This is a genomic window from Formosa sp. L2A11 (assembly GCF_009796865.1).
Classification (GTDB): Bacteria; Bacteroidota; Bacteroidia; order Flavobacteriales; family Flavobacteriaceae; genus Formosa.
The window spans coordinates 2883575-2941245 of sequence record NZ_CP047028.1; the positions used below are offsets into that span (position 1 = coordinate 2883575).

The window sequence follows — 57671 nt, forward strand, 5'->3', positions numbered from 1 at the left end:
AATTAAGACACTAAGAACACAAAAGTCAGCTTACATTTGTCGGCTTAAAAAAGCAAATAAGATTATACTATGAATAAAGCACTTTTATCTTTAGCTATTGGTGGATTCGGGATTGGTTTAACAGAATTTGTAATCATGGGAATACTTCCAGAAATTGCAACAGCATTTGAAATAACAATTCCGCAAGCAGGTCATTTTATTTCTGCCTACGCCTTAGGTGTTTTTGTTGGCGCACCAATACTAACAAGTATAGGTAATAAATGGCCCGCAAATCGCGTATTATTAGCCTTAATGATGTGGTTTACGGTATTTAATACACTTTCTTCTTTTGCAACAGGCTATTCTTCTTTTATTGTATTACGCTTTTTATCCGGCTTACCACACGGTGCCTTTTTTGGAATTGGAGCTGTTGTTGCAGGAAAATTATCTAAAGAAGGAAAATCTGCTCAAGGTATAGCCATCATGTTTAGCGGATTAACATTTGCAAACCTACTAGGAGTACCTTTAGGAACTTATTTAGGAAAACATTTTAGTTGGAATCTTTCGTTTTTATTAGTTGGTTTTGTGGGGGTTTTAGTAGTGTTAAGTATAAAATTTTGGATGCCAACATTAAAACAATCTTCGGAAACGCATTTTCTCGAAGATTTAAAAATATTTAAACGCATAGAAATTTGGTTAATTATATTATTAACAACAATTGGAACGGGTGGCTTTTTTGCATGGTATAGTTACATCGCCCCATTAATAACAGATGTCGCAAAACATCCGGCAGAAATGGTTCCTGTTGCCATGATTTTAGCAGGATTAGGTATGGTTATCGGAAACTTTTTAGGAGCTAAATTAGTAGAGAAGTTCTCCCCTATTGTTGCAATCATTATAATATTAAGTTCTATGGCTGTTTGCTTATCGCTTAACACCTTTTTAGCATCAGATAAAGTTATGGTCTTAGTTATGACCTTTATAATTGGAGCTGTAACATTTTGTTTATCTACCCCTATTCAAGTCGCTATAATTAATGCTTCTAAAGGTTATGAAACCTTAGGATCTTCACTAAACCAAAGTGCATTTAATCTGGGTAATGCATCTGGAGCATATTTTGCAGGTATTCCTATTGCTATGGGATATGGATATACCTATGCAGATTGGGTTGGAGCAGTAATGGCTACTTGTGGTGTATTAATTGCTATAGGGATTTTAATACTAAGAAAACAACGTATAAAAAATTAGTCGCTTTAATTTTAATGCATAAAAAAACCTAAGAGTTTATGAACTGAACCCAAAAAGTTAGACACTATTTAAGTGTAATTTTATGGGAAGAAAAGTCAAGTACAATTACGATTTCAAACTTCGCTGTGTAAAGCAAGTTTTAAATCATCATCAAACAGTAGAAGCTGTTTCAAAATTAAATGGTTGTCATCATACAACACTTCATGATTGGATTCGTTTTTATGAAAAATATGGCAAAAAAGCTTTGTTGCCAAGAAAAAACAAAGTCTATAGTTTACCTTTCAAAATAAAAGTATTGGAAGCTATCAACAAAGATTCACTATCCTTTAGCCAAGCTTGTTTGGAGTTCAATATCCCTACTAAATCTGTAATTATGAATTGGCAGAAGAATTACAAAAAGCTAGGTGCAGAAGGCTTAAACCATAAAACTAGAGGAAAACCAAAAGCGATGGAATTTAAAAAGGCAAAAAAGAAATCCAATAAACCTTTAACCAGAGAAGAGGAACTTCTATTGGAAAATGAATCCTTACGGTCAGAACTGGACTTGCTAAAAAAGTTTCAGGCCTTAATTCAAGAAGAGCAAAGCAAAAAGCTCAAGCCATAACAGAATTAAGGCATAAGTATGATTTAGAACTATTACTAAAACATACTAATATGGCAAGAAGCAGTTACTATTACCACCGAAAAAGAAATAATTTAAGCGATAAATATAAAGAGATAAAGCAATTAATTAGCAATATTTACCATCGTCATAAAGGCAGGTATGGCTATAGAAGAATTACTCTAGAGATTAATAAAAGAGGATTTATAATCAATCACAAAACCATATCTAAGTTAATGCATCAATTAGGTTTAAAAAGCCTTATAAGAGCTAAAAGATATCAATCCTATAAAGGACAAATAGGTGAAACAGCTCCCAATATTTTACAACGTAATTTTAAGGCTATAAAACCAAATAGAAAATGGGCTACCGACATTACCGAATTTAAAGTCTTTGGGGACAAACTATATCTATCGCCTATAATTGATTTATTTAATGGTGAAATAATAAGTTATGAGTTATCTGAAAAACCAAATTTTAAAAAAGTCGTTACGATGTTAAAAAAGTCTTTTAAAAAGATACCTAATCAACCAAACTTAATATTGCATTCTGATCAAGGATGGCAATATCAAATGAAACAGTATCAAAGACTATTAAAAGAAAATGGAATTACTCAAAGTATGTCTCGTAAAGGGAATTGTTTAGACAATGCGGTAATAGAAAACTTCTTTGGTATTTTAAAATCTGAATTATTTTATCTAAATAAATATAAGTCTATAACGCAATTGAAGCGTGATATAAAAGAGTATATAAAGTATTATAATAATGAAAGAATTAAACTAAATTTAAAAGGTATGAGCCCGACCGAATATCGAGCTCATTATTATCAAAATTAATTATAAATTTGTCTAAGCTTTTGGGTTCACTCTATTAATTCTGAGTTTTTTTTTATTTTATAAACTGTAATATTACAGCATAATTATACTTATTTCAGTTCGTCTATTCTCTCTATGTTTACTCTCTGAACATTTGGTGTTATCGTCACATTCATTAAGTAAATGAGTCTCTCCAAAAGCTCTTCCTTGTATTCTATTAGTCACTATTCCTTTTTCAAATAAATAGTCTAAGGTGCTTTTTAAACGTTTTTCAGAAAGTATTTGATTATATTCTGTAGTTCCTCTAGAATCTGTATGAGAAGTAATTTCTATTGTCATTTCAGGATGTTCATCTAAAATTAAAACTAACTCATTTAATATCTCTTTAGAATCTTGGTTTAAACGCGATGAATCAAAAGCAAAATATAGATTATCTAAATTATCTATTTCACTTTGTATTTTATTTTTAGCTTCTAATTTTTCTTTTTCAGCTTGTGCCAATTTTTCTTGTTCTGCTGCATCAGCTTTTTGTTTAGCCAATTGTGCTGCTAGTAAAGCGGCATCTGCTTTTGCTTTATCTGCACTTGCAATAGAGTCTGCAACTCTTGTTTCTTCTTTTTCAATTTCAGCAAGAAAAGCAACTTTTTCTTTTTCCTTTTTACTTAATTCTTTTTCAATATCAAATTTATAAACTACACCAACAGCATGTTGTATATGGTTTTTAAAATTTTGATTCATTGCCCATTTTCCAGACGAATTAAAATCTAACCCTAAACGGTCTGTAATCCAAGTTCTAAACCCAACTACACCATTATATGTACCACGAGAGTTATTATGAGCACGTGTAAACCCTAAACCAACTCCTACATAAGGATCAAACCATCCAGTCTCTCCTACAATTTTATTTAAATCGTAGCTTAATCTTGAATCTGCAGAAAAATAGTCTTCATCTTCTGTAAGTTCATAATTATCTACTTCTTTACCTTTTTTGTATTTATTGTATGCAAAGATACCTTCTAAACCTAATCCGCTCTTAAAATATCTTCCAATACTTATTCTTGATGGATAAGGTACAGCGTTCCACGCTTCACTAACATCTAATACCTCTTGAAAAGCGGTACCAGAATCATCTACAATATTAAAACCAACTCCAACCATCCAATAACTTACGTTAGTAGAGTCTAGTTCTGTGATTTCTGTAATTTCTGAAGTATCTTTAAGATCTGTAATCTCTGAAGTTTGAGCATATGCTGCAAAAGTAAAAGCAATAAATAAAACTAATAAAAGTTTTTTCTTTAGTATCATATCCAATAGTATTAATAGCATTCAAATTTACAGAAACCCTAATTTGCATTAAAATATAAACTTTGAAACGTCTAAATAATCGATAATAAGTTTAAAGTACCTATAATGAAGCTATATAACCATTTGAAATCTGAATTATATAGTAATTTTCTTATAAATTTATTAGAACTTCTTTAAAAAGTACTCTCGATTTTCTAATATTTAATTAATTATCTGTGTTATTTTACTAATCCTGATTGCATCTCTAGTATTTAACATAAAATTTATCCCCTTTATTATACTATGAATAACTAAACTAAAAAAACCGTAAGACTTACTTATAAGAAGATATTTAAATTTTGTGTCTGAATTTAGTCCTAATCGTAAAGCTTTTTAGAGTGTTTTTTAAAATTATTTAATTCCTATATATAAGGAACAACTAAACTCATCGTATTTTATCTAATAAATCACTTAATTGAATAGCTTCTGCTTCAGACAAATTTTTTAATATATCTTCTCTGTTAGCTTGAGCTATGTCTTGTAATACTTGTAATCCGTTTTCTGTAATTTTAATAAAAACAACTCTTCTATCTGTAGGACAAGGTATACGGTCTATTAAATCTTTCGCAAATAATTTATCCATTAAACGCGTTGCATTTGGAGACCGCTCTACCATTCGTTCTTTAATGGTTTGTACTTTTAATGGTTTGTCTGCTCCTTTTAATATTCTTAAAACATTGTATTGTTGTGACGAAATTTTAAAAGGCTTAAAAAATGAATTCTGATAACTACTAATCCAATTTGCAGTATAGATTATATTTAGCATTGCTTTTACTTTATTATTAGGAAAAGTAGAATTAATATCTTTAGAAAAATCTCCCATAGTTTACATATTTATACTATTTAGTTATCATTTAAGTTATTTATAAGCTTGCCTCAAATTGCTTTACCACTTTTAATAGTAGTGCATTTAGCTCTGGATTATTTATTTTTTCATCTGTAAAATTCTCATAAAAAGAAGGTAAAGAAAATGTCCCTTTTATGTTAGCTTCATGACGCGGAAATCTGTCTTTAGCAATTTCTAAAACAGATAGTCCACCTCTAGCTCCTGGAGATGTTGCCATTAAAAGCATAGGTTTACCTTGAAATGTTTTAGGATCTACTCTAGACATCCAATCAAATAAATTTTTAAATACCGCAGTATAAGCTCCATTGTGCTCTGCTAACGAAATTATAATTCCGTCTGTATTCTTTATAGCAGCAACTAAACGTTTTGCTTGCTCTGGTAATCCAGATTCTGCCTCTACATTTACACTATAAAGTGGGACATTAAAATCGTTTAAATCTAAAATAGTAATTTGTGTATTTTCTACTAAACCAGAAGCATAAGTAGCCAATTGCTTATTTATAGAATCTTTACTATTGCTTCCTGCAAATGCGATAATGTTTTTCATTTTAAAGGTGTGTTTTTTTATTAAAAATATAAGATATTATAAGTAGTACTAATGCTACAAATGCCGTCATTTCTCCTCCATCATTACTCATTATATGTGCAAAAAAAGCTAAAACAAAAGCAAAGAAAAATCCTGAATACGCCCACTCTTTTAAAACTTTAAATTTAGGATTCCAAAGGGCAAATACACCTAATAATTTTGCAATTGCATAAGGATAAATTATATAAGCAGGATATCCTAATCCTATAAACATTTGTGAAACCATATCGTGTTTAAACAAGTACATGCTCACAGAAAACAATAGTATTAATGTTAACAATCCTGTTGCAACGTAAAAAATAATTTTATCTCTTTTCATTTATAATTAATGTTATTTAAATACAAATGTACAATAAATAATATTTACCTAGGAATATATTTCCTTGTATTATAAATCAGCTTTACGAATTTTTAATAGATATTTTAAACTTTCGTACTTTTACACCAAATTCATTTCTTCTACATGGACATTAACTTCAATAAAAACGAAGATTACAATAAGCTTTTAGTATCAGATCTTCGAAAAAGATTTGCAAAAGTAAGCCTTGGCGGCGGATTAAAACGCATAGAGAAACTACACAGTAAAGGCAAACTTACAGCTAGAGAACGCATTGATTATTTATTAGATTCTAAATCTAAAAGTATTGAAATCGGAACATTTGCAGGAGAAGACATGTATACAGAGCATGGCGGATGCCCTTCTGGAGGTGTCGTTGTAAAAATGGGGTATGTTAGCGGCAAACAATGTATTGTGGTTGCTAATGATGCTACAGTAAAAGCCGGAGCTTGGTTTCCTATTACAGGAAAAAAGAATTTACGAGCTCAAGAAATTTCTATAGAAAACAAATTACCTATTATTTATTTAGTAGATAGTGCAGGTGTGTATTTACCACTTCAAGACGAAATTTTTCCAGATAAAGAACATTTTGGTCGCATATTTAGAAATAATGCGATTATGAGCAGTATGGGAATTACACAAATCTCTGCTGTTATGGGAAGTTGTGTTGCTGGTGGTGCATATTTACCAATTATGAGTGACGAAGCTTTAATTGTAGATAAAACAGCTAGTATTTTTCTTGCTGGAAGTTATTTAGTAAAAGCTGCTATTGGAGAATCTATAGATAATGAAACTTTAGGCGGAGCAACAACACATTGCGAAATTAGTGGAGTAACAGATTATAAAGCTAAAGATGATAAAGATGCTCTAGATAAAATTAAGTTTATTATAGATAAAATTGGCGATTATGATACGGCTGGATTTAATCGTGTAGATGCTAAAAAACCAAAAGAAAACCCTCAAGATATTTACGGTATTCTGCCTAAAAACAGATCCGATCAATACGATATGAAAGAGATCATTAAACGCTTGGTTGATGATTCTAAATTTGAAGAATATAAAGAAGGCTTTGGTAAGACAATAATTACGGCTTATGCAAGAATAGATGGTTGGGCTGTTGGAATTGTAGCAAATCAACGTCAGTTAGTGAAAACAAAACAAGGGGAAATGCAATTTGGAGGTGTTATTTATAATGATAGCGCAGACAAAGCCACACGTTTTATAGCCAATTGTAATCAGAAAAAAATTCCATTAGTCTTTCTACAAGATGTTACTGGTTTTATGGTAGGTTCTAAATCAGAACATGGTGGCATTATAAAAGATGGTGCTAAAATGGTAAATGCAGTAAGCAATTCTGTTGTGCCTAAATTCACTATTATTATAGGGAATAGTTATGGTGCCGGAAATTATGCCATGTGCGGAAAAGCATATGACCCAAGATTAATAGTCGCTTGGCCAAGTGCAGAACTTGCCGTAATGAGCGGGAACTCTGCAGCAAAAGTATTATTGCAAATAGAAACAGCATCATTAAAAGCAAAAGGAGAAACTATTACTCCTGAAAAAGAAGCAGAATTATTTAATAAAATCAAATCAAAATACGACAAACAAGTGTCTCCTTTTTATGCGGCTTCTCGACTTTGGACAGATGGTATTATCGATCCTCTAGACACCAGAACTTGGGTTTCTATGGGTATAGAAGCGGCAAACCATGCGCCTATTGAAAAGAAATTTAATATGGGAATTTTACAAGTATAATAAGTACACAACTTTAAATTACACAACAACAATTATAAATTTATTATGAAAAAAACAACGAACTTATTGCTTGCGGTTCTAATGATTTTTGCATTTTCCGAAAGCTGTAACGCCCAATTATGGAAAAAACTGAAACAAAAAGCAGAAGATGCTATTGTAAAAAGTGCTGAAAAGGAAATAGACAAAACAGTAAACGGAGATGATAGCCCGTCTAGCAATGAAGATGAAGATAACAATGAAAGTGTTGAGAATAATGATGAGAACACCAACAATACAGTAAAAAAACAGAACAGTTTGGACACTCCAGAATTGTGGAGAGATTATCGCTATGTTCCTGGAGAAGATGTTATTTTTTACGATGATTTAAAATCTGAACAGGTTGGAGAATTTCCTTCTCGTTGGGACTTAGTTGAAGGTGCTGCAGAAGTCGCAAAAATTAATGGTGAAAAGGCAATTATATTACTTGCTAAAAATCAAAACACAATTACCCCTTTATTTAACTCTAAAGACTATTTAGGTGATGAATTTACAATAGAATATGATATTTTAATTCCTGATTTTGACGATTTACAAATTTGGTATACAAAACATGATCTGTTTTTTAATACCACTCTTAGAAACGAAGACGTAGAAATGGAAATAACAGCAAAACATAATATAAATGGTCATGTTTCTAATTCACATTTTAAAATTGAAACGACTTCTGTTGGAACACAAAATGCTTGGCACCACATAGCCATATCTTACTATAAAGGAAAATTTAAATTGTATTACGACTCTAAAAGAATTAGTAACATCCCTAATTTAGGATTAGATCCAACCGTTTTTGGTATAGGTTTACTTTGTCATTCTCATGCTGAAAATCAACCTTATTTAGCTGTAAAAAACTTTAGAATTGCTCATGGAGGCGGAGAAATGTATAATAGAATTGTTGCAGATGGAAAATATGTAACTAATGGTATTGTTTTTGACAGCGGTAAATCTGTAATAAAAGATACCTCTCTAGGAATTATTAACCAAATGGTGAGTATTTTACAAGACAATGCAGATTGGAAATTTGACATTATAGGCTATACAGATAGCGATGGTACAAACGCAAATAATTTAATACTATCTAAAGATAGAGCAAATGCTGTAAAAGACGCCATTGTAGATCAAGGTATAAAAGCAGATAGATTAAATGTTATTGGTAAAGGAGAATCTGACCCTTTAAACACCAATAGTACACCAGAAGAAAAAGCAAATAACAGACGTGTAGCTTTTGTTAAAAAGTAAATATTAGTCTTAGAAATAGACATTAAAAAGCCACTAATTCACAATTATTATTCGTGAATTAGTGGCTTTTTTGTTTTGTATAAACAACTGCTTATTTAAGCAATTCTAATGTTTTTTTACGTTGTATTTTTCTGTTTGGTGTTTCTATAAACTTCTTAATAAAATAAACTTCTTTAGGAATTTCATTCTTTTTAAGTTCTTTATATATTTTAGAATCTATTGGTTTTTCTTCACCTTCAATAACCAAAATTAAGCGTTCTCCTAGTTTTTCATCGGCTTGACCAGCTACAAAGAAACGTTCAGAGATTCCGCCTGTTAAATGCTTTTCAATTTGTTCTGCAAATAATTTTAAACCTCCAGAATTAATCACATTATCAATTCTACCAATTAATTTAAATTCATTCTCAGAATGCATAATTGCAACATCATTAGTTTGAAAAGCACCATTAAATAAATAATCGGCTTCAAGTACTAAACAATCCTGATCGTTTGTAGATACTTTTACATTAGGCATTGCCTTATAAAAATCTGATTTATTAGGACCATTTAAGGCTCTATAAGCAATATGACTTACTGTTTCTGTCATTCCATACGTAGAGTAACATTGTGTATCTATACCCTGAATATCTTCTAGTAATTTATGAGACGCAGCTCCTCCAATAATTAAAGCTTTAAAATGGTGTAGTTTTGAAAGTAAATTTTCTGCTTGCAACGGGATCATTGCAGAGAAATCGTATGTTTTATCTAAATCGAATACTGGATTTATTTTTGGTGGCACCACATCTAGTTCTAAACCTAAAATCATAGCACGCACCAACATCATTCTACCAGAAATAAAGAGTTAAAAGGTAAACAGTGTAATAAGCTATCTCCAGGACGTAAATTAAATGCATTTCCTGTAGCAATAGCAGAACTAACCATAGCTTGTTTTTTAATCCTTATCATTTTAGGGGCTCCAATAGATCCCGAAGTTTGCACTTCTACATAATCGTTTTTATCTAACCATGCTTGTAAAAAATCTCCTAATGTTTTTTGGTGAGGCTCTCCTTCTTTAATAAAACAATACGCAACTTCGCTTAACGATTCAGAATCATAATAACGTCCATTCAGTTTAAATTTTAAATGAATTTTATCATATGTTGGTATTTTAGTTTCTACTTCTGTTATCATGATAAATGGTATTTATAGTAATTTAATTAAGTTTTTTTTAGTCTTCATTTAGAGCAGAATCTGCAATTCCTTCAAGAATAGGTTCTGGTATGGGCGGAAATACACGTCCCGTTAATTTATCTTTCCAATCTGTCCACTTATATTTCTTTGAAAAGATAAAAAGTAAAATTGGAAAAACGACAAACACAGGAATAAAAATTTCTACTAAACTTGCTTTTCCTGGCTCAGAAATATCTTTAAAAATAGAATATGTTTGAAGCGCACTCCAATCAGACGTTACTAGTAATGCAGTAAAGAAATTATTCGCGGCATGAAAACCTAGCGACAACTCCATGCCTTCGTCCATTAGCGTTAAAATTCCTAAAAACAAACCGGTACCTATATAATACACCATTATGGTATATCCTAATTTCTCTACTTCTGGATTCGCAATATGCAAGCCTCCAAAAATTAAAGAAGTTATAATTAAAGGTACGAGTTTAGATTTTGAAATCACACAATACCTTGCATTAAGTAGCCTCTAAAAATATACTCTTCGAAACTGGTCTGGATTGGCACTAAAATAACTGCTATTACAAAAAGTATTAAGAATTTATCTAATTGAAAATTAAACATATATTCTTCCGGAGAAATACCATAATCTACTAAAATAAATAGAGAAGATACCACGCCCCAAAGTACAAACGAGAACATAATACGTTTCCAATCTATAGTAGCTCGCGTTGTTGTTAATTTTAATAAAGGTAATTTATGAATAAACTTTACTGCCACAAATAGGCAAATTAATCCGCCTAAAAAGGGTAACATTACAAATACTAAATTTAAATTAGAATCAAACAATCCCATTAAATAATTAGTATCTCCCATTTTATCTAAATCTACACCGCCTTGTAGTGTTTTAAGATTAATCGCTATTGCATGTGGTGCAGAAAAAACAAGCACGCCTATAAATACAATAAGTACACCAACTATGTATCTCCAACCAATCTGTTAATCCTTTATATGCTTGACTTATATACATGTTTTATTTATAAATTATAGTTCCAATTTGTGTTAATATTATATTGTAAAGTTCCGTTTATCACTTCTAAAGGCGAATCAAAATTATTGGTATATAAACCTCCCGTTCCTAAACCTTGAGGCAAACTACTATTAAGCATATACGTGTATTGTGCTATAGCATTTAAACCTACATTACTTTCTAAAGCACTTGTAATCCACCAACCAATATTTTTATTTTCTGCCAATGAAATCCAAGAATCACTTCCCTGAAAACCACCAACTAAACTTGGTTTTAAAATAATGTATTGCGGATTTATCTGGTTTAAAAGCGCTTCTTTATCTGCTTGATTAAACACACCAATTAATTCTTCGTCTAAAGCAATTGGTAAAGGTGTAGATTGGCATAAACGCATCATTTCTTCTAATTGACCAGCTTTTATGGGCTGTTCTATAGAGTGTAAATTAAAATCTGATAATATTTTTAGTTTTTCTAAAGCTTCTTTGGGTTTAAAAGCGCCATTAGCATCTACGCGTAGTTCTATTTCTGAAGCAGAAAATTCATTCCGAATGGATTTTAGTAAATCTACTTCCGTTTGAAAATCTATAGCTCCAATTTTCATTTTAATGCAATTAAAACCAGCTTCCAGTTTATCCTTAATTTGAGACTTCATGAAGGTTTCGCTTCCCATCCAAATTAAACCATTAATAGGAATGGCATCTGTGCTTGCTGTAAATTTTGAAGGGAATAATGTAAAAGGATTTTCGCCTGCTAACGATTTAAACGCCATTTCCAATCCAAATTGAATACTAGGAAATTCAATTAACGCTATTAACAACCTGTTTAAGCCTAAATTAATATTCTGGCAAACCCATTGTAGTTTTTCTTCGTAATCGGGTCTATCGTCGGCAGATAAACCTCTAAAAACGCCACACTCTCCTACTCCTTTTTTTCCGTGTTCTACTAAATGAATAAACCAAGTTTCCTTGGTTGTAAGCATACCTCTAGACGTTCCGCTAGGGTTTTTAAAATTTAAAATGTATTTGTAATACGTTGCTGAAATCATATGCTCAAAAATAGTTAATTATTTTCTCAATTCAGGTAACAACAACGTGCTAAAAAGTCATAAAAAAGCCTTAAAAAATTCTAAAACAAATCTTTTAAGGCCCTTATAATATCTTTAAAAAAGAGTTACAATTCTATACTCTCTCCGATTTCTAGAAGCATTAAATCTTTGTCTTTATCGAAAAACTTGCGTTTAGCTTCTTCATGATCTATTTCAATATAGCCAAATGTATCAAAATGATATCCTAGAATTTTATCGCATGCTACAAAATCACTAGCTATAAGTGCATCATCTATTCCCATTGTAAAATTATCTCCTATAGGTAGAATTGCTAAGTCTAATTTTGTTTGCTTCGGGATTAGCTTCATATCGTAGGTTAAAGCAGTGTCTCCAGCAATATATATGTTTTTACGTTCGCCTTCTATTACAAATCCGCCTGGATTACCACCGTTAGAACCATCTGCAAAACTAGAAGAATGTATAGCGTTTACATATTTAACGGTTCCGAATTCGAAATCCCATTTACCACCATGATTCATTGGGTGACCTTCTAAACCTTTGTTACTGTAATACGATACAATTTCGGCATTAGATATAATGACGGCATTAGTACGCTTTGCAATAGCCTCTACATCTGCCACATGGTCTTCATGTGCATGCGTTAATAAAATATAATCTGCTTTAAGCGCTTCTATGTCTATGTGCGATGCTTTTTCATTTGGAGAAATAAAAGGATCTATCAAAATGGATACATCATCTACTTCTATTCCCAAACTAGCATGACCGTAAAATGTAATTTTCATAAGTAATAATTTAAAAATTAAATTAAAAAAACTCAGACATATCTAAAATTTGTCTGAGTTTTTTTGTCCCCAAAAATAAAGTTAATTTAAGCTTACTATTGATAAAAAATATCAACAACATAAAAGTACAAAATAAAATAATGCGTGCTTCTTATAAGTTTCTAACTTAACTTTTTTTAACACTCTTAAAGGGGGATTATATTATAATACATATCCTAATCCTAATAATAATGACAAGAAAAACGTACTTAAAGCAAGTTTCTTTAATTCTGGATCTAAGTCTTTAGGTATATCGTTTTTATACACCGTAATAAGGTGTTTTGTTAACGGAATAAATACAACAAGAAACATTAAATTTAAAGGCGATGAGTAATATATAATTCCAAATACAGCCATTATAACCATAGCGCCTCCAACTAGAAAGTAATGATAGTATTTAGCCTTTTTAGAACCCAATTTTACGACTAACGTATTTTTATTAGATTTTGCATCTGATAAAATATCGCGCATATTATTCAAATTTAAAACACCCGAACTTAACATCCCTACAGCAATTGCAGGCAAAAAAACAATGTAATCTATTTGTTTAATAAAAAGCACATAAGAACCTATTACACTGACTAATCCGAAAAATATAAAAACAAACACATCACCTAGTCCTTTATATCCATAAGCAGAGTTTCCAACAGTGTATTTTATAGCTGCTACTACACAAGCAATACCTAAAACAAAGAAGAAAATTGACATAAAAAAGTTTGCAGCTCCAAAAGAAACCCAAATTAAAGTTATAGCAAAAACAAGAGCAATAACTACATTTAACTTAATTGCAGATAACATTTGCTTAGCTGTAATATCTCCGCTTTGAAGAGCTCGCATTGGCCCAATACGATCTATATTATCGGTTCCTTTTACACCGTCTCCATAATCGTTTGCTAGGTTAGATAAAATTTGTAAACTTAATGTAGTGAGTATGGCTAAAGCAAAAATTAACGGATTAAAAAAACCACTAAATGCCGCTAAACAGCCTCCCACAATAATACCGGAAATAGATAACGGCAAGGTACGTAAACGCATAGCCGAAATCCATTTTGAAAAATTATTCATAGTTAGCTATTATGGAATCCATTTTTTCTCGAAGTTAGGCTGACGTTTTTCCAAGAATGCATTTCTACCTTCTTTTGCTTCATCTGTCATGTAAGCCAAACGTGTTACTTCACCCGCAAAAACTTGTTGTCCAACCATACCATCGTCTGTTAAATTCATAGCGAATTTCAACATTTTAATAGATGTAGGTGATTTTGCTAAGATTTCCTGAGCCCACTCGTAAGCTGTAGCTTCTAATTCTGCATGTGGCACTACGGCATTTACCATCCCCATATCGTAAGCTTCCTGAGCGTTATAATTACGTCCTAAAAAGAAAATCTCACGTGCTTTTTTCTGACCAACCATTTTAGCTAAGTATGCAGAACCGTAACCAGCATCAAAACTAGTAACATCTGCATCTGTTTGCTTAAAAATAGCATGTTCTTTACTCGCTAATGTTAAATCGCAAATCACATGTAAAGAATGTCCGCCACCAACTGCCCAGCCCGGAACGACTGCAATAACAACTTTTGGCATAAAACGTATTAAACGTTGTACTTCTAATATATTTAAACGGTGATAACCATCTTCGCCAACATAACCTTGTTTTCCTCTTGCGTTTTGGTCTCCTCCACTACAAAACGAATACACACCATCTTTAGAAGACGGGCCTTCTGCAGATAATAAAACGGCTCCAATATTTACATCTTCATTCGCATCGTAAAATGCTTCGTATAATTCACTCGTGGTTTTTGGTCTAAACGCATTTCGTATATCTGGCCGGTTAAATGCGATACGAGCGACACCATTACATTTTTTATAGGTAATGTCTTCGTATTCTTTGACAGTTACCCAATTTGCTTGTTCCATTTTTCTTATTTTAGCCAAAAATAAATCATTTTACATAAACCCTTACTTCATAATGAAAAAATATAGTATTTTCTTATTACTATTAGCGTTTACTGCTAGTAGTATTGCACAGTCTTACAAATTTGAAACAAAGATAGATTTAGGCGCTCTAGATGTTTTAAGTCAAGGTAATACTGGAACATGTTGGAGCTTTTCTACAACATCTTTTCTTGAAAGTGAAATTTTAAGAACCACGAATAAACATATCGATTTATCTGAAATGTATAACGTTAGGGAAACGTATCCTGTAAAATCTTGGAATTATGTGATGCGCCAAGGTAAAGCACAATTTAGCGAAGGCGGATTGGCACACGATGTAATTAATAGTATGAATGATTTCGGATTAGTTCCTGTTGAAGTCTATACAGGGTTACTAAAACGTCAGAAAACATACGATCACTCTCAAATTGTTGGAGAATTAAAAACAATTTTAGATACCTATATTAAAAACCCTAAAACTTACGATGGAGATTGGAAAACAGATGTTTCTGAAGTATTAGACGATAACTTAGGAAAAGTAGTTACTAATTTTACTTACGAAGGTGTCTCTTACACCCCACAATCTTTTCTTGAAATGACAGGTTTAAAAGCTAGTAATTATGTAACCATTACATCTTTTACACATAAACCATACAACAGCTCTTTTATATTAGATGTTCCTGATAACTTTTCTAACGGAAGTTTTTATAATGTTGAATTAGATGAATTAGTAGACATTACGAATGATGCACTTAAAAACGGATTTACAATTGCATTAGATTGCGATGTTAGTGAAAAAACGTTCTCTTCTAAATACGGAATAGCTGTAATGCCTAAAGACGAAAAGGATTACGATTCTGCTTTAAAATCTATTGAAAAGGAATTAAAAGTAACTCCAGAGTACCGCCAGAAAGAATTTGAAAATTTTGATACTACAGACGATCACTTAATGCATATTATTGGTTTAGTTGAAGATCAAAAAGGAAACACATACTACAAAGTTAAAAACTCTTGGGGAGGAAATTCTAACACAGTATCTAATGATGGGTATATTTACATGAGTGAAGCTTACTTTAAGTTAAAAACAATCTCTATAATGGTTAATAAAGATGCATTATCTAGATCTGTTAAAAAGGATTTAAGTATCTAATTAGAACAGCTTAAAATCATAAAAAAAGCCTCAAACATAATAGTTTGAGGCTTTTTTATTTAATTATAATTTAAAAATCTAAACAAGATAAATACCATCTTCTTTAATTTCTATTAAGCGTTTTTTGTACAATGTTCCTACTGCTTTCTTAAAGTTCTTTTTACTCATTTGTAAGGTGTCTTTAATGGCTTCAGGAGCAGATTTATCGGTTAAATTAAGATAACCGCTATTATCTTCTAATTCCTTCATAATAATATCGGCATTAGGCTCGATACTTCTATACCCAATTTTACCTAAAATAATATCTAACTTATTATCAGGACGTACTTTCTTCACGATTCCTTTTAATCGATCTCCAACACTTAAGTCTTGAAAAATATCGTCTTTAAAAATAAGACCACTGTGAATTTTGTTCACAATAACATTCATACCAATTTCAGAAGGATGCGAAACAATTAAGTCTACTTCTTGAAAAGGTTCTACAGTTAATTCTTTATTACTTAAATGATGGTTGGTTTTACTAGATGCTACCAAACGATTACTTTTCTCGTCTTCGTAACAATATACTAAATACCAGCCTCCTTTTTTCATTTTAAAAGCTTGTTCTTTAAATGGGCAAAATAATTCTTTTACTAATCCCCAATCTAAAAATGCTCCATAATCGTTTGTTTGATTACAGCGTAATAAGGCAAAATCGCCTTTAATAATATATGGTTTATCTGTAGTAGCAATGATGCGCTCTTCATTATCTAAATACACAAAAACTTCGATATCGTCTCCAATCTCGAAAGATTCTGGAACATAACGGTTTGGTAATAAGACATCGTTATCTTCGTCGTCTCCTAAAAACAATCCTGGTTCGGTATCGCGTAAAATGGTTAATGTGTTGTATTCTCCTAATTGTATCATGCCGCAAAGGTAATAATATTAGTTGTTGTATTTATTAAAAGTTAATGCTGCCAAATACAATTATTTTAAAGCTTTAAAATAATCTATTAAAACAGTATCGTTTAGTGTTGATGGTGTGAAAATTTCTAATAATTTAGGTGATGTAGATTCTAAATAAAACGTATCTAATTCTGAAATTAATTCGTTTTCATTTGAAGCTGTTTGATACTCGAATTTATACATCTCTGCCAATTGCTTCGCTGTTAAATGATGCTTGGTTTCAAAATAATAATCAAAATTATCTGTGTTTTTATCGCCTGGTAAAATTCTAAAAATACCGCCACCTTCATTATTAATTACAATAATTCTAAAATCTGCTGGAATATAATTATTCCATAAGGCATTACTGTCGTAAAAGAAACTTAAGTCTCCAGAAATAAGAGTCGTTGGTTTGTTACTTGCAACCGAACAACCAATAGCTGTAGATGTACTTCCATCTATTCCGCTAGTACCGCGATTACAGAATACCTCAACATTATAAGGCAAACGAAACAATTGCGAATAACGAATAGTCGAACTATTTCCCAGTTGTAAAACAGAGTTTTTTCTTAGTGTTTTAAAAATCACATCAAAAACTTTAAAGTCACTAAATACACTGTTTTTTAAATACGATCCATGTTTTACACTACGTAACATTTGTACCTCACTCCAATACGTCTTATAACCACTATCTAAAACAGTTGTACGTTTTAATAACTGACTAAAAAACTGATTAGGTGTGGTTTTAATGTGTTTACTTAAACAAAAGAATGTATCGTTAGCTTTATGAGTACCTACATGCCAATGTTGTTTTGGTTGGTAGTTTCTTAAAAATGCTTTTATACGTTTAGATACAATTAAACCACCAAAGGTTAATAAAATATCTGGCTGTAAAGCTTTAAATTCTTCTTCGTTTAAAGGTGTAATTATTTTATCTATACTTGGAAAAAATTCCTGATTATGTATGTTAGAGGTGCTTTCTGTAAAAACCACAACACTATCATCTTCCGCCAAAATATCTAAATACTGTTGTTCTATTTCGTTAGGACCATTTACACCTACAAGAATCATTTTACGTTCTGCAATATCCCAATCGTCTGCACAGAATTCTATGGTTTCAAAATCTACTTTTAAAGATTTTGGCTCTGGATTAATTACAATAGGATGCACAGATAACTCCTCTACACGATTGTACAAAGGTTCGTTAAACGGAATATTTATATGAACAGGACCTTGTTTTTCTTTGGCAATATTTAATGCTGTATTAAGCTCTGTTTCATTAATGTCTTGCACATATTTTTGAATATGTAATACTTCTTCTAACTTATGTTCTAAAGTTTTTAACACATGGTTTAAATCATGATGTTGAAGATCTTGTACGTCTAATTTTAAATTAGCAGAATATAAAATATGATTTTTAAATACGTTTTGCTGATTGATGGTCTGACCATCTCCAATACCAACCATATGTTCTGGACGATCTGCAGACAACACCACTAATGGAATATGACTAAAATAGGCTTCAGAAATTGCGGGATAGTAGTTTAATAATGCACTTCCAGAAGTACACGCAACGGCAACAGGCTCTTTTAATTGCTGGGCGATACCAAGCGCAAAAAAAGCAGCAGAACGCTCGTCTACAACACTATAACATTTAAAAAACGGATCGTGTGTAAACCCTATTGTTAAAGGTGCATTTCTACTTCCTGGAGAAATTACAATATGTTTAATATTTTTGGCTTTGCACAGTTGTATCACTGTTTGCGCAAGCGGAATCTTTGGATATATCATTCTAAAAACTTAGCGAATCAAAAATACGAAAAGCCTAATTCAAATAAAATGATTAAAGTATGTTTTTCATGGTAGACGTTTTACTAACCGTTTCTTCCCATTCTGCTTCAGGATTAGAGTCTTTAGTAATTCCACCACCAACATACAACGCGATTTTATTTGCTAAAACCTGCATACAACGTAAATTAACATACAAATTACTTACTGTTTTCACGGTTGCATACACATTATTTTCAACGTTTCTACGATTTGTGTTTCGTGTTTGTCGTTGTTTAAAATGTAATTCGCCCATAAATCCGGAGTAAAACTCACGATTATAACCTTCATGTTCAAGAATAAAAGCTTTAGCTTCAGCTTTAGGTAAACCACAAACCGCAGGTGTAGGATGCAAAGCACGTACAATTTCTAATAATCCGGAATGTCCTTTTCTTAATCGTGCAGAAATTTGGGTTTGCAAATGCAATAAGCCTCCTGCTCTAACGGTACGACGTTCTGATGCAGAAATCTGTTCTACCTCAGCTTCTAAGCTAGACACAATATAATCGGTTACAAACTGTTGTTCTTCTTGTTCTTTTGTTCCCCAAGTTACATCTGTAGTACCGTTGTAAACTTGTGTTCCTGCCAAAGCCATGGTAGACATGCGTTGTCCTTCGGTTTTTAATAAAGTTTCTGGTGTTGCGCCTAACCAAAGTCCGATTTTTGGATGATACCAACAATAGACAAATGCTGTTTTGTATGTAGACAATAAACATTTAAAGACTTCAAATACGTCAAGATTATCTTTAGATACATAATCTGGTCTAGATAATACAATCTTTTTTAAATCCGAATGTGCAATAGCCGAAATAGCTTGCTCGATAGTCTTAATATACGCTGCCTTTTGTTCAGAATTAGATTCAAGTCCAGAATTAGCAGATTCTAATACTTCACCTTCAAACACATCACAATAGTCCAATTCTGAATATTCTAAAGGCATAACTATCATTTTAGAAGTATCATCGAAAGGTGCAAATACAAATCCGCTTTCAGATAAATCTTTAGTTTCATGTAATGTATCATCATTTTGAAATAATACATTTACCCGAGATTCATTCGGTTTTCTATACGTTACAAATGGTAAAGCGTCTTGAAACTGAGCGTTCAGACATTCAAAAAAATTATCTTGATCCATTTACTTCTTTTTAGGTAAGGTAATGGTCGATAATTTACAAAGCGAAATTAATTGATCATCATCATCGGTTACACGAATATCCATAAGTTGAGTTGTTCTGCCTTTATGAATAAAAGAAGCTGTGGCATACACATATCCTGATTTAACACTCTTTAAATGATTCGCTGTAATTTCTAAACCACGCACAAAAAATTCATTTGTATCTAAAAAAATATGAGACGCAAAACTACCAACACTTTCGGCTAAAGCAGCAGTTGCTCCGCCATGTAAAACGCCATCTGGCTGATGTACTCTAGAATTCACAGGCATTTTAGCAACCAGTGTATCTTCGGTATAATCAACAATTTCAATTTGTAACGTTTCCATTAAGGTGTTTTTACAAGCAGCATTCGCTTGTTTTAGCACATCTTCTTTTGTTGGTTTCATATAAAACGTATATTTAGTAATGCAAAAGTACAAAACGTGTTGCAGATAAATTCATCCTCTTTATGAACATTCAACAATTAGAAGATAGTCGTGTAAAACTCACCCTTTTAGGTTTAAGTAATTATAAGTACGTATCGGCTATTGCAAGTCAGGATAATTTGGTACAATATTCTCCTTCTCACATTTCAACTCCAGAAGCCTTAAGAGCTTATGTACAAACAGCCGTAGATGGCTATTACCACAAAACGTGTATTCCGTTTCTTGTATTTGATAAATCTAAAAACACTTACGCTGGTTGCACACGTTTTATGAATATTGATGCTAGAAATAAAATCTTAGATATCGGAGCCACTTGGATTGGTTACGAGTTTCAGGGCACAGGATTAAATAAACACATGAAATACTTAATGTTGAAATATGCTTTTGAAAATTTAAAGGTTGAAAAAGTTGAATTCAAAGCCGATGAACGTAACATGCGTTCCCGTAAAGCGATTGAACATATTGGCGGTACTTTAGAAGGCACGCTTAGAAAAAACATCTATTTATTAAACGGCTACAAACGAAATACCTGTGTTTACGGTATTTTAAAAGATGAATGGGATGTATTAAAAACAACTGTATTTAGTACTTATGAATCCTTCTAACTTAATCTATTAATTTAGACACAATAGCTTTAACTGGTAATATAGACGTGGTATACTCTATACTTGGTCCAGCCACCCAAACTGTTTTATAAGTCACTTCTTTTGCTGCTTTTTCTGTCGCTTTCATACCAATAGAAAAGCGCAACATTTTCACCCATTTTTTAAGACTCTTGTTTTTATTCAGCAGTTTTTCGTACCAGGGCTGACTAGTTCCTGTTTTCTGAACATAAGGCGTATTAATTACCGTACATGGCGTTCCCGAAATACGTTCGGTCATTATTATATCTTTGGCACCATAATCTACACACGCTTGCTTATATTCGTTAGTAACACCTGCTTCTATAGAAGCAATAAACGGACTTCCAACAGAAACTCCAGATGCTCCTAATTCTAGCATATAATCCACATCTGCTTTTCGGCCTACACCTCCTGCAGAAATCACTGGAATATTACAATGCTTCGTTAAATCTTCTATCAAATCTTCGGGAGAATCACCTCCTCTATGTCCGCCAGCTTGATTATTTACTGCAATTATAGCATCTGCACCTAAACACTCTACTTTTGTAGCAAATCTTAAATCGGTAACATCGCAAAATACTTTTATTCCTGCTTTATGAGCTTTATTAATTGTTTCTTCCGGACTACCTAAAGATGTAATAATAAAATCGCAACCCACTTCGCACAACACCGCTAACTGATCTTTGTATTTTATATTAGATTTATTCACTATCAAATTAAAACCAAATGCACCTCCTTCTACTTTAGCTGCTTTTAATTCTTGTATGGCTGCTTTTAACTCTGGTAATGTTCTATAATTTAAAGCAGGAATACAGCCAGCAATTCCACTTTCCATACCTGCAGTAACCATAGCTACATTAGAGACTAAAAACATGGGGGCTTGAATAATAGGATGTGTAATTTTTAATAATTCGGTTAGTTTTGTTTGCATATTTTTTAATAACGGTTACAACAAATATAAAAGATTTTATTATGCATGCATAATTTATTTTAGAATAGACTTTAATAGATTATATAATATTAAACTATTAATTAATTTATAGAAATTAATCCCAATGCATACGTTGTAGTCTAATAGCGTTTAGAATAGCTAGAAAGGCCACTCCAACATCTGCAAAGACTGCTTCCCACATTGTTGCCAGACCGCATGCTCCAAGAATTAACACAATGAATTTCACTCCAAAAGCTAAAGCTATATTCTGCCAAACAATGGCTTTGGTAGACTTACTAATTTTTATAGCTGTAACGAGTTTTGAAGGCTGATCGTTTTGAATAATAACATCTGCCGTTTCTATAGCCACATCACTTCCTAATCCGCCCATAGCAATACCAACATCACTTGTAGCAAGCACAGGTGCATCATTAATACCATCTCCCACAAAAGCAACCTTTACACCTTTGTTCTTCTTCAAGTTTTCAACGTCATTCAGTTTATCTTCTGGTAACAAACCGCCTTTAGCTTCGGTAATATTTAATTCTGAAGCGACTTGCTGGGTAATACTATCTTTATCTCCAGACAGCATTCTTATTTTAGAAATTCCAACAGCTTTCAATTTAGAAATAGTTGATTTAGCATCTACTTTCAACTCATCGGCAATTACAATATAACCCGCAAACATATTGTCTATAGCAACAATAACCACAGACTCTACTATACTTTCAATTTCATTAGAGACTTCAATAGCATTCAATTTCATTAACGTTGCATTTCCAACCAATATCCTTTTAGCATTTACTATACCGCTTAGCCCTTCTCCTGCAATTTCATTAATATCTGTAGCTTCTATATTCGTATCTGTATTATATAATAGTATAGCCTTTGCAATAGGATGCGTAGATTTCGCCTCCATAGCCATAACATATCCCATAAATTCTTGCTCACTTAGTTGAACTGTTTTAATGGTTTTTATTTTGAAGACACCTTGGGTCACTGTTCCGGTCTTATCCATAACTACGGTATTAATGTTACTCATAGCTTCTAAAAACGAAGCACCTTTAAATAAGATACCGTGTTTAGATGCTGCTCCTAATCCGCCAAAATAGCCTAACGGAATAGAAATAACCAACGCACACGGACAAGAAATGACTAAGAAAATCAGAGCACGATACAACCAATCTCCAAATACATAATCTAACACAAAGAAATAAGGTAACACTGTAATTGCTATGGCTAAATACACCACAATTGGCGTATATACTTTAGCAAATTTGCGAATAAACAATTCTGTTTTAGCTTTTCTAGCAGTGGCATTCTGGACTAAATCTAAAATTTTAGAAATAGAACTGTCTTTAAATAGTTTAGTCACCTTGACCTCTATCACACCATTTAGATTAATACTACCAGCAAAAACATCCTTTCCTTTTAAAATCGTATCTGGTTTACTTTCTCCTGTTAAAGCTGCTGTATTTAGGGATGCTTTAGTAGATAGCAATACCCCGTCTAAAGAGACCTTCTCACCTACGCGAACTTGTATAGTCTCTCCTATATTTACATTTTCTGGTGCTACAGCACTATAATTACCTTGACGTAACACCATAGCTTCTTTAGGACGTACATCTAACAAGGCTTTAATATTTCCTCTCGCTTTACTAACTGCGGCATCTTGAAACAATTCACCAATAGAATAAAACAACATTACAGTTACACCTTCAGGATATTCACCTAAAGCAAATGCACCTAAAGTAGCGATAGTCATTAAAAAAAATTCTGTAAAAAATTCGCCGTGTTTAATGCTTTCCCAACTTGTTTTCAATACAGGTAACCCTACCGGAATATAAGCTGCAGTAAACCAAATTAATCGAATTGGGTTCTTAAAAAAAAGCAAATTAAAATAATCGAGAGCCAAGCCAATGGCTAATAAAAGAAAACTAATTATAGCAGGCAGGTAGACATTTTTGTCTGAAGATTCCTGTGTATGACAGTGAGCACTACCACAACAATGTCCGTTATCTTGGTCTATCTCTGTATGTATTTCACTCATCTTTAAATCTATTTTTATTTAAACTTAATAATACTTCAAAGATGACCAATTAATTCATGCAATGGAAGTGCATTAATTGATACTACATTTATCGCAAATGCCTTTAACCACTAAATTCACATGTTCTGCAATAAATCCTTTTGGGACTTTAATTTTCGGAATTTTATGATCGGTTAAGCAAATGGTAGATCCACATTGTGTACAATGAAAGTGAAGATGCAAATCTGTATCTAAATCGCAATGGCAATTAGGCTCGCATAATGCATATTTAGTTACTCCTGTTCCATCATCTATTTGATGTACAATTTCCTTTTCTTCAAACGTCTTAATGGTGCGGTATAACGTTGTCCGATCTGCTTTATCGAATGCATGCTCGATATCGCTTAACGCTACAGCCTCATGTTTATCTGATAAAAAATTACAAATAAGTATTCGCATCGCAGTGACTCGAATACTTTTAGATTCTAAAAATGCTTCTACTCCTTGCATAAAATTACTGTTTATTTGAAACCAACTATACTCGAAAAATAAGTCTTAAAGATATTAAGCTAGTATCATTTAGACGTTAGATTCAAAAATAAATAAACTATATATTAGATTCCTCCTTTCCGAGAATGACAATTTCAATAGAAACCTCGAGATTGAACCTCGAGGAATTCTTTTTAATTAATGATGATGTCCTGCACTAGCTTTCTTCATTTCGGCACTTAAATAATAGGCGTTATTAAAAGCAAATTGTGTTGTTTTATCCGGTGCTTCTAAAAATGCAATGGCTTGCCAATTGCCATCTTTAGATCCAGGAATCACTTCTATAGGTTCAAACTTCCATTCATCTGCTTCCTGTTCTGCTTTAAACACAAAAAAGCTATCGCCTTCTTTAAAAATCGCTTCTTCAGGAATGGCTAAAGTCTCTGATTCATTGATCTGAATTTTCCCTTTAATATACATTCCTGGAATTAAATGTCCTTTATCGTTTTTAATCTCGGCATGCATATGAACGGCTTTCGGATTCTCTTCAAAAGTTTTACTTACTGAATAAATTTCGGCAATTAATTCGTCATCAGGAAATGATTGCACAGTAAACCTTACATTTTGGCCTTTTTTAACATAATGCACGTCTTTTTCAAAAACCATTAAATCGGCATGTACGTGATGTGTATTTACAATTTCAAACACTTCTGTTTCTGGAGCAACATATTGCCCTGTTTTTACATTCACTTTCTGCACAAAACCTTCAATTGGTGTACGTAAACCTACACGCTGAAAAATGGTACCATTCTGAATGCTTTTCGGATTTAAGTGCAATAATTGTAACTGTGCTCCTAATCCGTTTGCTAAAGCTTTAGAGGCATCATATTCTGCTTCTGCTTTCTGAAAATTAGCACCAGAACCTACACCTGAATCGTATAATGTTTTTTGACGCTCGAAATTTTTCTTTAAATAATTGCTATTACTATATGCATTTAAATAATCGGTTTGCATTTTAATAATATTTGGGTGCGATAAATACGCAACGACTTGTCCTTTTTTAACTTCATCCCCTTCAATCACTTCTATTGAAGCAATATTAGCCCCAACTATAGTCGTTAAAGCTGCTTCATTTTGTGGCGGAACCTCTAGAGTTCCGTTAGCTTCAACATAACCACTCATTAAACGATTAGATAAAGTATCTACCTTCATTTGTAGTGCTTGAAACTGTGAAGGTTTTAAGTGCACGCCTTCTGCTTCTTCATGATCTCCATGTTCATCATGATCGTCATGATGTTCTTCTGAAGTCTCATGATCACTATGTGCGTTATTAGAGTCTTTAGATCCGCAACTTAAAAGACTGGTAAAAAGTGTAAAGACACCGATATATATAATTTTTTTCATCTTAATTCTGATTAAAATATTGTAATTCGAATAAACTATTGAAGTAATTTAAAAGGGCTTCTTGTGCATCTAATTCCGATTGAATCGCCTCTTTTATAAGTTGAGAAAATCCGCTATAATCTACAGCACCTTCCTTATACGCTAATAATGCACCTTGGCGTTGTTCTTTGGCTAAGGGTAAGACTTTAGAATCGTAAAATGCCCAAGATTGCGACCATTGATTATAATGTGCTAACGCTTGTGTATATTCAGATTTCACTTGCGCTTGTCTTAACAACACATTAGACGTTGCAATCTCTTTATCTATTTTTGCTGTTTTAATATCTGCACGATGAGTTCCTGATAAAAACGGAATAGACACACCGGCTTGGTAACTGTAAAAACCAGAATTACCGTCTATTTTTTGTAAACCACCTTGTAAATTAAATTTTGGCAAACTATTCGCTTTCGCGGCCCTTAATTGCGCTTCTGACTCTTTAACATATAATTCTGCAACTTGATATGCTGGATGATTCTCAATGTCTAATTCCGATATTAAGTCGTCTTGACTATCAAACGTATCTGGAACCGTATAAAACGTATCTGAAGCTAACCACAAATTTAATTGTTGCAGTGCAATACTATATGCGGTTGATGCTTTTGATTTATTATTCTGAATTTGGTAAAACTGATTTTTTGCTGCCGAATATTCTAATCTAGAAATCGCTTCAACTTCATAGTTCAAAGCCACAGCTTTTTCAAACTTCGTATAAATAGAATCTAATTCTGAATATAAATGATATTGCATTTTAGTCTGATATGCTTTTACCCACGCTTTCTTAACTTCTAGCGCTAATTGAAGCTCTGACAATTTATACCCGCTTTCGGCTAACAAAATACGCTGATTCTGTAACTGCTTTTTAGGACCTATACCAAATACATCTATTTCACTTTGAGACATATTAATAGTAGTGTACACACCTTCTGTTCCTCGAAGTTCTTCTCCACCAGTAAACAGTTTAGTCGTTCCCAAATCGAAAGCCGTACTTTTTATCGCTTTCTCTTTATCTATCACTAATGCTTTTTGTTTTAATAACGGATATTGTGTCTTCGCTAATGCTACAGCATCTTCTAAAGAAATCTCCTGACCTAGATTTGGTACTTGTTGAGCGTGCCCTAATTGAGGAAACCCTAAACACAACACCAACATAGCAATTGCTGGTCCCATAGCACGTTTTAAGGTGATTTTATCTTGACGCTCTTCTACCCAATGATATAAAATAGGCAGAACAAATAGCGTCAATAAGGTTGATGTTAATAACCCACCAATAACGACAGTTGCTAACGGACGCTGTACTTCTGCTCCTGCAGATGCTGAAATTGCCATAGGCAAAAATCCTAATACATCTGTAAATGCGGTAAGCATAATTGGGCGAATTCTACGTTTTGTACCTTCAAAAATGCGGTCTTTTAAATTAATCACACCTTCATCTTTTAGTTCGTTTAAACCACTAATCATCACCAAACCGTTTAGCACGGCGACTCCAAAGAGGACAATGAACCCTACACCTGCCGAAATACTAAATGGCATATCTCTTAACCAAAGCGCAAAGACACCACCAATCGTTGCCATCGGGATGGAGATATAAATCATGAGCGTTTGTGGGAAGGATTTTAAGGCGAAATAAATTAATACGAAAATCAATAATAAAGCAATTGGAACTACAGTTTGTAATCGTGAACTCGCGCGTTCTAAATTCTCGAATGCACCACCATAACGGATAAAATATCCTGGAGGTAATTTTAATTCGGCATCTAACTTTGCTTGAATTTCTGTGACTAAAGATTTTACATCGCGACCACGAACATTCACACCAACATAGGTTCTACGATTGGTATTATCTCGACTAATTTGCATCGGTCCAGATTTATAAGAAATATCTGCAATTTCTTTTAACGGAATTTGAGAATTATTAGGTAATTTTATAAACAAATTCTGAACGTCTGTAATATCTGTTCTGTTTTTTTCTTGTAAACGCACTACAACATCAAAACGTTTTTCACCTTCAAAAATCACTCCTGCTGTTCCGCCTGCAAAGGCCGATTGCACAATGGTATTCAGGTTATTTATTTGCAATCCGTATTGTGCTAATTTTTGTCGGTTATACGTAATCGTCATCTGTGGTAAACCTGTGGTCGCTTCAGCTTTCATATCGCCAATCCCTTCAATACCTGCAATAAGTTTGGTTACTTCTTCAGCCTTTTCAGACAATATATAAATATCTTCACCATATAATTTAATAGCAATATCTTCACGCACACCTTCTAACAATTCATTAAAACGCATTTCCATAGGTTGCGTAAATTCATAATTTACACCAGGAAGAATTTGCACCGCTTCTTTCATTTTTTCTATCAGTTCGTCTTTAGAACGTGCAGACACCCATTCGCTTTTAGGTTTTAGAATAACAATAACATCGGCTAAATCCATTGGCATAGGATCTGTAGGAATTTCGGCAACACCAATACGACTCACCACTTTATCGACTTCTGGAAATTTAGCTTTTACAATTTGTTCAATTTTAGTGGTCGTTTCAACTGTTTCTGTTAACGAACTTCCTGGTTTTAAAATGGCATGAAACGCAATATCGCCTTCATCTAACTGCGGAATAAACTCACCTCCCATTTTGGTAAACATAAACACAGTAAGTGCAAAAAGTAAAACACCAAGCCCTACAATCCATTTTCCTTTATTTAAAGCTGAATGTAATAACGGTTGGTATTTACGCTCTACCCAATGCACAAATTTATCGCCATAAGACAGTTTATCAGATTTTGGAGCACGAAGCACTAAAGCCGACATCATTGGGACGTATGTTAAACACAAAATCATAGCTCCAATCATAGCGAAGATGAAGGTTAATGCCATGGGTTTAAACATTTTCCCTTCAATACCTTCTAATGCCAGAATAGGAAGAAATACAATAAGAATAATTAACTGACCAAAGAAGGCAGCATTCATCATTTTCTTTGAAGACTTAGACGCAATCTTATCTCTATCTTCAGCAGTAAGTTTTCCTTTCTTCAGGATTTGAGCAGCGAATACAAAAACGGTGGCTTCAACAATAATAACAGCACCATCTACTATAATTCCGAAATCTATCGCACCTAAACTCATAAGGTTCGCCCAAACATCGAAAACATACATCAGTATAAATGCAAATAATAAAGACAACGGAATGGTTGATGCCACGATAAGACCGCCACGCCAATTTCCTAATAAGAAAATCAACACAAATATTACGATTAATGCACCTTCAACTAAGTTAAAACTCACAGTAGATGTTGTTTTATCTATCAATACACTTCGGTCTAAAAGTGGTTGAATGTCGACACCTTCGGGAAGTGATTTCTGAATGAGTTTCATACGTGCTTTAACAGCTTGTATAACCTCATTAGAACTTGCTCCTTTTAACATCATAACCAATCCACCCACGACTTCTCCTTCTCCATCTTGAGTCATTGCGCCGTAACGAATAGCCGATCCGAATTTCACTTCAGCAATAGAACCAATAGTAATTGGTACACCTTGAGTATGAGAAACTACAATGTTTTTAATATCGTCTAAACTGCGAATTAAACCTTCACCACGAATAAAATTCGCTTGATGATTTTTCTCAATATACGCACCTCCAGTATTTTGGTTATTAGCTTCTATAGCTTCAAAAACATCGGTGATAGATAATCCCATCGCATTTAACTCTGAAGGATCTACAGCAACTTCGTATTGTTTAATTTTTCCACCAATAGCATTTACTTCAACAACACCTGGCACCATAGCCATTTGGCGTTGTACAATCCAATCTTGCATGGTTCGTAAATCTGAAATAGAGTATTGGTCTTTAAATTCAGGTTGTACTTTTAAGGTATATTGATAGATTTCTCCTAAACCGGTAGTTATTGGTCCCATGGTTGGCGTACCAAAACCTTCGGGAATATCTTCTTTAACTTCAGACAGTTTTTCAGACACTAATTGTCTTGGTAAATAGGTTCCCATATCGTCGTCGAAAACAATAGTCACGACAGATAAACCAAAACGCGATACCGAACGAATTTCATGTACGTTTGGTAAGTTACTCATGGCAACTTCTACGGGATAGGTTACAAATTGCTCAATGTCTTCGGTTCCTAAATTAGGAGCCTGCGTAATGACTTGAACTTGGTTATTTGAAATATCTGGAACAGCATCTATGGGCACTTTGGTTAAGCTCCAAATCCCTGCTCCAATTATGGTAAGCGTAAGCAAACCAATAATGAATTTATTATGGATTGAAAAATCAATGATTTTATTAATCATAGAAAATGGGTTATAATGTGATTATAAATTAGGATGTATTCTTAAATTTTGTTTAAGAATTATGTACTAAAACCCTGTAAAAACAGGACACATTATGCCCGAGGTGGCTGTAATAGCGTTTGTTTGTAGTCTTTACCTAGACTATCGAAATGAAGAAATTGTTTTGTTGAAATATCTAAAACTGTAAAGCTAACCTCTACAGAATTAAACTGAACCACGTGAATATGGCAACAATGACATTGGCAAAACGGGGAACATTCGTCTGAAGCACCATGATCGTGATCAGTATCTGAATGTTGAGAAACTTCAGTAGTACAATCATCACATACTGAAGCATCATCTTCGCAAGGCGCAAAGTTTAATGCTAAAAAGTAAACGGATAATAAGACTGCTAAAAATTTCATCGATTCAAATATACAAATTATTGTATGCAATAGGATTGCAAAATGCTATGTCTATATTTTAAATGTTTACAACACTAATCGTGTCCTAAATAATATTATATGTTCATTTTTTTCATTGATAAAAAGATCCTTCGACTTCGCTCTGGATAAACCAAGCCAAAAAAATCTAGGCTTACGAACCTTTATCTAAATTTTTCGTTCACTATCTAAATTTAAAGAACTCGCTACTAAAAATCTATAATATAAATACTTTCGTTTAGCTCAAACAGCTTTAAATTTTACGATACTTTCACTTCAAATTTTACGATAAATTTTCGATAGGCCAACCAAAATTCCATAAAGTCAGCAGCGGCAAATCTCAAAAAAAAGAGAGTAATCGTTTAGGATGCTATAGTTACAATACCAATAAGCCATGTTCTTTTAATGTATTTATAGGTTTTGAAAACCAGAACAATTCAAAATTTTCAAATTGCGATTCGAAATCCTTTTTCAGCATATTAAAAGATTTTTGAGTCGCACTATTTGGTGTAATCTCTTCTAAGGTTTGTAATAACCACTCGCCTTCTTCTAACGGTGTTGTAATTTGAAACGCATCTGTTTTATCGTAAAACGTCATTTTTAAACTGATATACGTATTTCCTTTTTTAGTTTTAGATAACTCTTCTACAAATGGAGATTTCCCTAACCATACAATTTTAGCTGTCGGTTTTATATTGAAATTAGGTTCTGTTTGTAACGCATTAAAAATACATTCTGAGTCTATTGTGGTATCTGGAACATTAAAATCGAACCAATCTTGAAGCGGTAAATCAAAACCAATACCGTGCATATAATTGAATAATGATGTTTTTAATCCGTTACTAAATTTTGAATGGTCAATTCCTGTGACATCAGAAAAAGCGATATCATTATTTGCAAATGTAATGTCGTTATAATGCGGAGTCACTCCAAATTCAGATGGATTTAAACCAATTGGACTATGCGCTGTTAACGCAAACTGATGCCAAAAACCAGACTGCAACACGCCAACTTCGAATAACTGACGGACCATTTCTAAACTATCTATAGTTTCCTGTTCGGTTTGTGTTGGATACCCGTACATTAAATACGAATGCACCATGATGTTACTTTCGGTTAAATTTCTGGTCACTTGTGCCACTTGTTCAACCGTAACACCTTTATCAATCAATTTCAATAAACGGTCTGATGCAACTTCCAATCCACCAGAAACCGCAATACATCCAGATGCTTTTAACAACACACATAAATCTTGAGTGAAGTTTTTCTCGAAACGAATATTTGCCCACCACGTTAACGTTAAGTCACGTTTTAATATTTCTAAGGCTAATGCTTTCATTAATGAAGGCGGTGCAGCTTCGTCTACAAAATGAAATCCAGTATCTCCTGTTTGCGCTATTAGTTCTTCCATCCGATCAACCAAAGTTTTGGCTGCAACAGGTTCATATATTTTTATATAATCTAAAGAAATATCGCAAAACGTACATTTTCCCCAATAGCAACCATGCGCCATAGTGAGCTTATTCCAACGGCCGTCACTCCATAAACTGTGCATGGGATTTGCTATTTCAATCACTGAAATATACTCACTTAAAAGTAAATCTGTATAATCCGGTGTGCCGACTTCACTTTGTTTATAATCTGGCAGCGGACTATCATTTTTATACACGACTGCATTGTTCTCTAACAACAGCGTACGTTTAAATTTAAAGGTTTTTGTGTCTTTATTATTGACTATTAAATCGTGTAATAATTCTACAGGTAATTCGCCATCGTCTAACGTGATGAAATCAAAAAATTCGAATACACGAACATCTTTTAATGAACGTAATTCTGTATTTGCAAATCCGCCACCAACAGCAATTTTAATATCAGGAAAGTGTTCCTTTATAAATTGAGCACAACGAAATGCACTATATAAATTACCTGGAAAAGGTATAGATAAACAAACCATTTTAGGTTGAATTTCTTCTAATTTGGCTTCAAGGATTTGTAATGTAATATCGTCTATAAACGTGAGGTCTTGCTGAAGGCTTTCGTACAATTCATCGAACGAATTGGCACTCATCCCCAAACGTTCTGCATAACGACTAAACCCAAAATTATCGTCTATACATTCAATAATAAAATCTGATAAATCTTCAAGAAATAAGGTTGCCAAGTGTTTGGCTCTATCTTGCATGCCCATATTTCCGAATGCCCAATTTAAGTCTTCTAAATTATCAAATCTAGAGGCTTGAGGTAGAAAATTATCGGTACAAATTTGTCTCGCTAATGTTGTGTTTTTTCCTTGTAAAAAACGGACTACAGGTTCTAACACTTTCAAATAATCGTCTTTTAAAGCATAAATACGCTGACCGTTTACACTTTGAATGGTATCATTCTCGTAAGCGAAATCGAATAACATGGTAAATGCATTTTTTGAAAATAGTTCTATAATCACTTCAATTCCCAAGTCCATTTGATATGAAGAAATGACTTTTGTATTTAGAAATCCTTTTAAATACGCCGTTGCTGGATATGGTGTATTTAATTGGGTAAATGGTGGAGTTATCAGTAATATATCTTTCAAAATAATGCTCAAATTTTTGACAAATATAATGTATTTGTCACCCGAAGTTTAATTGAAGGTTTTAAATCTGAAAATTCAAAATAATGCGTTCATTCTCATCTAAATCAATTTCATTTTAAAAATTATATGTATTTTGTTCATGCAATCAATATGAAACACCACCTGTCTATGAATCCTGAACACGATTATAAAGCTGTAAACAAAGACACTTGGAATGCCAAAACGGAAGCACATTTAGTTTCTGATTTCTACGATGTTGAAGGATTTATTAACGGAAACTCGTCTTTAAATGCTATTGAACTGGATTTACTTGGTGATGTAAAAGGTAAAAAAATATTGCATTTACAATGTCATTTTGGACAAGATTCTTTGTCTTTAGCTCGTTTAGGAGCACATGTTACAGGCGTGGATTTATCTGATGTTGCAATTAAAAATGCTAAAAAATTAGCCAACACACTTGAATTAAATACCACTTTTATTTGTTGTGATTTGTATGAATTACCCAATTATCTTGATGATACATTTGATATTGTTTACACAAGTTATGGAACTATTGGCTGGCTGCCCGATATTGAGCAATGAGCAAAATTGATTTCTAGATTTTTAAAACCTAAAGGTGAATTTGTTTTTGTCGAATTTCATCCGGTGGTGTGGATGTTTAACGATACGTTTGATACTATAGCATATAGTTACTTTAAATCAGATGCTATTATTGAAACCGAAACTGGTACATATGCAAATAGAGAGGCCAATATTACCCAACAATCTATTACATGGAATCATAGTTTAGGAGAAGTTCTTAGTGCTTTGCTTCAGAATGATTTACAATTAAAGTCTTTTGAAGAATTTGATTATTCACCTTACGATTGTTTTAGTCATACTATTGAGGTGAGTCCGAAACAATTCAGAATAAAACATTTAGAATCTAAAATCCCCATGGTTTTTGCGTTAAAAGCTATAAAACCATAATTATGTTATTTTACGCCATAACCTTGTTCGGGTTGTTGTTCTAAAATGGCTAAAGCTTTCTTTTTTAGTTTTACTTTTTTAAGATATTTGCCATAGAACAAGGTAATAATTATAGCTAAACCCCCCTGGATTAATACAGTAGATTGTACCCCAATATAATGTGATATACTCCCGATTGTTAAACTTCCAATGGGTAATAAACCGGTTAACGACATGATATAAATACTAATAACACGCCCTCTAAAGTGATTGGGTGCATTTACTTGAATAATTGTATTGGTGATGGTACGTATAGACATCATACCAAATGCTCCAATAGCTGCAAAGATTAAAGCCAAGGAAAAGATATTAGTTTCAGCAAATAAAATTAATCCGATTCCAAAAATTAGAGAATTTGTAGCTAGAATTTTACTTAAATCGGTTCCTGGTTTTAAAGACGCTAAAAATATGGCACCAATAAATGCTCCAAACCCAATCACACCATCTATAACACCTAATGTTGAAGCAGAACCATTAAACACATCTTTCGCAAATGCAGGAGTTAACGTGGTATAAGAGAGGACAAATAAGCTCATTAAACCCGTAAAAATAAGTACAGAATGAATTTCTGGAGTATTTAATATATACGAAAAGGCTTCTTTAAATTCTGATTTTATATTCCGATCTGCTTTTGGTTTTATGTCCTGTTTAGGTAAACGCATTAATAATAACGACCCAATAACAGGTATAAAACTCACGGCATTTAAAGCAAAACAAATATCGTCTCCAAAAGATTCTAAAATAAATCCAGCCAATGCTGGCCCTATTAATTTAGACAGATTTACCATAGATGAATTTAAAGCTAAAGCATTGGGTAAATCGTCTTTATTATCTACCATTTCTCGAACTAAAGATTGTCTGGCAGGCACATCAAAACCATTTATAACTCCTAAAACAGCACTTAATATAATAATGATCCATACTGCGTGTGTTTCAAAAAACATGATGGAAAAAGCTAAGAGCACAGCTTGTATTAAAGATACAATTTGCGTGATTAACAATACGGTATGTCTGTTATACCTATCGGCAACGACACCTCCATAAAGTGAAACTACAGCTGTTGGAAAAAGTGTTGCAAATACAGAAACCCCTAACATAAATTTTGACTGTGTTAAGCTATAAATTACCCAACTTACGGCCGTTTTCTGCATCCAAGTTCCTAAAAGAGATACAGATTGTCCCATAAAAAACAATCTGAAATTTCTACTTTTAAAGGAATTGAATGTGGTAAGATTCATATATTCTGTACTATTTTTAATTGTACAAAATTAAACTATTCAGTTCAGAAAAAGACTTCAAAATTATACGCTTAATCTATCCATCATCAATAATTATTATATTCTTAGTTTTTGGCAAATAATATAACAATCTATTCGCATAAAGATTCTACACACCTTAGAAAACATACTTAATGAAAAAATATTTGATATTAATTTTTAAAATAAAATGTTAAAGCCGATATTCATAAACACGAAAACATTAATTTCGTAGCGTGAAAAAAGCAGTTACATTTTCTGGAGGGGTATTATTAGCCTTTTTATATTGTTTTGCACTGTATGGTGTAGCACAACCGCTGCCTCAAACTTTCACAAATAACACAGAACATTCTGAAAAACATCAGGATGTTTCTTCTATAAACAAATCGCTTTTCAGTTTAACCTCTGAACCAGAAAACATAAGTATTCCATTTGGACCTACTACTTCTGGAGATTTCTCTAAAACCCCTGTATTTAATAGCAGTTGGTTTCCTAAATTAAACGAACGTATAGTTAGTGCTCAGATTTCACAATATACAGCATATCAAACCAATACTTTGGTTAACTATCGTAAAAACGATTTCATTTTTCCGTTTCATTATTTCTGGTAATACCTTGTTTTAATTGTGTGTGATTTCACACATCCTAATGACAACAGTAAGGTTATGTTTAATTACATAATCTACATTTATTATGACTTAATTTAAAACAGAATACAATGAATACCGGAACACTTATACTTAGCATATTTTTTATAATAATATGCGCTTCTCCTTTTATATTATCTACTATAAACAGTAGAAAACGAAAAAAGAACATGCTTAAAAACTTAACTGCTTTAGCTAATAAAAATGATGCTACAATAACGAAACACGAAGTAGGTGTAGATTTTATTATTGGCTTAGACGAACCTAAGAACAAGGTTCTTTTCTTTAAAAAAACGGCAGAAAAAACAACAGAACAGTGTTTAGACTTATCGGATTACAAAGCCTGTAGAATTTTAAAATTTGGTAAAAACTTAAATGCAAAAAGCAATGTTAATGCTATTGAAACTTTAAAATTAGATTTTACTCCAAAAGATAAAACAGTTACCGAATCTCAATTCGAATTTTTTAATGAAGATACCAACATCCAACTAAGTGGAGAACTTCAATTAATAAATACATGGCAACCCTTAATTCAACAAAGAATAGCTGCTCTTAATTAAATAAAAAAAGCCCTAAGCAACATTGTACTTAGGGCTTTTTCATGTTTTAATCCGAAATCTAATCAGCTATAAATTTCATATAAAAAACTTTGATAAAAAAAAACCTCGACAAGATAGATACCGAGGTTTAATTAAAATTTAGTTGTTTGCCCGTAAGAGCTTAATTACCAATATATATCAAATTTAACATTATAAATATATTTCTCATACTTTTATATGAAAAATTTATTAAAAATGAAATAATTAGTGTTATCAAAAAAACTCTAAAAGACCATTAAAACGGTACATAAATATACGATAGATTAACGTAAGTACCGGAAAACCGTCTAACTATTTTAGAAAAAATTATAAATTAAAAGTTTAGATAAACTTCCATTTTATACTAGATTAATTTTCTGTTTTACCAAATAAATAACCGTAAGGTAAGCCTACAAATAAAACGCCTCCAACAATATTACCCAAAGTTGCAGGAATTAAGTTTTTAATAATAAAAGTACTCCAAGAAATATCTGCTCCTTCAAATATAGAAAGTGGAATAAAATACATATTTGCAATACTGTGCTCAAATCCCATAGTTACAAAAGCCATAACAGGCAACCAAATAGCCACTATTTTACCAATAGTGTTTTTTGCTGCAATGCCTTGCCAAAGCGCAAGACAGACCAACCAATTTGCTCCAATTCCTTTTATAAAAGTGACTAAAAAAGTATGACTTGTTTTTCCTCTAGCTATATCATGAACCATATTTATATAAGGATCGCTACTAACTAAATGTGTTAAATGCGTAATAACGTAAGCAATAAATATAGCACCAAAGAAATTTCCAAAATAAACCAATCCCCAGTTTTTAAACATGGCACATGCTGGCTGTCTTTTGGTTAAAATATTAGGAATAAAATAAGCATTATTACCCGTAAAAAGCTCTGCTCCTACTAAAACCACAAGAATAAGTCCTAACGGGAAAGCTGCTCCAAACAAAAACTTTACTAATCCAGGGTTATGTGTTGCTATTCCAGGAGAACCTCCAGAAATAATAATGGCTAATAATGCACCAAAAGCAACATAAGCTCCCGCTAAGAAAGCAAGGATTAATGTTTTACTTACGGTATATCCTTCTTTATTAAGCGCAATTTCATTTACTATTTTTATACCTTCTTTGGGAGAATTCATTAGCTATTTTATTGTGATGTATTTTATACGTTTTAATTTGCTTTAACCTCTTTAAAGTACGAACTCAAAATTTTTACTGCAGTATCAATTTCTTCTTGAGTGTTTTCTCTTGCATCTTTCAATTCGTATTCCCAACCTAAAGCTTCCCATTTATGAACACCTAATTTATGATAAGGCTGAAGTTCAATTTTTTCAATGGTTTTATAATCTTTAAAATATGTACCCAATTGATGAAGCAACTCTGGAGTATTAGTTATTCCAGGAATCAATACATAACGTAGCCACATTTTTTTTCCTGAAGCTTCTCTGTATTTTGCGAAATTAAACGTGGTTTCTTTATTTTTTGCTCCGGCAAGTTTCTGAAAACCAGCTTCATTCATATGCTTAATATCAAGCATTACTAAATCTGCATAATGATCTAATAATTCTGTTGTAGGATGATTTAATAACCGTCCGTTAGTATCGATATTAGTATGTATACCTTCTTCTTTTAAACGTTTAAAAAAAGGAATTAAACTTTTAGCTTGTAGTAAAGGTTCACCACCAGAAACAGTAACACCTCCATTATTTCCAAAATAAGATTTCATTCTAAGTGCACGTTTTACAAGATCTTCAATAGTATATGCTGTACCTCCTTGTGTATCTATAGTATCTGGATTATGGCAATACTGACATCTTAATTTACAGCCTTGTAAAAACACAACCATACGTATTCCAGGCCCATCGTGTGTTCCAAAAGATTCTATGGAATGTACATTTAATATGTTGTCTGAAGTTTTAATAATAGTATGTTTTTAATTAAAAAATAAGAGGTATCCAAAACGATAAGCTACACTAAAAATTAATAAGGAGATTACTGATTTGAAATAATAAAAATTAGTGCTTTACGTTTTTTGAATACCTCTTCAAGTTAAATAAACAGAGTACGTTTTACATAGATTCGTGGAACGAACGAGAAATAACTTCCATTTGTTGTTCTCTAGTTAATCTTATAAAGTTAACTGCATATCCAGATACACGAATTGTTAATTGCGGGTGATTTTCTGGATGTTCCATAGCATCTAATAAAGTGTCTTTATCTAATACATTCACATTTAAATGTTGTGCACCATGAGCAAAATATCCTGTTAAGGTTGCTACTAGGTTATCTATACGTTCTGTATCTGTAGCCCCTAAAGATTTAGGTACGATTGAGAAGGTATTAGATACACCATCTTGTGAATCTTTATAATCTATTTTAGCAACAGAGTTTAATGAAGCTACTGCGCCGTTAGTATCGCGTCCGTGCATTGGATTTGCTCCTGGTGCAAAAGGCACACCTGCATCTCTACCATCTGGAGTTGCTCCTGTCTTTTTACCATATACTACGTTAGACGTAATAGTAAGCACAGACATTGTTGGTTCTGCATTTTTGTAAACTGCTAATTTTTTTAATTCGTTATTAAAGTCTTCAACAGCATTGTGAGCAAAAATATCTACACGATCATCGTCATTTCCATATTTAGGGAATTCACCTTCAATTTCGAAACTTACGGTTAAACCGTCTTCATTTCTAATTGGTTTAACTTTAGCATATTTAATTGCCGATAAAGAATCTGCTACAATAGATAATCCTGCAATACCGTAAGCGATATTTATAGCTGGATTTGTATCAATTAAAGCCATCTGACCTTTTTCGTAGTAATATTTATCGTGCATGTAGTGAATAATATTCATCGAGTCGTTATATACTCGAGCCACTTCTGTCATTGCCAATTTAAAATTAGCCATCACTTTATCGAAGTCTAAATACTCATCGTTATCTTGTTCAATACCTTTTACCATTTGCTTACCGGTAATTTCGCAACGCCCAGCATTTACAGCTAAAAGTAATGTTTTTGCTAAGTTAGTACGTGCACCGAAGAATTGGATTTGTTTTCCGATTTCTTGATAAGACACACAACATGCAATTCCGTAATCGTCAGATCCTCTTAATTCACGCATTAAATCGTCGTTTTCAAACTGAATTGAAGATGTATCAATAGCAACTTTAGCACAATATTTTCTGAAGTTTTCAGGTAAAGAAGGCGACCATAATACAGTAATATTTGGTTCTGGTGATGGTCCTAAGTTGTATAATGTATGTAAGAAACGGAACGCCGTTTTAGTAACTTTAGTTCGTCCATCTTTAAACATTCCACCAATCGCTTCTGTTACCCAAGTTGGATCTCCTGCGAAAATTTCATCGTAAGCAGACATTCTTAAATGACGTACCATACGTAGTTTCATTACGAATTGATCGATATATTCTTGAGCTTCAATTTCTCCAATCACTTCATTATCTAAATCTCTTTGAATATAGATGTCTAAGAATGTAGACACATTACCAAGAGACATTGCTGCACCATCTTGTTCTTTTACAGCTGCTAAATATGCCATATATGTCCATTGTACTGCTTCTTGAGCATTTTGTGCTGGACGACTTAAATCTAAGCCATAAGCATTACCCATTAAGATCATGTCTTTTAATGCTTTTATTTGCTCAGACACTTCTTCTCTTAAGCGAATAACAGCATCTGTCATCGGGCCTTTAATGTGTGCTAAATCTTGTTTTTTAGCATCTATTAAACTGTTAATACCATATAAAGCTATTCTTCTGTAATCTCCAATAATTCTACCACGTGCATAATTATCTGGTAAACCTGTTAAGAATCCTAAAGATCTAAATTTTCTAATTTCTGCATTATATGCATCAAACACACCATCGTTATGTGTTTTTACATATTTAGAAAATAATTCGTTTACGGCATTAGCTGGCTTTAGACCTATTTCTTCTAATGCTTTTTGAACCACTTTATAACCTCCAAAAGGTTTCATAGCGCGTTTTAATAAACCATCGGTTTGTAAACCAACAATAGTTTCATTTTCTTTATCAATATATCCAGCGTCAAAGCTCGCAATACCAGAAACAATATCCGTATCAACAGAGTGTACTCCGTTGTTAGCTCTTTCGATTTTAGTTTCGGCTTTACAAACATCCCACAATTTTTGTGTACGCTCACTTGGTCCAATTAAAAAGTCCTGAGTACCATGATAAGGTGTAATATTTTTGTACACAAAATCACGTACGTTAATCGTATTATTCCAATCTCCATTTTGGAATCCTTCAGTCTGAAGGCCTGTATTTTTTAACTCTGCTACTTTCATACTTTCATCTTTATTAATGCTTATTATTAATTCTATATTTCAAAGTTCATCAGAAAGCAAAGCTTAAAACATGACAAATGATAGGTTTTTTACGAATTCGGAACTATCCACAAATAGCCGTTAAACAATTGTTAAAATTCATTAATTTGGTAATTTTCGTAAATTTTCGCTAACAAAAACAACAATATCATAAAAACCTCATAATTGATTGTTTGACAATAACTTACGTTTAATATTTTTCAAACGTTTGAATATTTTTTCAATATTCTTAAAAAGGAATAAAATGAACAATATTTTACCGAATTGTTACTTTTTTAAAACTTAAACTTAAACATTGTCAAAAACAAAACTAAAAATCATCTAATAATATCAAATTGTTAGTTTTATAACGTTATCGTAAATCCTATATAAAAAGTACATAAAACCATTCTGAAATAATTTTTCATACATTTAAAAAATAACAACAGTATAACCCCTTAAAAATCAAACTGTATATTATTATGAGGCAATTAAAAAAAATTTGTATTGTTACTTTTCTAGTTCTAATTAGTCTAAAAGGGTTTTCTCAAAGCATAAGCTCTAAACAAATAGATTCTTTAGTTGCAAAATCTATGACTATAGATCATGTTGCAGGATTAGCAATTGCTATTGTTAAGGATGGAGAAATTATACACTCTAAAGGGTATGGTGTAAAATCTGTAACGAGCAAAGAGAAAGTAGACAATGAAACGTTATTTGCTATAGCTTCAAATTCTAAAGCTTTTACTTCGGCAGCATTGGCCATTTTAGTCGATGAAGGTAAACTCACTTGGGACGATAAAGTGGTAGACTATATTCCTGAGTTTAAAATGTACGACGATTATGTTACTGCAAATTTTACTATTACAGATTTACTTACCCATAGAAGTGGTTTGGGGTTAGGTGCTGGAGATTTAATGATTTTTCCAGATGCTGGAGAATTTACGATGAATGATATTCTTAATAGTTTTCAATACCAAACACCAACATCTGCTTTTCGTACAAGATACGATTATGATAACTTATTATACTTAGTTGCAGGAGAAGTTATATATAGAATTAGCGGCACACCTTGGGCCGATTTTATACAAACACGTATTTTTAATCCTTTAGACATGACAGCCGCTGTACCACTTATTAATCGTATAAAACCTGATGCTAATGTGTCTATGCCGCATAGTTCTTATAATAACAAATTAGTTGAAGTTGCACCTTACGATGGCGGAGATTTAGTTGGTGCTGCTGGAGGAATTAATGCTAGTGTTAGCGATTTAACAAAATGGATGCTAATGCAATTAAACAAAGGAAAATACGGTACAGATTTATCTAAAACATTATTTTCTGAAGCTGTACAAAAACAAATGTGGTCGCCCTTAACCATAACTGGATATAATTTAGATGGAGACCAACGTACCAGTAATCATTTTTCTGCTTATGGTTTAGGTTGGGAAATATCTGATGTTAAAGGAAAAATTGTGGTAAGCCATACCGGTGGATTAACAGGTATGTTATCGCGTACCATTTTAGTTCCAGAACTAAATTTAGGAATTGTAGTTTTAACCAATACAGATCCGGGAGGTTATGCCTTCTACTCTATTCCTGAAACTATTTTAGATATGTATTTGGGTGTAGAAAAGAAAGATTGGATTACAGAACTTTCTGAATATAGTAAAGCTCAAGAAAAAGATGGAGATGCCGTTACCAAAGCTGTTTGGGATACTGTTGAAACAAATAAAAAAACTAAAATTGATTTTAATACTTATATAGGTACTTATAACGATCCTTGGTTTGGAGACATTACAGTTACCGAGAAAAAAGGAAAGCTTTGGTTTACCTCTAAACGTTCTCCAAAATTAAACGGACAAATGTATTTTTATAAAGCAACAACTTTTGCTGTAAAATGGGAATTTACAGGAATGCCTTGCGATGCTTTTGCTACTTTTAATTTAAATGAAGAAGGCAATGCTATTGGAATAAAAATGAAAGGTATCTCGCCAAACATCGATTTTAGTTTCGATTTTCAGGATTTGAATTTGACACGTGTGGAGTAATTTATTTTATCTAAAAATAGTTTAGTGAGTTTACCGTCATACTGAACTCAATTCAGTATCTCTTTAAAATATTGAATATCTTTTAGTATTAAAAAGAATACATCTTGTGCGAAGCTGAAATGAATTCAGCTTGACGTGACGTTTACAAAATCAGTAGAATAGTAATTGTTTATGCTTGAAAAATTTCACTTAAAATAGCATAAGACTTTTTACGAGCTTCATGATCATAAATATGAGATACTACAATAAGTTCTTGCACTTGAGTTTTGGCGACAAATTCTGAAATTTCTTTTTCAATTGTAGCTTTACTTCCTATAAACGTGTAATGCAGCATATTATTAATCATGGCTTGTTGTTGGTCGTTCCAAACACCATCCATAGTTTCTACAGGTGGTTGTAATGGGCGACGCACATTCGTGATAATTCCCATTGCTAATTGATATAAACTGGTTGCAAGCACTTGCGCTTCTTCATCTGTATCTGCTGCAATTACATTTACACAGGCCATACTATATGGTTTTTCATGTGTAGCATTTGGCTGAAACGTATTATTATAAATATGAAGTGCATCAAATAATTGAGCTGGTGCAAAATGGCTTGCAAACGCATAAGGCAATCCTTTTTTAGCTGCTAAATCGGCACTAAATGTACTAGAACCTAATAAATAAATTGGAATATCTATCCCTTCTCCTGGAATTGCTCTAACAGGTTCTCCCAGATTTTCATTTGTAAAATAATTTTGTAATTCTTGTATGTTATTCGGAAAATCCTGAACACTTTCTTGTCTATCTCTACGCAAAGCCATTGCTGTACGTTGGTCTGTTCCAGGTGCGCGTCCTAACCCTAAATCAATTCGATCGGGATATAATGTCGCTAAGGTTCCAAATTGTTCTGCAACCACTAAAGGCGCATGATTAGGTAACATAATACCTCCCGACCCCACTCTTATTTTAGATGTGCCTTGAGCAATATAACCCAACAAAACAACAGTTGCAGAACTTACCAAACTGTCCATATTATGATGTTCTGAAATCCAATATCTGGTGTACCCTAAAGCTTCTGTATGTTGCGCTAGATTTAGAGCATTATGCATCGCCTGTTGTTGCGTATTTCCTTTAGTAATTGGTACTAAATCTAATACTGAGAATTTTATATTTTTTAAGTTGAAATGACTCATAATGTGCATGGTTTTTTGAAGATTATAAAGTTTTATTTTATAAAATGGGCTTTACGAATCAACACTAATTATATTAAAGATAATTCAAATTTATGAAGATAAAAACAAAGAAAATAATAGTATAACTTAATCTATTCTTAAAGTTTAAAAAGTAGCTTTTTTTTCATTAATTTCTATTTTTAAAAATTAATTATCGGCTAATTTTAAACTAGAATACTTTAGCTATTTGACCATATAACTCGTGAAATCAAAACATTTTCCTAAATCTTTTAAATGGGGCGTTACCATTTCTTCATATCAGAATGAAGGTGCGTATAATACGCATGGCAAAGGCCCATCTATTTGGGACACATTTACCAATAGAAAATCTTTTAAAAAAGGAAATGGAAATACAGCTACAGATTTCTATTCAAACTATAAAACAGATTTAGATCATGTAAAAGCGCTACATTTAGATAGTTTTCGTTTCTCTTTATCGTGGTCTCGTATTTTTCCTGAAGGTGTTGGAGAAGTTAATCCTGAAGGTGTTGCTTTTTATCACGATGTTATAGATTATGCCTTAAAAATTGGCATAGAACCTTGGGTAACGCTGTATCATTGGGATTTACCTCAAGCGTTACAAGACCAAGGCGGATGGACAAATCGTGATATTTTAGGATGGTTTGAAGCGTATGTAAACTTTTGTACTAAAGAATACGGATTAAAAGTAAAAACGTGGATTATTTTAAACGAACCCATGAGTTTTATTGGTCTTGGCTATTTTATGGGCATGCATGCGCCAGAAAAAAAAAGATTAAAGAACTTTTTACCTGCAGCACATCACGCAACGCTTTGTCAGTCATTAGGCGGAAGATTAGTACGTAAAAATGTAGAAAACGCCATAATTGGCACCACGTTTTCTTGTTCTTATGTGCGTCCGCTTAACAGACGAGTTATACATAAAAAAGCAGCAGTAAGGATAGATGCATTATTAAATCGATTTTTTATTGAACCCGCCTTAGGTATGGGATATCCGATAGATGCTTTTGCGGGATTAGATTTTATGTCTAAATACATAAAACCGGGAGATGAAGACTTAATGCCATTTGATTTCGATTTTATTGGTGTGCAATATTATTTTAAAATCGTTGCTAAATTTAGCCTGCTCCCTCCTATTCTTTTCGCAACAGAAGTCCCTGCAGAAAAAAGGAATGTAAAGATTAATGCTATGAATTTGGAAATTTACCCGAAAGGATTATATAAAATGTTAGAGCAATTTAACACCTATTCTGGAGTTAAAGACATCTATATAACAGAATCTGGAGTGTGTTTTGAAGATGACATAGAAGATGGTAAAATTCAAGACAAAAACAGAATTAATTATTTTAAAAAAACTTTTAAATACACACTAAAAGCCATAGAAAATAAGATTCCGGTAAAAGGATATTTTATCTGGACTTTAGTAGATAATTTTGAATGGGCAGAAGGCACAAAACCAAGATTTGGGATAATACATACAGACTTTAACACCCAAAAACGTACTATTAAAAAATCAGGGTTGTGGCTTAAATCTTTCCTAAGTAAACGTAAATAATAGCTTGTAATATCTTATTATTTTTAAGTGTGAGGTCATTAACATAAAATCAGTAATTTCTACTTTGGTATATAATTTGTTATATTAAACAAAACTTATATGTCATGAAAAAACATGTTATTCTATTAATAATTTTAGTTTTCGGTATTAATTTAACATTTTCTCAAACTAGAGCAGAAAAGAAAGCTATAAAGAAAGAAAAACAAGAGCAAGAATATGTTGCAGTAAAAACACTTTTAGAAACTTCTAAATTTACTTTTGAAGCAGATTGGGCCACAACACAAGGCGGAAAACGTATTAGCTTAATAGGAAACCCTAACTTTTTAAAAGTTAACGATACTATAACAGAAGCAGACTTACCTTACTTTGGCGTTGCACATATGGCTGCTTATGGTGATGATGGCGGAATTAAATTTGAAGGTCCTTATAAGGAGTATCAATTAAGTTATAACGACAAAAAACAAACGGGAACCGTTAAGTATAGTATTAATAACGATTCTGAAAACTTTAAAGTTACACTAACGGTTTATGGACCAGATACAGCAACATTAACGGTTTACTGTAGTAATAGAAATAGCATCACTTTTGATGGTAATATAGAGCCTCTAAAAAAGAAAGAGAAAGCATAGAAATACAGTAAAAACGTATTAATAAATTTAAGCTAAATTATATACTATGCCCGTATTTCGAATATCATGTATACTCTGTTTCTTTTTGATGCATACCATTGGAAAAGCACAATCTGCAGAAACAGGAAAAGCATCTTATTACAATAATTCTTTTGAAGGAAAAAAAACAGCTAGCGGTGAATTTTATGATAAAAATAAATTTACAGCAGCTCATCCTACTCTAGATTTTAACACAAAGGTTATGGTTACTAATTTAAGTAACAATAAATCGGTTGTAGTTGTTATAAATGATCGTGGACCTTATAAAAAAAATAGAATTATAGATCTGTCTCAGGCAGCAGCAAGAGAAATAGATTTAATAGAAGAAGGTATCTCTAAAGTTAAAATAGAAGTTATAGAAAATTATGCATTATTTTTTTCAAACCACTATTTAAAAGATTTTGATTAAAATAATAATAGACTTACTTAAAAAGCAAAGTAGACCACATCTAATTAACTAATATAGATGTATTCATAAAAAAAGAGTACGCTACTATCTCTTTTTAGAAACGCAAAAACCAAAATATTAATTTGGTTTTTAAATACAACTAGGACTAATTAATCTTATTTAAACGCTATTCTCTAAATTAAATTTAAGTTACTATATGAGTCCGTATTTACTATTGTATTTTAGTAATCTCTAATTATATAAAAAGCAAAAAATGAACTCATCTATAATTTCTGCAAAATGGCTAAAAGATAAATTACATACAGAAAACGTAGTTATTCTAGACTGTACTCTAAAAAATCAACTTCTAAAACAACCTTTAGAAATTCAGGATATTCAGATTCCTAATACACGTTTTTTCGATCTTAAATTTAAGTTTAGCGACTTAACAAACGAATATCCTACTGCTTATCCTTCAAAATCGCAATTTGAAACAGAGGCACAAAATTTAGGAATTAATAACGAAAGTATTATTGTAGTTTACGATGCTAACGGCATTTATTCGAGTCCGCGTGTTTGGTGGTTATTTAAATCTATGGGGCATGAACAAGTGTATGTATTAAACGGTGGATTGCCTGAATGGATAAAAAAGGGATTTCCTACTGAAATAAAAAAAGAAGAAGAAGAAGAAGAAGAAGAAGAAGAAGAAGAAGTCTATACAAAAGGAAAATTTCAAGCAAAATTAGACACAACTATAGTTAGAAAATTTGATGCTGTTTTTAATAATCTAACCACAAAAAAAGAATTGGTAATAGATGTGCGTTCTGAAGACCGATTTAATGGTTTAGTAAAAGAACCTAGAGTAGGACTAAGAAGCGGACAGATTGATAACTCTATTAATATACCTTATACCAAAGTGCTTAATAATGGTAAGTTTGAAAGTGAAGAGCATCGCACTCAACTTTTTAAAAGTTTAGCAGAAGAAGATCGCCCTGTCGTTTTTAGTTGCGGTTCCGGAATTACTGCATGCGTTATGTATTTGGCTGCAGAAGGGCTGTTAAAAAACAAAAAAGCAGTGTATGATGGATCTTGGACAGAATGGGGAGACAAAGTGAAAAATTAAATAGAATTATAGAAATAATTACTTAAAACCGGATATAAAACCCATCTATTTAAAATGATAAAAAAGCTAGAGCATCATCAATTAGAAGAAGCAATTAAAATACATATCCTTTTTCAGTTATCATATACTGTTGAAGCTAAATTATTAGGTATTTCTAAGTTTCCTCCGCTGGAGCGTACCATTGAAAATTATCAAAAAAGTGATACTACGTTTTATGCTTTTTTTGAAAAAAATGCTTTAGCAGGAATTATAGAAATTGAAGACTTACAAACTAAAATAACTATTAATAGTTTAGTTGTTAACCCAGAATGTTTTAGACGTGGTATTGGAAAAGAATTAGTAAATTTTGTACTCAACACAACAACTTCTAAACCTTGTATTGTTGAAACTGGAATTTTAAATACTCCCGCAAATCAATTATACAAATCGCTTGGTTTTATAGAATTAAAACAATGGAAAACAGACATGGGTATACAAAAAGTACAGTATAAAAAATATCCAATAAATTAAATTATTAGCCTCTAGAATACAAAAAATAACCACCTCCAATTATTAATAAAGGTGAAGCAATAGCTAAAAGCACAATAGTCCATCTGTATAATCCCCAAAACGAGACTACCTTTCTATCGTCTCCATTTTTAGCATAAATTATCATTACAGAATTCCCTATATTATAGGCTGGCGGGTTAGAACTTACGCTACTATTAAATCTAACCACAGTATTGGTACGATCTGTATATTCGAAAACCGGTTTATAAGTATAACCTTTGTCACCACTTACTTGTATTAAACTCACAACTTTAGCTTTAGTACGAATACCTTCGGCTTCTAAGGTTTTGGTATTATTATATTGTTTAAGTGCAAAAAATATTAAAACAACCGAAATACTCAATATTACGGCATATACATACTCAATCATTTTCATTTCAAATTAATTAAAACTAATGGGTATAAAAGTAGAAAAGAACAGCATTGAAAATACAATACTGTTCTTTTTATTTATTTGAAATTGTTTTAGACAAAAAATATAACACTAATTATTATATGCTATAATCTGTTGCATTAATTCTGGTAAATCTGATGATTTAAAATCTGCTTGTAAATAAAACGGATTATAAATCTCTTTCTTTCTGCTAATATAAGCAGTTGTAATACCTGCTTTTTTTGCTCCAAATAAATCCCAATCGTGAGTAGCAACCATAACAATATCTTTAGTTTGCAATCCTTCTTGTAGTGCCACAGACAGATAAATATCTTTAAATGGTTTGTACTTCTTAACATCGTCTACAGAGTAATACGAGTCGAAAAGCGCTATAATTCCGGCCTGTGTTAACTGCTCTTTTATCATTGATAAAGATGAATTAGACACCGCAATAACTTTAATATCATGAGCTTTTAGTATCGTAATTGCAGGAATTACATCTGCATAAGCAGGTAACTTTTTAAATGCTCCTAAAATTTCAGATTTCGTTTCTGGACTTAAGGGTTTATCGTTTTCAAAAAACAGATTTTCTAAAGCAACATCTGCCAACTCTCCAAAATTTTTATAAGCATCCATAGTTCCCATTACTGTAGAACTGTGTAATAATTTAGTAAACCAATATTTTAAAACATAAGCATCGTTAAAATGTTTATCAAACTCTGTTTTAAGCACACTTAAGTTTAATAAGGTTTCATTCATATCAAAGAATACGGCTTTTTTCATCTGTTTAAAATTTTAGGTTTGTTTTAGCAGTTATTTCGAATGTTTTACTTTGTAAAATCGGCTTTATTTAAACCATTATTAAATTTAATATTTGTCCAATTTACTAATATCCATGGTTTATCTGTAACTTCTGCATCCCAATTAGAGGCTTTATATTTACGTTTTGTAGGCAATAATAAACCGTCTATATTTTCGTATTCTAATTGCATTAATAACGGATCTGATTTTCCGAAATCCATAACTGTAAACAAAAATTGGTCTACTAATTTAGTGTCTTTATTAATGTATAATTGGTAAATATCTTTAGGTTTACCATCTGTAGCATCGAACGTTACTTTTACAACATCGTAAACTTTATCTGCAACAGTTTGTTCTTTAATATATTCGTAATTTAAACCTGGATCTAATAATTTAGGCATCATTGTAAACCAGTAAAAATTTGTAGGTCTGTTAAAAGCTACACGTTTTAAAGCTTTTGGGTCGTTTACAGCTTCACCTTTATGTTTTAACCAATATTCGCTTCCATCGTAACCTTGTTCCAACATGCCTTCCATATCGGCTAAAGATCTTTCGTGCTTGGTGTACATTCCGTAAGACAATTCACCATTAAACATGTACTTTTCTGTAGTAACATCTGTTTTTCCATCTGGCGTTTGGTAAGTGTAGGTATACACAACATCTTTCTTACTCATTAATGTGCTGTAATCTCCCACTTTCTGAACCATTTCATACACTAATTCATGAGCTTTATTTTTAAATTCTGGTTTAACGTCTATAACCATTTGCTCTGGCACATCTTGTTTAACTTCTGTTACAATGGCTTTCTTTTCGTCTTTACAAGACACTAAAGTGGTTATTGAAATTAAACTAACTGCTAAAATTTTTCTCATGTTACTATTTTATTTTTAGTATGAAATTAATGTGTTTAGTGCAATCTGAGAAAGAACCTTACATTTATTTTATAAAAACAATTCACTAAAACAATCCTATTCTCTTTTTTAAATATTAAGATACATAATAATTTTAAAGAACCGTTTACATTATAAACTGAAACTAAAAGCATTAACTTTTTACGAATACCTTTTAAGTTAAAAATTATGAATTTATAATTCTAATAATCAAAGATAATTAATTTCCAGGATTAGTAAAATTCCATTTTACATTGTGTTTAAACGTTTTAAACGATACGGTATTATCTGTTATAATATGAATTAAGACATAAAACGGAATAGTTTTTTTATACTGTAGCTATAAACTCGTAATAATAATTAAGTTTGTAGCCTAATATTTTTAAGATGACGCATACTTTAGAAGCATTACAATCGGGAGCATTAACAGGAAGTAAACGCCTAAAATTAGCCTGTGGTTTAACTTCGTTTCCGGAGGAAATATTTGCATTAGCCGAAACTTTAGAGGTTTTAGATTTATCAGACAATAAGTTATCATCTTTACCAGAAAGTATTAGCCAACTTAAGCAATTAAAAATTATATTTTTTGCACGGAATAATTTTACAACATATCCTACTGTTTTAGGAAACTGCCCGAATTTAAATATGATTGGTTTTAAATCTAATCACATTCATACGGTTCCAGAACATGTGTTTCCGCCTAAATTAAATTGGCTAATTTTAACCGACAATAAGATTACCATTTTACCAAAAAGTATTGGAGACTGTACGTTACTACAAAAATGTGCTTTAGCAGGTAATAAAATTGAAGCCTTGCCTAACAATATGGCAAATTGTAAAAACTTAGAGCTTTTAAGAATTTCTGCCAACAACATAAAATCTATTCCAGATTGGTTATTTGAATTACCTAAATTATCTTGGGTAGCATTTGGAGGAAATCCTGGAGCTTATAAAAAGGCATTAGACACCGATTTTGAATCTTATACTTGGACCGATTTTAATGTAAAAGAATTATTAGGAGAAGGTGCTTCTGGATTTATTTCTAAAGCCAAATGGATTTCTAAAAACCAAGATATTGCCATTAAAGTTTTTAAAGGCGATGTCACTAGCGATGGTTTACCAGATGATGAAATGGCGGTTTCTATCGCTGCAGGATCTCACGATAGTTTAATTCCTGTTTTAGGAAAAATTAAATATCATCCTGAAAACAAAAGCGGATTAATAATGAAACTTATAGCACCCGCTTTCATTAATTTAGGGAATCCGCCAAGTATGGCATCTTGTACACGAGATATGTTTAATGCTGACACTGTTTTTAATACTAACCAGATTTTAAAAATTGCTAAAAGTATTGCTTCTGTAAGTGCACAATTACACAGTAAAGGGATTAATCATGGCGATTTGTATGCGCATAATATTTTAATAAATAATGAAGCCGATTGTCTTTTAGGCGATTTTGGTGCAGCAACCTTTTATAATAAAAAAGAAAATCATGCTCACACTATTGAACGTGTAGAAGTTCGTGCCTTTGGATGTTTATTAGAAGATATACTGAATCTTGTTCCGGAAAACAACCGTAATGAAAACCTTAAAGAAACTTTGCAAAAATTAATTTCAGGGTGCTTTCAATCAAATGTAAAAACGCGTCCGTCTTTTTCTGAGATTCTTCAGATTTTAAAGCAATTTTAATTTTCAACAGTTAGACAGAACATTAAAATCTGACTAAATAACAGATTTATTCAAACAAATTTGAAACTACAAATATACTTCTCACAAGGTTTGATAAGTTTGCACATGCAGTAATGAATGAAGTCTTAAATAGCTATTAGCCTTGTATATTACATTGTAGATAATGTAATATATCTGTAAAGTCCTTATTGTTTTTCATTTTAAAAGTCTTTACATTATATAGACCTTCTTTATCCTTATATTTAATAGAAATGACGTGAAATGTATCTAGAAATGATTTTGAATTAAATTTTATAGATTCAATAGACTTCGTATTATCAGAAAAGATCTTCACCTTATGTTTAGAGAAATTCTTTTGATATTCAATTTTCAACATCTCACCTTCAATTGAATAATTTAGAATATAATTATCTTCTTTTAAATAAAAAATAAGACACAAAATGGTTAGCAAAACAGACATAAATGATAGTAGAAAAACCCAATCATTCATCTGTCTCAAATAAAATAAAAAGACAAAAAATATGATTAATATTGGCCCTAGAAATTTATCTTTAAATATATTTAACGTCATCGTTTTAATTGAGTACCTCTAAAGTATAAAAATTAATTATAACTCGATATTAACAGCTTTAAACAATACTTATAAAATTAGAGTTAAACCGAAGGAATTATACCTAAAAATGTATTAATTTTCATTTTTAGTAGCATAATAAAATCAAGCCACTTTTTAAACCAAAATAATAATCATGGGAGTCTTTCAATTTAAACGTCAGCAGTTATTTAATCAGCCTATAGAAACGTTATGGGCATTTATTTCAAATCCGAAGAACTTAAAAACCATTACTCCAGATTATATGGGGTTTGATATTGTTTCTGGAGACTTGCCTGACGCCATGTACGAAGGCATGATTATTAACTATAAGGTCTCCCCTGTTTTAGGTATAAAAACAACTTGGGTTACTGAAATTACACACGTAAAGGACAACCATTATTTTGTAGACGAGCAACGTGTTGGACCTTATAAAATATGGCATCATCAGCACTTTTTAGAGGAAACTCCAGAAGGCACTTTAATGAAAGACATTGTAACCTATCAGCCTCCGTTTGGAATTTTAGGAAACATTGCCAATGTAATTATGATTGAAAATAAACTGAAAGAAATTTTTGAATATCGCAACACTGTGCTTAACGAATTATTCGGAAAATAAACACTTTTAACCCCTCTATAAATAAGTACTTTATAATATTAAATACATGCCATTAATAGCACATTCTAAATACGAAGCACCTTCTTTTATAAATAAAAACCCACATTTTTCTACCATTTATGCGGCTAAGATTAAGCATGTAAATCCGCCAAATTATAAAACTGAAACGGTAGAATTAAGCGATGGCGATTTTTTAAATGTAGATTATGTTATAAAAGGAACTAAAAAAGCGGTGATTTTATGTCATGGTTTAGAAGGCGATTCTAGACGAACGTACAATAACAGTTGTGCTAATTATTTTGCCGAACATAATTTTTCTGTATTTGCTTGGAATAATAGAACCTGTGGCGGACGTATGAACCGTTTACCTAAAATGTACCATCATGCTTCCATAGACGATCTGGATGCGGTTGTACAATTTGCTTTTAAACAAGGTATAGAATCTGTTTACCTTATTGGTTATTCTATGGGTGGCGCACAAGTATTAAATTATTTAGGAAAACTAAAACCAGATGGTCGTATTAAAGCAGCCGTTGCTGTGTCTGCACCAACGCATATTAAATCGTGTTCAGACACTTTAAAAGTAGGTTTTAATAAAGTGTATTTAAATAATTTTAAGAAAGGTATTGTAAGTAAGCTGAAACAGAAAGTTGTACAGTTTCCTGAATTAGCAAACGTAGATAAAATAAACGCATTACATAGTTTTGATGAAATAGATGATTATTTTACGGCGCCCATACATGGTTTTTTAAATAAAGAAGATTATTACAAACGTGTGTCTCCTGAATACTCTTTAAAACACATTACAACTCCTGTACTTATAATAAACGCCCTAGACGATCCTTTTTTAGGAGCACGTTGTTACCCAAAATCTCGTGCAAATAACAGTAAATTTGTGTATTTAGAAACACCAGAATATGGCGGACATTGTGCTTTTCCCATAAAACATTCTAAGCAATCTTACGCAGAAGTTCGTGCTTTTGACTTTTTTAGTGATTTAGAAAAGGCATAGAAAGATTAAAGATTTTGTAGCATAGTTTTAAATACGCTAGTCATTTAAATTACTGCCCAACTTATTAGCTTTTACCAATTCTAAATATTTAATTTTCAAGTCATTTATTTGATAAAATTGATCCATTTTTACATCAAAATGTTCTAAAATCCATTTTCTAATGGTTTCAAAATCTCCTTCTGAAAATTTGTTTTCAGATTCGTCTAAAACATTTAATGTTTTAAACTCATAGACATCGCTAAAAACGTCGTCTCCTTCATCAAAACTTCTTACTAACGTCACTCTATAATTAGATTTACATTTTTCAAGTTTTAACCAATCAAATGTTCTGCTTTCAAAATAGACATCAACCTTTACAAAAAGAGCGAGTATTTTTCCTAATTTCAGGTATAATTCAATTTTATTTTCAGGTATAGTTTTCATTTACAAGTTCTTAATTACAAAATATCTTTTGTAAGGATAGTTACGTAATTAAGTGTAAAATTAACATAAAAAAACTGAAGATGAAATCTGTGAAGATTTTTATAAGTAGACTAGAACTAGTAATTAATTTTATACTTTATGTGTGCCCAGCATGAGCATCTTTTGATTTACCGAAAGATAAATAATTAATCTATAAGGTGCAAGTCCCTTATACGCAGGAGTAACGTTCTGAAGCATTGGTAAGTCGCAAGGGTGAAAACCGTGAGGTTTTATCTGAAGGTTATTTGCGATTGAATAAAGAGCAAATACCACTACAAAACTCGGTACTGACCCTTCGTCTATGCTCAGGACAGGCCAAACAGAAATCGTATACAGAGGCATATTTACTCGGGTAAGCAACCACATCATTGTAACGCCCCAAAATTAACAAAAGGGTAAGTATGTAGATACAACAGGAATTGACGGAAAAAAGATGTCATTACCTGGGGGGCAGAGCGTAAAGAAATGTCTGGTAGACATTTTTAGAGAACGAGCCAGCTGGCGTGAGGGGCAACTACGAGTTGGTTATTTGGAGAAGTCAGCAGAGATCATAGTACCTACAGGAAACGAGCAGAGGTAATACCTCCGATGGACTCACAAGTAGGGAAGGACTGAACGTAATTCTCTTCAAAATTCGCATAGGAGCACTAGTTGTAGCCTATGCTTAAACTAGAAGATAGTACCTAGGGTGAAAAGAGTTTTGGTGTGATGATTTACGAACCGCCGTATACGTTAGTGAGAAGAAAAGCTCGAAACTACAGAGCGAAGCTTTTGTATGTACGGTGGTGTGAGGGGTGCACTCCTTCATTTGATGGCGGAGCCATCCACTCGATTGTAAAACGTTTTTATTTTAATTACCATTCTTTACTTTTATTTTTTTCTCAATTTTATCCAAATTAATTTGGCAGAATTCCCATTCTGGATCTTCTGCTTCCTTGATTAACTGTAATGCAATTTCATAATTAAGTTTTGCTTTTTGTAGTTCACCAAGTTCCTCAAAAGCAAATCCTAAATCAGAATAAGCATCGAATGAATTAGGATTGGTTTCTATTCTAATTTTAAACGCTTTTACAGCGTATTTCTTAAATTTTTCTATTCTTAAAAAAGAATATCCTAAATCATTAAGAGCATAATCATTAGTGATTTTATAACAAAATTTTTCGGATAATTGATTATAATATTTTATAGTTTTCTCAATTGATTTATCTGGGCCTCCCAAAGCCATAATTTCATCTTCTGTTTTTGGAGTTTTATATTGAATCGGTTCAAAAATAAAACGTAAACCAAAAAATATTGAAGGTAATCCAACAGTCCCGTGTGATTCATTTGGCATGGGGTCATATTTAAATCTTAAACCAGATTTTTTATGGGCATTGATGTAGTTTTTAAACTCTCCGCTAAGTTTAAGAACGTTACCACGCATATTTCCCACATTTTCATTAGCTAATGTTAGATAAAAAGTTCTATCTGACTTCAAATTATCGGAAAAGGTTTTTTCGAATTCTTGACTTATTAATTCATTTGGATACCATAAACTAGGACTAATGGTGATATATGAATTAAATAAATCTGGTTTTTTTAAAAAAGTATAAACGTTGAATAGCCCGCCTAAAGAATGCCCAACGATTACCTTGTATGAAGCAGCTTTATATGTTTGTTCCACATAAGGAATTAATTCTTTATCTAAAAAATCTATAAATTTATCAGCTCCACCGGTTAATCCCAATCTTTCTTGCTGTTCCTTGTTTAATTCTTTAGAGTTTGGAGTTAGGTCAAGATTACGTCTAGTATTTTTTATGCCTACAATAATCATTTCAGGAATGAGTTCATTTAAAAGAAGATATTCAACCGTACCTACAGTATGAGTAAAATTGTAATAACTATCTAGCAAATATAAAACAGGATAATTCTTATCTGATTTTTCATAGTTTTTGGGAAGATAAATATCCAGTTTTCTATCTTCATTTAGTATGTCTGAATGTATTGTTGTCTCTTTACCAATTGAAATTGTATTTTGAGAATATGTAGAAAAGGTTAATAATAGAAAACTTATTAATAGGTTGAATTTCATGGTTAATTTGTTTTTCAGAATTATTAACAATTCATAATATAAAAATACTAAAATTTAATTAGAGCATAGTTGTTCATTTGATATACAGTAAGCACACTCATTGCAGATAATCCCACTTTAACTTCTGGCAATAAATCTGCTTTAGTATAGCCTTTAGCAGTCATAGATTGTCCGCATAGAAATATATCTACGCCCATGTCCGAAAGCGTTTTTATTAAATCTACATTCGGGTTATCTACATTATACTTTTCGTGATACACATGAGATGATAACGCATCTTTTACCGCGCCACCATGTAAAACAAGAGCAAGATGTATGTTTTCTTTTGGTGTTCCATATCTCACGTGCATATTGTAATAACGGTGCAGACTAGAAATAATCCTATTGGGTTTAATAGCATCTGGTTGTTTGTTCGCAATATCAAAAATGGCTTTTAAATCTTGAGAAGGTTCTGGTATAAAATCTAAATTATCTACAGCATATACAGCGCCAACCGTATAAAAAACAGGTCCTGTTGTGAGTGTATTAACTTGTCCAAATGAAAAATGTACTAGACTAAGACACAAGACTAGAGTAAAAAGGAATTGAGATGTGTTGTTCATTTTTAGTGTATTTAAAGTAATCTAAAGCATTAACTACTAAAGGTTTTATGCTAAAATAGTATTTATTTTAGCATAAAACAGT

At 32.2% G+C, this 57671-nt stretch carries 54 protein-coding genes; 20 read left to right on the forward strand and 34 right to left on the reverse strand.

The window, feature by feature from the left end; translation table 11 throughout:
- Positions 1 to 69: 69 nt before the first annotated feature.
- The 3 genes from GQR95_RS12670 to GQR95_RS12680 all read left to right on the forward strand — a co-directional run bounded on the left by GQR95_RS12670 (position 70) and on the right by GQR95_RS12680 (position 2664).
- Positions 70 to 1227 (forward strand): MFS transporter, encoded by a 1158-nt coding sequence (locus GQR95_RS12670; RefSeq protein WP_159023507.1) that lies wholly within the window; start codon positions 70 to 72, stop codon positions 1225 to 1227.
- Between the two features lie 82 nt (positions 1228 to 1309).
- Positions 1310 to 1831, forward strand: a complete 522-nt coding sequence (locus tag GQR95_RS12675; RefSeq protein WP_159023508.1) for a helix-turn-helix domain-containing protein — start codon at positions 1310 to 1312, stop codon at positions 1829 to 1831.
- The gene (locus GQR95_RS12680; protein WP_233266057.1) at positions 1828 to 2664 is read left to right on the forward strand and encodes an IS3 family transposase; all 837 of its coding nucleotides are present in this window, start codon (positions 1828 to 1830) and stop codon (positions 2662 to 2664) included. Before GQR95_RS12675 ends, GQR95_RS12680 begins: the two co-directional genes overlap by 4 nt.
- A 72-nt stretch (positions 2665 to 2736) precedes the next feature.
- On the opposite strand, the gene GQR95_RS12685 is transcribed toward GQR95_RS12680, so the two are convergent.
- From GQR95_RS12685 to GQR95_RS12700, 4 genes are all read right to left on the reverse strand, one after another.
- Positions 2737 to 3948, reverse strand: coding sequence for an OmpA family protein (locus GQR95_RS12685; RefSeq protein WP_159023509.1), 1212 nt, complete (start codon positions 3946 to 3948; stop codon positions 2737 to 2739).
- Between the two features lie 424 nt (positions 3949 to 4372).
- Complete coding sequence (locus tag GQR95_RS12690; protein WP_159023510.1) at positions 4373 to 4810, reverse strand: MarR family winged helix-turn-helix transcriptional regulator; 438 nt, start codon at positions 4808 to 4810, stop codon at positions 4373 to 4375.
- 40 nt (positions 4811 to 4850) lie between these two features.
- Entirely contained in the window at positions 4851 to 5381 is a 531-nt protein-coding gene (locus GQR95_RS12695) for an NADPH-dependent FMN reductase (protein WP_159023511.1), read from the reverse strand.
- 1 nt (position 5382) lies between these two features.
- Positions 5383 to 5739: a DoxX family protein gene (locus tag GQR95_RS12700; protein WP_159023512.1), complete on the reverse strand. Its 357-nt coding sequence runs from the start codon at positions 5737 to 5739 to the stop codon at positions 5383 to 5385.
- A gap of 144 nt (positions 5740 to 5883) precedes the next feature.
- Between GQR95_RS12700 and GQR95_RS12705 the strand changes: the two genes are divergently transcribed.
- Positions 5884 to 7512, forward strand: coding sequence for an acyl-CoA carboxylase subunit beta (locus tag GQR95_RS12705; protein WP_159023513.1), 1629 nt, complete (start codon positions 5884 to 5886; stop codon positions 7510 to 7512).
- A 45-nt stretch (positions 7513 to 7557) separates the two neighbouring features.
- A complete protein-coding gene (locus tag GQR95_RS12710) occupies positions 7558 to 8787 on the forward strand; it encodes an OmpA family protein (protein WP_233265926.1) in 1230 nt (409 codons plus the stop codon).
- Between the two features lie 91 nt (positions 8788 to 8878).
- Here GQR95_RS12710 and GQR95_RS12715 read toward each other — a convergent pair whose 3' ends face one another.
- From GQR95_RS12715 to GQR95_RS12740, 8 genes are all read right to left on the reverse strand, one after another.
- Complete coding sequence (locus GQR95_RS12715; protein ID WP_370514483.1) at positions 8879 to 9610, reverse strand: hypothetical protein; 732 nt, start codon at positions 9608 to 9610, stop codon at positions 8879 to 8881.
- Positions 9607 to 9957: a hypothetical protein gene (locus GQR95_RS17120; protein WP_370514484.1), complete on the reverse strand. Its 351-nt coding sequence runs from the start codon at positions 9955 to 9957 to the stop codon at positions 9607 to 9609. Before GQR95_RS17120 ends, GQR95_RS12715 begins: the two co-directional genes overlap by 4 nt.
- A 37-nt stretch (positions 9958 to 9994) precedes the next feature.
- Positions 9995 to 10453 (reverse strand): type II CAAX prenyl endopeptidase Rce1 family protein, encoded by a 459-nt coding sequence (locus GQR95_RS17125; protein WP_370514485.1) that lies wholly within the window; start codon positions 10451 to 10453, stop codon positions 9995 to 9997.
- Positions 10450 to 10899, reverse strand: a complete 450-nt coding sequence (locus GQR95_RS17130; RefSeq protein ID WP_370514486.1) for a hypothetical protein — start codon at positions 10897 to 10899, stop codon at positions 10450 to 10452. The genes GQR95_RS17125 and GQR95_RS17130 overlap by 4 nt, the downstream gene beginning before the upstream one ends.
- An 86-nt stretch (positions 10900 to 10985) precedes the next feature.
- Positions 10986 to 12023, reverse strand: coding sequence for an o-succinylbenzoate synthase (locus GQR95_RS12725; protein ID WP_159023514.1), 1038 nt, complete (start codon positions 12021 to 12023; stop codon positions 10986 to 10988).
- A 125-nt stretch (positions 12024 to 12148) separates the two neighbouring features.
- Positions 12149 to 12826: a metal-dependent hydrolase gene (locus tag GQR95_RS12730; protein WP_159023515.1), complete on the reverse strand. Its 678-nt coding sequence runs from the start codon at positions 12824 to 12826 to the stop codon at positions 12149 to 12151.
- Positions 12827 to 13027: 201 nt separating this feature from the next.
- A complete protein-coding gene (gene menA, locus GQR95_RS12735; RefSeq protein ID WP_159023516.1) occupies positions 13028 to 13930 on the reverse strand; it encodes a 1,4-dihydroxy-2-naphthoate octaprenyltransferase in 903 nt (300 codons plus the stop codon).
- A gap of 9 nt (positions 13931 to 13939) precedes the next feature.
- On the reverse strand, positions 13940 to 14779 hold the full coding sequence (locus GQR95_RS12740) for a 1,4-dihydroxy-2-naphthoyl-CoA synthase (RefSeq protein ID WP_159023517.1): 840 nt from the start codon (positions 14777 to 14779) through the stop codon (positions 13940 to 13942).
- 52 nt (positions 14780 to 14831) lie between these two features.
- Between GQR95_RS12740 and GQR95_RS12745 the strand changes: the two genes are divergently transcribed.
- Entirely contained in the window at positions 14832 to 15947 is a 1116-nt protein-coding gene (locus GQR95_RS12745; protein ID WP_159023518.1) for a C1 family peptidase, read from the forward strand.
- Positions 15948 to 16025: 78 nt separating this feature from the next.
- Here the strand turns inward: GQR95_RS12745 and GQR95_RS12750 are convergent, their stop codons facing one another.
- Genes GQR95_RS12750 through GQR95_RS12765 form a run of 4 tightly spaced genes read right to left on the reverse strand, consistent with a single transcriptional unit; the run spans position 16026 to position 20262 of the window.
- Complete coding sequence (locus tag GQR95_RS12750) at positions 16026 to 16856, reverse strand: S1 RNA-binding domain-containing protein (RefSeq protein ID WP_159023519.1); 831 nt, start codon at positions 16854 to 16856, stop codon at positions 16026 to 16028.
- A gap of 60 nt (positions 16857 to 16916) precedes the next feature.
- Positions 16917 to 18665, reverse strand: a complete 1749-nt coding sequence (gene menD, locus GQR95_RS12755; protein WP_159023520.1) for a 2-succinyl-5-enolpyruvyl-6-hydroxy-3-cyclohexene-1-carboxylic-acid synthase — start codon at positions 18663 to 18665, stop codon at positions 16917 to 16919.
- Between the two features lie 52 nt (positions 18666 to 18717).
- A complete protein-coding gene (locus tag GQR95_RS12760; RefSeq protein ID WP_159023521.1) occupies positions 18718 to 19836 on the reverse strand; it encodes a chorismate-binding protein in 1119 nt (372 codons plus the stop codon).
- Positions 19837 to 20262, reverse strand: a complete 426-nt coding sequence (locus tag GQR95_RS12765) for a PaaI family thioesterase (RefSeq protein ID WP_159023522.1) — start codon at positions 20260 to 20262, stop codon at positions 19837 to 19839. It lies immediately after the preceding gene.
- A gap of 62 nt (positions 20263 to 20324) precedes the next feature.
- On the opposite strand from GQR95_RS12765, the gene GQR95_RS12770 reads away from it, so the two are divergent.
- Positions 20325 to 20906: a GNAT family N-acetyltransferase gene (locus GQR95_RS12770; protein ID WP_159023523.1), complete on the forward strand. Its 582-nt coding sequence runs from the start codon at positions 20325 to 20327 to the stop codon at positions 20904 to 20906.
- Between the two features lies 1 nt (position 20907).
- Here GQR95_RS12770 and GQR95_RS12775 read toward each other — a convergent pair whose 3' ends face one another.
- The 7 genes from GQR95_RS12775 to GQR95_RS12805 form a co-directional block, all read right to left on the reverse strand.
- Positions 20908 to 21855: a nitronate monooxygenase family protein gene (locus GQR95_RS12775; protein ID WP_159023524.1), complete on the reverse strand. Its 948-nt coding sequence runs from the start codon at positions 21853 to 21855 to the stop codon at positions 20908 to 20910.
- A gap of 115 nt (positions 21856 to 21970) precedes the next feature.
- Positions 21971 to 23905 carry a heavy metal translocating P-type ATPase gene (locus tag GQR95_RS12780; RefSeq protein ID WP_159023525.1) on the reverse strand — a complete coding sequence of 645 codons (1935 nt, stop codon included), beginning with the start codon at positions 23903 to 23905 and terminating at the stop codon, positions 21971 to 21973.
- A gap of 72 nt (positions 23906 to 23977) precedes the next feature.
- Positions 23978 to 24394, reverse strand: coding sequence for a Fur family transcriptional regulator (locus GQR95_RS12785; RefSeq protein WP_159023526.1), 417 nt, complete (start codon positions 24392 to 24394; stop codon positions 23978 to 23980).
- Between the two features lie 177 nt (positions 24395 to 24571).
- Entirely contained in the window at positions 24572 to 25777 is a 1206-nt protein-coding gene (locus GQR95_RS12790) for an efflux RND transporter periplasmic adaptor subunit (RefSeq protein ID WP_159023527.1), read from the reverse strand.
- A gap of 1 nt (position 25778) precedes the next feature.
- Positions 25779 to 30113 carry a CusA/CzcA family heavy metal efflux RND transporter gene (locus GQR95_RS12795; RefSeq protein WP_159023528.1) on the reverse strand — a complete coding sequence of 1445 codons (4335 nt, stop codon included), beginning with the start codon at positions 30111 to 30113 and terminating at the stop codon, positions 25779 to 25781.
- A 92-nt stretch (positions 30114 to 30205) separates the two neighbouring features.
- Positions 30206 to 30517, reverse strand: a complete 312-nt coding sequence (locus tag GQR95_RS12800) for a DUF6660 family protein (protein ID WP_159023529.1) — start codon at positions 30515 to 30517, stop codon at positions 30206 to 30208.
- A 394-nt stretch (positions 30518 to 30911) separates the two neighbouring features.
- Entirely contained in the window at positions 30912 to 33107 is a 2196-nt protein-coding gene (locus GQR95_RS12805) for a radical SAM protein (RefSeq protein ID WP_159023530.1), read from the reverse strand.
- 168 nt (positions 33108 to 33275) lie between these two features.
- Between GQR95_RS12805 and GQR95_RS17135 the strand changes: the two genes are divergently transcribed.
- The gene (locus GQR95_RS17135) at positions 33276 to 33689 is read left to right on the forward strand and encodes a class I SAM-dependent methyltransferase (protein ID WP_370514489.1); all 414 of its coding nucleotides are present in this window, start codon (positions 33276 to 33278) and stop codon (positions 33687 to 33689) included.
- A gap of 6 nt (positions 33690 to 33695) precedes the next feature.
- The gene (locus GQR95_RS17140) at positions 33696 to 34076 is read left to right on the forward strand and encodes a hypothetical protein (protein WP_370514490.1); all 381 of its coding nucleotides are present in this window, start codon (positions 33696 to 33698) and stop codon (positions 34074 to 34076) included.
- 5 nt (positions 34077 to 34081) lie between these two features.
- On the opposite strand, the gene GQR95_RS12815 is transcribed toward GQR95_RS17140, so the two are convergent.
- Positions 34082 to 35353 carry an MFS transporter gene (locus GQR95_RS12815; RefSeq protein ID WP_159023531.1) on the reverse strand — a complete coding sequence of 424 codons (1272 nt, stop codon included), beginning with the start codon at positions 35351 to 35353 and terminating at the stop codon, positions 34082 to 34084.
- 254 nt (positions 35354 to 35607) lie between these two features.
- Between GQR95_RS12815 and GQR95_RS12820 the strand changes: the two genes are divergently transcribed.
- On the forward strand, positions 35608 to 35982 hold the full coding sequence (locus GQR95_RS12820) for a hypothetical protein (protein ID WP_159023532.1): 375 nt from the start codon (positions 35608 to 35610) through the stop codon (positions 35980 to 35982).
- 107 nt (positions 35983 to 36089) lie between these two features.
- On the forward strand, positions 36090 to 36578 hold the full coding sequence (locus GQR95_RS12825) for a hypothetical protein (protein ID WP_159023533.1): 489 nt from the start codon (positions 36090 to 36092) through the stop codon (positions 36576 to 36578).
- 387 nt (positions 36579 to 36965) lie between these two features.
- Here the strand turns inward: GQR95_RS12825 and GQR95_RS12830 are convergent, their stop codons facing one another.
- The 3 genes from GQR95_RS12830 to pflB all read right to left on the reverse strand — a co-directional run bounded on the left by GQR95_RS12830 (position 36966) and on the right by pflB (position 40934).
- Positions 36966 to 37748 carry a formate/nitrite transporter family protein gene (locus GQR95_RS12830; protein WP_159023534.1) on the reverse strand — a complete coding sequence of 261 codons (783 nt, stop codon included), beginning with the start codon at positions 37746 to 37748 and terminating at the stop codon, positions 36966 to 36968.
- 32 nt (positions 37749 to 37780) lie between these two features.
- On the reverse strand, positions 37781 to 38533 hold the full coding sequence (pflA, locus tag GQR95_RS12835; protein WP_370514554.1) for a pyruvate formate-lyase-activating protein: 753 nt from the start codon (positions 38531 to 38533) through the stop codon (positions 37781 to 37783).
- A 145-nt stretch (positions 38534 to 38678) separates the two neighbouring features.
- The gene (pflB, locus tag GQR95_RS12840) at positions 38679 to 40934 is read right to left on the reverse strand and encodes a formate C-acetyltransferase (RefSeq protein WP_159023535.1); all 2256 of its coding nucleotides are present in this window, start codon (positions 40932 to 40934) and stop codon (positions 38679 to 38681) included.
- A 500-nt stretch (positions 40935 to 41434) separates the two neighbouring features.
- On the opposite strand from pflB, the gene GQR95_RS12845 reads away from it, so the two are divergent.
- Positions 41435 to 43003 carry a serine hydrolase gene (locus GQR95_RS12845; protein ID WP_159023536.1) on the forward strand — a complete coding sequence of 523 codons (1569 nt, stop codon included), beginning with the start codon at positions 41435 to 41437 and terminating at the stop codon, positions 43001 to 43003.
- 169 nt (positions 43004 to 43172) lie between these two features.
- On the opposite strand, the gene GQR95_RS12850 is transcribed toward GQR95_RS12845, so the two are convergent.
- Entirely contained in the window at positions 43173 to 44180 is a 1008-nt protein-coding gene (locus GQR95_RS12850) for an LLM class flavin-dependent oxidoreductase (RefSeq protein ID WP_159023537.1), read from the reverse strand.
- Between the two features lie 241 nt (positions 44181 to 44421).
- Between GQR95_RS12850 and GQR95_RS12855 the strand changes: the two genes are divergently transcribed.
- The 5 genes from GQR95_RS12855 to GQR95_RS12875 all read left to right on the forward strand — a co-directional run bounded on the left by GQR95_RS12855 (position 44422) and on the right by GQR95_RS12875 (position 48442).
- Positions 44422 to 45753, forward strand: coding sequence for a glycoside hydrolase family 1 protein (locus GQR95_RS12855; RefSeq protein ID WP_159023538.1), 1332 nt, complete (start codon positions 44422 to 44424; stop codon positions 45751 to 45753).
- Positions 45754 to 45857: 104 nt separating this feature from the next.
- Positions 45858 to 46382, forward strand: a complete 525-nt coding sequence (locus GQR95_RS12860) for a DUF4251 domain-containing protein (RefSeq protein WP_159023539.1) — start codon at positions 45858 to 45860, stop codon at positions 46380 to 46382.
- A gap of 88 nt (positions 46383 to 46470) precedes the next feature.
- A complete protein-coding gene (locus GQR95_RS12865) occupies positions 46471 to 46830 on the forward strand; it encodes a septal ring lytic transglycosylase RlpA family protein (RefSeq protein WP_233266058.1) in 360 nt (119 codons plus the stop codon).
- Positions 46831 to 47083: 253 nt separating this feature from the next.
- Complete coding sequence (locus GQR95_RS12870; protein WP_159023541.1) at positions 47084 to 47932, forward strand: sulfurtransferase; 849 nt, start codon at positions 47084 to 47086, stop codon at positions 47930 to 47932.
- A gap of 54 nt (positions 47933 to 47986) precedes the next feature.
- Positions 47987 to 48442 carry a GNAT family N-acetyltransferase gene (locus GQR95_RS12875; protein WP_159023542.1) on the forward strand — a complete coding sequence of 152 codons (456 nt, stop codon included), beginning with the start codon at positions 47987 to 47989 and terminating at the stop codon, positions 48440 to 48442.
- Positions 48443 to 48446: 4 nt separating this feature from the next.
- On the opposite strand, the gene GQR95_RS12880 is transcribed toward GQR95_RS12875, so the two are convergent.
- From GQR95_RS12880 to GQR95_RS12890, 3 genes are all read right to left on the reverse strand, one after another.
- Entirely contained in the window at positions 48447 to 48857 is a 411-nt protein-coding gene (locus GQR95_RS12880; protein ID WP_159023543.1) for a DUF3592 domain-containing protein, read from the reverse strand.
- 108 nt (positions 48858 to 48965) lie between these two features.
- On the reverse strand, positions 48966 to 49637 hold the full coding sequence (locus GQR95_RS12885) for a haloacid dehalogenase type II (RefSeq protein WP_159023544.1): 672 nt from the start codon (positions 49635 to 49637) through the stop codon (positions 48966 to 48968).
- A gap of 44 nt (positions 49638 to 49681) precedes the next feature.
- Entirely contained in the window at positions 49682 to 50527 is an 846-nt protein-coding gene (locus tag GQR95_RS12890; protein WP_159023545.1) for a DUF6503 family protein, read from the reverse strand.
- Between the two features lie 405 nt (positions 50528 to 50932).
- On the opposite strand from GQR95_RS12890, the gene GQR95_RS12895 reads away from it, so the two are divergent.
- The 3 genes from GQR95_RS12895 (at position 50933) to GQR95_RS12905 (ending at position 54454) form a co-directional block, all read left to right on the forward strand.
- Entirely contained in the window at positions 50933 to 52234 is a 1302-nt protein-coding gene (locus GQR95_RS12895; protein ID WP_159023546.1) for a leucine-rich repeat-containing protein kinase family protein, read from the forward strand.
- A 746-nt stretch (positions 52235 to 52980) separates the two neighbouring features.
- A complete protein-coding gene (locus GQR95_RS12900; RefSeq protein WP_159023547.1) occupies positions 52981 to 53442 on the forward strand; it encodes an SRPBCC family protein in 462 nt (153 codons plus the stop codon).
- Between the two features lie 46 nt (positions 53443 to 53488).
- Positions 53489 to 54454, forward strand: coding sequence for a YheT family hydrolase (locus GQR95_RS12905; protein ID WP_159023548.1), 966 nt, complete (start codon positions 53489 to 53491; stop codon positions 54452 to 54454).
- Between the two features lie 36 nt (positions 54455 to 54490).
- Here the strand turns inward: GQR95_RS12905 and GQR95_RS12910 are convergent, their stop codons facing one another.
- From GQR95_RS12910 to GQR95_RS12920, 3 genes are all read right to left on the reverse strand, one after another.
- Positions 54491 to 54877 carry a hypothetical protein gene (locus GQR95_RS12910; RefSeq protein WP_159023549.1) on the reverse strand — a complete coding sequence of 129 codons (387 nt, stop codon included), beginning with the start codon at positions 54875 to 54877 and terminating at the stop codon, positions 54491 to 54493.
- Positions 54878 to 55766: 889 nt separating this feature from the next.
- The gene (locus tag GQR95_RS12915) at positions 55767 to 56987 is read right to left on the reverse strand and encodes an alpha/beta hydrolase-fold protein (RefSeq protein WP_159023550.1); all 1221 of its coding nucleotides are present in this window, start codon (positions 56985 to 56987) and stop codon (positions 55767 to 55769) included.
- Positions 56988 to 57034: 47 nt separating this feature from the next.
- Positions 57035 to 57589, reverse strand: coding sequence for a DsrE family protein (locus GQR95_RS12920; protein WP_159023551.1), 555 nt, complete (start codon positions 57587 to 57589; stop codon positions 57035 to 57037).
- Positions 57590 to 57671 lie beyond the last annotated feature (82 nt).

Coding starts and splice junctions, on each gene's coding strand:
- GQR95_RS12670 (WP_159023507.1), top strand. CDS start 70: ATGAATAAAGCACTTTTATCTTTAGCTATTGGTGGATTCGGGATTGGT.
- GQR95_RS12675 (WP_159023508.1), top strand. CDS start 1,310: ATGGGAAGAAAAGTCAAGTACAATTACGATTTCAAACTTCGCTGTGTA.
- GQR95_RS12685 (WP_159023509.1), bottom strand. CDS start 3,948: ATGATACTAAAGAAAAAACTTTTATTAGTTTTATTTATTGCTTTTACT.
- GQR95_RS12690 (WP_159023510.1), bottom strand. CDS start 4,810: ATGGGAGATTTTTCTAAAGATATTAATTCTACTTTTCCTAATAATAAA.
- GQR95_RS12695 (WP_159023511.1), bottom strand. CDS start 5,381: ATGAAAAACATTATCGCATTTGCAGGAAGCAATAGTAAAGATTCTATA.
- GQR95_RS12700 (WP_159023512.1), bottom strand. CDS start 5,739: ATGAAAAGAGATAAAATTATTTTTTACGTTGCAACAGGATTGTTAACA.
- GQR95_RS12705 (WP_159023513.1), top strand. CDS start 5,884: ATGGACATTAACTTCAATAAAAACGAAGATTACAATAAGCTTTTAGTA.
- GQR95_RS12710 (WP_233265926.1), top strand. CDS start 7,558: ATGAAAAAAACAACGAACTTATTGCTTGCGGTTCTAATGATTTTTGCA.
- GQR95_RS12715 (WP_370514483.1), bottom strand. CDS start 9,610: ATGATGTTGGTGCGTGCTATGATTTTAGGTTTAGAACTAGATGTGGTG.
- GQR95_RS17120 (WP_370514484.1), bottom strand. CDS start 9,957: ATGATAACAGAAGTAGAAACTAAAATACCAACATATGATAAAATTCAT.
- GQR95_RS12725 (WP_159023514.1), bottom strand. CDS start 12,023: ATGATTTCAGCAACGTATTACAAATACATTTTAAATTTTAAAAACCCT.
- GQR95_RS12730 (WP_159023515.1), bottom strand. CDS start 12,826: ATGAAAATTACATTTTACGGTCATGCTAGTTTGGGAATAGAAGTAGAT.
- menA (WP_159023516.1), bottom strand. CDS start 13,930: ATGAATAATTTTTCAAAATGGATTTCGGCTATGCGTTTACGTACCTTG.
- GQR95_RS12740 (WP_159023517.1), bottom strand. CDS start 14,779: ATGGAACAAGCAAATTGGGTAACTGTCAAAGAATACGAAGACATTACC.
- GQR95_RS12745 (WP_159023518.1), top strand. CDS start 14,832: ATGAAAAAATATAGTATTTTCTTATTACTATTAGCGTTTACTGCTAGT.
- GQR95_RS12750 (WP_159023519.1), bottom strand. CDS start 16,856: ATGATACAATTAGGAGAATACAACACATTAACCATTTTACGCGATACC.
- menD (WP_159023520.1), bottom strand. CDS start 18,665: ATGATATATCCAAAGATTCCGCTTGCGCAAACAGTGATACAACTGTGC.
- GQR95_RS12760 (WP_159023521.1), bottom strand. CDS start 19,836: ATGGATCAAGATAATTTTTTTGAATGTCTGAACGCTCAGTTTCAAGAC.
- GQR95_RS12765 (WP_159023522.1), bottom strand. CDS start 20,262: ATGAAACCAACAAAAGAAGATGTGCTAAAACAAGCGAATGCTGCTTGT.
- GQR95_RS12770 (WP_159023523.1), top strand. CDS start 20,325: ATGAACATTCAACAATTAGAAGATAGTCGTGTAAAACTCACCCTTTTA.
- GQR95_RS12775 (WP_159023524.1), bottom strand. CDS start 21,855: ATGCAAACAAAACTAACCGAATTATTAAAAATTACACATCCTATTATT.
- GQR95_RS12780 (WP_159023525.1), bottom strand. CDS start 23,905: ATGAGTGAAATACATACAGAGATAGACCAAGATAACGGACATTGTTGT.
- GQR95_RS12785 (WP_159023526.1), bottom strand. CDS start 24,394: ATGCAAGGAGTAGAAGCATTTTTAGAATCTAAAAGTATTCGAGTCACT.
- GQR95_RS12790 (WP_159023527.1), bottom strand. CDS start 25,777: ATGAAAAAAATTATATATATCGGTGTCTTTACACTTTTTACCAGTCTT.
- GQR95_RS12795 (WP_159023528.1), bottom strand. CDS start 30,113: ATGATTAATAAAATCATTGATTTTTCAATCCATAATAAATTCATTATT.
- GQR95_RS12800 (WP_159023529.1), bottom strand. CDS start 30,517: ATGAAATTTTTAGCAGTCTTATTATCCGTTTACTTTTTAGCATTAAAC.
- GQR95_RS17135 (WP_370514489.1), top strand. CDS start 33,276: ATGAATCCTGAACACGATTATAAAGCTGTAAACAAAGACACTTGGAAT.
- GQR95_RS12815 (WP_159023531.1), bottom strand. CDS start 35,353: ATGAATCTTACCACATTCAATTCCTTTAAAAGTAGAAATTTCAGATTG.
- GQR95_RS12825 (WP_159023533.1), top strand. CDS start 36,090: ATGAATACCGGAACACTTATACTTAGCATATTTTTTATAATAATATGC.
- GQR95_RS12830 (WP_159023534.1), bottom strand. CDS start 37,748: ATGAATTCTCCCAAAGAAGGTATAAAAATAGTAAATGAAATTGCGCTT.
- pflB (WP_159023535.1), bottom strand. CDS start 40,934: ATGAAAGTAGCAGAGTTAAAAAATACAGGCCTTCAGACTGAAGGATTC.
- GQR95_RS12845 (WP_159023536.1), top strand. CDS start 41,435: ATGAGGCAATTAAAAAAAATTTGTATTGTTACTTTTCTAGTTCTAATT.
- GQR95_RS12850 (WP_159023537.1), bottom strand. CDS start 44,180: ATGAGTCATTTCAACTTAAAAAATATAAAATTCTCAGTATTAGATTTA.
- GQR95_RS12860 (WP_159023539.1), top strand. CDS start 45,858: ATGAAAAAACATGTTATTCTATTAATAATTTTAGTTTTCGGTATTAAT.
- GQR95_RS12865 (WP_233266058.1), top strand. CDS start 46,471: ATGCATACCATTGGAAAAGCACAATCTGCAGAAACAGGAAAAGCATCT.
- GQR95_RS12870 (WP_159023541.1), top strand. CDS start 47,084: ATGAACTCATCTATAATTTCTGCAAAATGGCTAAAAGATAAATTACAT.
- GQR95_RS12875 (WP_159023542.1), top strand. CDS start 47,987: ATGATAAAAAAGCTAGAGCATCATCAATTAGAAGAAGCAATTAAAATA.
- GQR95_RS12880 (WP_159023543.1), bottom strand. CDS start 48,857: ATGAAAATGATTGAGTATGTATATGCCGTAATATTGAGTATTTCGGTT.
- GQR95_RS12885 (WP_159023544.1), bottom strand. CDS start 49,637: ATGAAAAAAGCCGTATTCTTTGATATGAATGAAACCTTATTAAACTTA.
- GQR95_RS12890 (WP_159023545.1), bottom strand. CDS start 50,527: ATGAGAAAAATTTTAGCAGTTAGTTTAATTTCAATAACCACTTTAGTG.
- GQR95_RS12895 (WP_159023546.1), top strand. CDS start 50,933: ATGACGCATACTTTAGAAGCATTACAATCGGGAGCATTAACAGGAAGT.
- GQR95_RS12900 (WP_159023547.1), top strand. CDS start 52,981: ATGGGAGTCTTTCAATTTAAACGTCAGCAGTTATTTAATCAGCCTATA.
- GQR95_RS12905 (WP_159023548.1), top strand. CDS start 53,489: ATGCCATTAATAGCACATTCTAAATACGAAGCACCTTCTTTTATAAAT.
- GQR95_RS12910 (WP_159023549.1), bottom strand. CDS start 54,877: ATGAAAACTATACCTGAAAATAAAATTGAATTATACCTGAAATTAGGA.
- GQR95_RS12915 (WP_159023550.1), bottom strand. CDS start 56,987: ATGAAATTCAACCTATTAATAAGTTTTCTATTATTAACCTTTTCTACA.
- GQR95_RS12920 (WP_159023551.1), bottom strand. CDS start 57,589: ATGAACAACACATCTCAATTCCTTTTTACTCTAGTCTTGTGTCTTAGT.